We start from the raw sequence: 57671 nt of genomic DNA on the forward strand, positions 1-57671 counted from the left end.
GCCCTTCCCGTCCCACCTGGAAGTCAAGCCCCACGACCTGAAGAACGCTTTCTGAGCGCGCCCGGCCGGCCCGGCCGATGGATCCCGGGGCGCTCCCGCGCCCGGCGGCGCCGGGAGGGGGGGCCTGCGGGCGCCGCCGGGCCGTCACCGGCGGGCGAGAAGGGGGGCCTGAGGGGCGCGCCGGGCGCGCTCCGGGGGGCCGGCGCCCGGCGGGAGGGGGCACCCCCCCGGCCGGGCGGCCAGGAACAACATTGTTCGCTCCACGGTGGGGGGGTCAGGAGAGCGCCTCGACCTCGTCGGCCACCGCTTCCCAGGCCAGCGGATCGGAAGACAGCAGCGTGCGCAGGTAGAGATCCACGTCGGCCCCGGGAAACTCTTTCCTGAGCGCCGCGACGGCCTGTTTGACCTTCTCTCGCGATGGAGGTTCCACCTCGTCGGCATCGCTGATCACGCCCTGGTCGTGGGCAATGCCCAGCAAATCGAGAAAGCGCCCGAGCATGTCACGCCGATGGGTCAGGTGAAAGGACATCAGGATCTGCGAGGCGGTCTCCTCGGGTAATCCTCCCTCCGCCAGCAAAGCCGCCCGGCGCTGACGGGGCAACTTGGCCAGGTAGCTGGCCCGCAGCCCGCGGGCCGTCAGCCAGGGTGCCAACGCCGCGCTGCGCTCGAGGCGGTCGAGCCGCGGATCTTCCCACAGGGCCAGGGCCAGTTCCTCCCGGCGCCCCCGGTCGAGGCTCTTCCAGATCTGTCGTGCCGTCACCACCGTGGTCATCCTCCGCTCACAGGGAAGGTGCAGGCTAGGCCCACCGGGGCCAGGGGTCAAGTCCGCAGCAACGCCCGCCGAAGGTGCTACCCTCTGTCCTGGCCGCGCCGGCACAGCGCGGAAGATTACGGAGGAGGAGGAACGAATGAGACGACGCTACGCCCGTCTGCTGACCGTGGTCCTGACCCTGACCCCCATGGTCCTGTCGCCGGCCATGGTACCGACCGTCCAGGCCGCGGAAGGGATGAGGGAATCTTCCACCGGGCTCGAATTCAGCCTCACCCGCCGCCTGCCGGGGCAGGACACGGACCTGCTCCTCACCGGCGTGGGGGTGCGCAAGAAGCTGATCTTCAAGGTCTATGGCTTCGGTTTCTACGTCGACGCTGCGGTGGCTCCCGGGCACCTCGCCGCGTTTCGCGGCCAGAGTGCCGCTCGTCTGGCCGGCAACGAGGATGTCTACGAGGCCCTGATGACCCTGCCCGGCACGCGCCTGGCCGTGATGAAGTTCGTGCGCGCGGTCAGCGGCTCCAAGATGAAGGGCGCGCTGGGCGACGCCCTGCAGGAGGTCAGTGCCTCCGACCCCGCCCGCAACGCCTTCCTTCGCCTGTGGGACGAGGAAATCGAAAACGGTGAGGAGGTCCTGATCGCCTTCTTTCCCGGCGGCAGGGTGGTCGTCTACCGCCACGGTCAAGAAAAAGGCTCGGTGACCTCGCCGGCCATCGCCCGGGGACTGCTCGAGTCGTGGCTCGGCGTATCCCCGGTCTCTTCCTCGATCAAGACGGGAGTGGTGGCCAGGCTCCCGGAGATTCTCTGAGTGGAGCCCGGGTTTCCATTCCACTTCGTCCTGCACGACCACCAACCTTACGGGAACTTCCCCGAGGTCTTCGAAGCCGCGTGGGAGCGGGCCTACGGCCCTACCCTGGCCATCCTCGACCGCCATCCCGATTTCCGTTTCGGGCTGCACATCACCGGCGCGCTCTGGGAGTGGATCGAACGCCATCGTCCCCAAGCCATGGAAACCATCGCGGGCATGGTCACACGAAACCAGGTCGAACTGATCGGTGGCCCGTTCTACGAGCCCGTGCTGGCGCTGGTCACTCCCCGGGACGCCGCGGGACAAATCGGCCTGATGCGGCGCTTTCTCGAGCGCCACTTCGGCGTGGCCAGCCGCGGAGCCTGGCTGGCGGAAAGGGTCTGGCAGCCGGATCTTCCCGAGCTCCTCGAGGACGCGGGGGTGACGTTCACCTTCGTCGACGACACTCATCTCTTCACCGCTGGACCCGACGGGAAGCGGATCGGCAATCACGTGTTGGCCGAATCGCGGGGCAAGCGCGTCGCCCTGTTTCCCATCGATTTCAAGCTGAGATATGCCATACCGTTCCAGCCCGCCGCCCAAACGGTGCAACGCCTGCTCGAACTCCAGGCGGCCGGGTGTTCGTCGGCCACCTACGCCGACGACGGCGAGAAGCTGGGCCTGTGGCCGGGAACCCATGACTGGGTCTGGAAGGAGAAGTGGTTCGAGAACTTCGTGCGGACCGTGCTGGAGACGCCGGAGATCCACACGGCCCTACCCTCCGAGACCCTCGATCACCTGCCCGCCGAGGACCTGGTCTATCCCCCCACCACCTCCTACGACGAGTTGGGCGAGTGGGCCTTGCCCCCCGGCAGGCAGGCCCAACGCAAGGCTCTGGTCGAGTGCCTCGAACGCTCCGGCGTCCTGGAGAACTGTCGACCGTTGATCCGCGGCGGCCATTTCCCCGTCTTTCTCGCACGCTATCCCGAAGCCAACCTGATGCACAAGTGGATGCTCGAGGTCAGCCGACGGCTGGAACGAACTGAAACCGAGACCGGCCGGACTCTCGACGCCGCCCGCCGCGCCCTCTACCAGGCGCAGGTCAACTGCCCGTACTGGCACGGTCTGTTCGGCGGGCTCTACATGCCGGTTCTGCGCCACGTCGTCTATGCCCGGCTGCTGACCGCGGAGCGTGAAATGGCGCGGGCCCAGGCCCCACCCCCCTCCGCCCTCTGCCGGGGAGACCTGGACTGCGACGGCCGGGAGGAGATCTGGGGCGGCGGCGGCCCGGGACGTTTTCTCTTCTCGAGCCGCTGGTCCGGAGGCCTGCGCATCTGGGGCCGCTGGGACGCGGAGCAGGCCGTGACGGATGTGATGGCCCGCCGCCGGGAGGCCTACCATCTCGAAGCCCCCGAAACGCCCCAGGCCGGGGAGGGGCCCGCTGAAGACGGTTCGCCTCGGTCGATCCATGACATGCAGGCCGTGATGCCCCGGGTCTTCGCCGAACGCTGCGGCTGGGACCACGCGCCCCGGGTCTCCGGGGTCGAGGTCACCTTGCCGACCGGCTTCTCCGCCCGGCAGCTGCTGCGAGCCGGCTCCTGGCGCGACGCCCACTTCGCACCCGCTCGCGCCGTGGAAGTCGCGGACACTTCGATCACCTGGGAGATCGACAGCCCGGCCGGCTTCCGGGCCCACCGGCGGATCAGCGCCTCGGCGGACGGCTGCGAACTGCAATTCGACCATGCACTGGAAGGCGGCGGCGAAGAGGACCGCTGGGGCGTGGAGTGGAACCTGGCCCTTCCCGGCCGGGGCCTGGTCGCCGCGCCCGGCCGACCGGCGGTGACGCTGGATGGAGCCTGGCACGAGCCCTTCGAAATCGAAGCCACCCGGCGGTTGACCGTGCGCTCCGAGGCGCCGGCGGCGGAGGTGCACTTCGCATTCGATGTTCCCTGTCACGTGATGGCACACCTGGTCGAAACCCTGGTCCGCTCGGAAAGCGGCTTCGAGGGGGTGATCCAGGGCCTTTGCCTGGTGTTCAGCCCCCCCCGCGGTCGACGCAAGCTCAAGGTCGCCGTATCTCTCGCACCACCGCGGAGTTGAATCCGATTCCGTCCGGCCCCTATATTCGACGACGGCGGGATTGCGGAGGATGAAGTTGAGGGCAGAGACCACCACCCGGCGACGAAAACTCACCCGGGGACCCCACGATGGCCCGTAGGTCGCGTCGCCGCCGACAGTCGGGAAAAGACCGCCATGCCCAAGGTGCAGGGGCGCAGGCGGGCACCACGGCGGTCGCCGCCCGCCCCGGGACCGCCGATGACGAAAATCGTTCCCCCGACGGTTTGACACCCGCCACCGCTGCCGCCTATGATCCGCCCGCCGTCTCGCAACCCACCGGAGACGAACCCACGATGCCTTCATTCGGGGAGACGCTGCGGCGGCAACGGGAGTTGCGACAGATCTCGCTCCGGGAAGTCTCCGAAGCGACCAAGATCAACATTCGCTATCTCGAGGCCCTCGAGCGTAACGACTTTACCCACCTCCCGGGTGGGGCTTTCACCCGTGGATACATCCGTTCCTTCGCCCGCGTGATCGGCGTCGACGAAAGCGAGATGGTCGACGCCTATCTCTACGAACTCTCCCAGCAAAACCATAGCGAGGGCCCCACCGGCGAAAGAGGGGTCCAGGCCGAGACCCTGGCCCAACATTTTTCCCTGCCCCGCGGCAACGAGGAAGAGCGTCGGCGACGCGCCCGCATCCTGGCCGTGATCGCCATTGTCCTGCTGACCCTGGCCATCGTCGGTGGCGGCGGCTGGGCACTCTACACCTGGCTCGGCACATCCCCGGCGCAGACGCAGAACCAGGAAGCCCTCGCCCCGTGACGACGACCACCCCCAGCCTGGCGACCAAGCTCCTGGAAGCCATCCGTGGCGGCCAGGCTCCCGGGCGGGCACGACTGGCCGCCGCCCGCGGCGCGTTGCCGCTGGCTCCCGCCGAACTGGCAGTTCTCCAGGTCCTGCTTCTCTCCGATCCCGATGACGCAATTCGCAACAGCGCCCGGCAGAGCCTCGACGAGATCGATCCCGCCGTGGTCGCCGAACTGGCCACGGAGGCCGACACCCCTCCGGCCGTCCTCGAGTGGATTGTCGGCCAGTTGCCGCGCTGGCCCGAAAGCGGGGCGCTGCTGGCCCGTCGCGCCGACCTGTCGAGTGATCTCGGGCGCACGCTCGCCGCCTGCGACGAGGCGGCGACCCTCGAGGCTTTGGCAGGGAATTTCGTCGCCCTCAGCCACGATCCGGAAATCGGCCGCCTGCTGCGTAGCAACCCGAGCCTGCCCCGGGCCGCCCTGCACCGACTTCTCGACCACCTCGAAGAGATCGCCAAGGAAGAAGCCCGCCACGCCGAGCCGACAGAAGAAGACGATCCCGGTTCCGGAACCGACGCTGATCCGCCCCAGCTGCAGCCCGCCACCGACCCCTTCCTCGCCGCCCTTGGCGTCGACGCCGAGGTGGAAGCCCTGCTCCCATCACTGGGCCTCGACCTCGGCCGCCTCGCCGAGCGCAGCGAACTGCTCTGCGATACGGAGGAACTGGACGACGAAGGCCTGATCAAGCGCCTGTCCCGCATGAATGTCGGACAGAAGCTGCGCCTGGCCCTCTTCGGCGGCAAGGAGGAGCGGACGATACTCGTGCGGGACAGCAACCGGATCGTCGCCGCCGCCGTGATCAAGAACCCGAAGTTCACCGAGCAAGAGGCCGACGCGGTGGCCAAATCACGCAACGTGAGCGACGAGGTGCTCCGACTGATCGGCCGCAACAAGGAGTTCGCGCGCAACCCGAAGATCCAGCTCAGTTTGATCCACAATCCCCGGACCCCGGTGGAGTTGGCCATGCACTTCCTCCCGCAACGCAACGACCGGGAGTTGAAGATGCTGTTCAAGAACAGGAACGTTGCCGACGTCGTCCGTCGCCAGGCGAAGAAGATTTTCGATGCGCGCGAGGCACGGCGACGCGTACGGTTGCGCCCCAAGACGCACTGAAACCAGGAGGCGGCGGAGCCAGTGACCCGTGACAGGAAGAAGTGCGATGGTGTAGATTCCCGGGGCAGATCCGCGTCTCTCTTCGACAGCTCTCCGAGAATAGCCATGCGAGCCCTGAAGGCGGTTCGACAGCACCTGAAAAGCTACCACCTCAAATCCGGGGTGTTCCACTTCTATCGTGGCGAGCACGGCCCCGCAGCGGATTTCCTGACCCGCGCCCTGAACGAAGACGGCGATCGGCTCAGCGCCGCCGACCGTCGCGCGGCGCTGTACTACCTGGTGCAGACGCGTATCGGTGCCGCGTTCCACCACGAAACCCGGGGCGATATGGATCGCGCGATCGCCGAGTACCGCAGCGCCCTCGAGGTGATGCCCAGGTACCCGGACGTCCACCTGCGGCTGGGAGACGCCCTGGCCCGTACCGGTCGCCACGACGAGGCCATCGAACACTACGAGCAGGCCATCGAGGTCAATCCTCTCTACGTGCATGCCAGAGTGCGCCTAGGTTTCGCCCACCTCGAAAAAGGTGATTTCGAAGCGGCGCGGCAAGCCTTTCGGGAGGCCGACCAGGCCCGTCGAGCGCGGGCCGAGCAGAGCCTCAAAAGCGCCGAAGAGGCCCTGGGTCGAGGCCAGCCCGAGGAGGCGGCCGCGATCTACAACGATGTCTTTCAAGAGAATCTGGCGCGCTTCAAGCAGGAACTGGAGGAGGGCCTGAACCATCTGCGGATGGAGCGATGGGAAGACGCCGTCACGCATCTCGAGACCGCCGCCGAGCTCTGCCCGCGATATGCCGATGTCCACAATTACCTCGGTGTCGCCCTGGCCGAACAGGGACGGCACAAGCCGGCGGTCCAGGCTTTCCTGGCCTCGGTGAAGATCAATCCCGAATACCTGGTGGCCTGGCTCAACCTGGCTTTCGTGGCCTTCGAACTGGGCGACGAAAAGCTCGCCAGACAAGCGCTGGGGGAGGTCCTCGATCGTGAGGCGGACAACGCCCCCGCCCAGTACCTGCTGGCCCAACTCGGCGGCACCGAGGGCCAGTCGGCGGCGTTGCGGCCATCGAAGCCAGCCGCGCAGGGTCGGTCATGACCATCAGCGCCTGCGGCCAGACCGACCGGGGCCTGCTGCGGCCTCACAACGAAGATGCCCTGCTGATCTCGCTCGACCATGGAGTCTTCGCCGTCGCGGACGGGATGGGAGGCCACGCGGCCGGCGAAGTCGCTTCGGGGATCGCCATCGAAGCGGTGCGCGAGGTGCTCGATCGTCCGAGAGCGGCCGACGACGACATGCCGGGATTGATCCGGCGTGCCATCGACGAGGCCAATCGTCGCATCGCAGACAGGATCCAGCTCAAGCCGGAATACCGCGGCATGGGTACGACCCTGGTGCTGGCGGTGGTGGAAGGCGACCGCTACTGGATCGCCCACGTGGGGGATTCCCGGGCCTACCGCATCCGCGGCTCGGAGATCCGCCAGCTGACATCCGACCACTCCTTCGTCAACGAACTGGTGCGACTGGGCATGCTTTCCCGGGAGCAGGCCGCCCGGGACCCGCGCCGCAACGTGGTGACCCGGGCCCTGGGCAGCGGGCCCTCCGTGGTCGCTGACGTGGTGGAGGAGGTCGCCCAACCGGGTGACCTGCTCCTGCTCTGTTCCGATGGCCTCAACAGCATGCTCGATGACGAGACGATTCTCGCCACGGCCATGGCGGCACGGCAGGACCTGGATGATGGCTGCCGCCGGCTCGTGGCGGCCGCCAACGCCGCCGGAGGCGAAGACAACATCACGGTGATCCTCGTCCAACCCGTCGGCTCTCCGGTCGACTCGGTGACGCCGACCCAGCCGGTGGCGGCTCCGCCCTCGGACTCCGGCGAACAGCAGGACTGACGGCCGGCCCCTCTCGAGCGGGAAACCGCTTTCGAAGCCTTTCTTGACCCGGCTTGCACCGCCTTTTATATTCGTCGCATCAAGAGGTTATCTTGCCGTTGTCGTTCGATCGCCTGCGTTCCCTGCCCACCCGGCTTTGGCTGGTGGCAGCAGCCGCCGCCCTGGCGGTTCCCGCGGTATCGGCGATCGACCCGGCCTACCTGGCGGCTCTCGAATCCCTGGCCGGGTCCAGCGGCTTGATTGGAGACGACCTTTCCCCGGCCCTGACCCTGGACGCCACGAGCCCCGCGGCGCGGCTGCTGCGTTCACGTCCCCGCATCGAACATGCCATAGAGCTCACCGTGGCCGCCCCGCCCCTGCGTGTTCACCTCCCACCCGAACTGGCCGCCCGGCTGCCCGACGTGGATCGCGACGGCAGGGCCGACCGTGCGGCTCTGGCGGCCCGCATCGCCCAGCGCACGCTGGCCATCTGTCGTCGCTCGGGACTTGGCGCCCCCCTCGATGACGGCGACGGAGAAATCGACATCTACCTGCTCGATCTGGGCCGCCAGGCGCGGGGATTCGCCGCCCTCGAACAGGCAGTCGGTCCGGGCCCCGGCGCCTTCGGCTTTGCCGTGGTCAATGCTTCCGCCAGGGAAACCGACCAGGACTTCGCCGCCATGGTCGCCAGGCTGGTCGCCAGGCTGGCCTTCGCCGCCGTCGATGCACAAGCTCCTTCCTGGTGGATCGAACCCAGCGCCCTGTGGATCCAAACCCGGGTCAGCGGACCATCCCTCGAAAGTGAGCGGGCCCTCACGGCCCGCTGGAATCACCCGGAAGTCGGACTCACCACATCCGACCCTCTTCTCGCCCGGGGCAATATCGGCCTGCTCTGGTCGACGGACTCGACATCCTCGGCTTCACGGGCCCTGGGTGCCGGTTGGAAAGCTCTTGCGCAACGGGTGGCCGATACCAGCGCCTTCGAGGCCATCGATCAGGCTCTTGTCGATGCCCTGGGCCTCGGCCTGCTCGACCTCCAGGAGCGGGCGGCCGCCATGCAACTGGCCACCGGCTTCGTTCCCGCGCGCATGGCCGGCAGCGTGGCCACCCTGCCGGTCATGGGAGAGTCCAGTTCGCTGCCTCTGGGCCCCGGTTCTCTGGGGATCTTCCGCATCGCTCCCGATCCGCACCAGGAAGGCGGAACCCTGTTGTGGGTCTACCCCGGAGAGGGCGACTGGCGCGCCACGCTGCTCTGCAAGCGCCGGATCGAGGGCTGGGAACTCGCTCCGGTGGAAGCCGGCGGGGACGGAAACTTCCAGGTGTCGATCCCCTGGCAGGACTACCAGCGGGCCTTTCTCCTGCTCACCCGCCTCGATCGCTCCTCTCCCCCCGTGCGCCCCGCCATCGCCGCCCGGGCGGCGAGTTCCGAAGGTCCCTATGCCCTGTCGTCCCTGGCCGCCACCCGTCGATGGGAACGAACCGTCGAGATCCGCTGGAGCAGCGCCTGGGAGGACGGTCTTTTCGGCTGGATCGTCGAGCGCGCCCCGGCACCGGAAGGCCCCTGGTCGGTGGTCGGCTCGGTTCCCCTTCCGGCCCTGGGCGCCCGCGGCGAGGGCGGTGCCTACTCGTTGATCGATCGCTCCCCGGGGGCCGGCTCCTACTACAGGGTCGTCGGTCTGACCACCCTCGGACTCCGCGTGACAGGGCCGTCCATCGCCGTCGCCGGCGGTGAGTAGTCGCGCGGTGCGTGACGGCGCGAGGGGAACCGTCCCGTGAAGATCGTGGCCCTGGATCCGCCGGCCGGTCGCCTCGACGAGGTCTTCCATGTTCTTCGACAGCGCGGCCACGAAGCCGAGGCCCATCCCGCGTCCATTCTTCCATCGATGGCCGACCTGGCCTCCCGGTGTGACGTGCTGATCCTCTTCGAACGGGAGCGAGTGGCGGACCTGCTCGCCCAGCTCCGGGACGACCCCCAGGCCGGCTCGCTGCCGGTCGCGTTCGTGGGCGACGAGAAGGCTGGACTGCAGGCCCTGGAGGCGGGGGCCGACATCTGGATCTCCGCCAACGAGGCCCCCGGCGTGATGGCGCTCCGCCTCGACGCGCTGGCCCGCCGCTCCCGCCTGGGGGGCGCACCCCGCCTCGATTCCCTGACGGGACTGATCGGTCGCCGCCGGCTGCTCGAGCGGCTCAGGCACGAATTCGACCGCTGCGCCCGCTACCGTCGAAGCCTGGGCCTGCTGGTGGTGGAGCCCGATCCCATCGAGGCGATCAACCGTGACTTCGGCATGGAGGTCGGCGACCAGGCGCTGCGGGGGCTGGCGGATCTCCTGCGCGGCCTGGTGCGCGACGTGGACATCCTGGGCCGACTGTCCGGCAAGCGCTTTGCGATGATCCTTCCCGAAACCGATGCCGGTGGAGCCCTGACGGCCGCCTCGCGACTGCGGGACGCGGCGGAGGGCTATCTCTTCCCGGCTCTGCGCGGAGGCACGCCGCTGCGCCTGCCGGTCTGCGTGGGTGTCGCGGCCTTTCCCTCGCGCAGCGTGGACACCGCCGACGATCTCCTGGGCCGAGCCCTCGAAGCGCTGGGCCAGGCCCGTCGCCGGGGAGGCAACACCGTGGTGGCCTTCGGTGCCGGCGATGTGATCTGGTCCCGACGAGCCCCGAGTCCCGCCGAGTTCGAGTAACGCGTGGGCCTGGTTGGTAGCCCTCCAGCAGGCGCGGTAGACTCCATGGTGGGAGAGTCCGGCATGTCCGCTTTCTGCAAACTGTTGATCGTGATCCTCATGGCCCCCCTGGCCGCCACCGCCTGGGGGCAAGGCACCCCTGTGGCGCCGAGCACCATCGACGAGGAAATCAGCCTGGAACTCGAGGATGGACTGATCACCCACGGTCTGCTCGTCCTCCCCGAGCATGCCTCCCGGCCCCTTCCCCTGGTACTCCTGCTTCACGCTTTCGGCAAGGACCGCGACGGCATGCTGGACCTGGCCGACGCTCTCGCGAGCAGGGGCATGGCGGCCCTGGCCATCGACATTCGTGGGCACGGGGCGTCGAGCGGCACGACGGGCCGCGAACTCTTTTCCTACGCCGTGATCCCCCAGAAGAAGCTCCGGCAGGCGGTGGACGATCAACGGCAGGTGATCAACCACCTTCGCGGGCACCCGCGCCTGGATCTTCAGCGGCTTGGCGTGGTCGGTATCGCGGAAGGCGGGCAGATCGCCGCCGCGCTGGGAGGGAGACTGCCCGAAGTCCGCGGCCTGGTCATCGTCGACGCGGTGGCCCCGGCTCCCGGCTTCCACCCTGACACGGACCTGGGATACTACGGCGAGCGGCCGGCCCTCTTCATCTGCTCCGCGGTGCCTCGCTCGAAGATTCAGGCCGAGGTTCTCGCGAACTATGGAACGGGCGAGCGCAAGATTTTCTGCACCGATACCTACGAGAGCGGAGATGACCTGGTGATGCCGCCCTCTCCAGCCGTCGAGGAGGTCGTCCATTGGCTCGAGGACAAGCTGGCCGCCGTGCACCCCTGATCGCGCTCGCGTCGTGCTGCCTGCTGATGCTGGCCCTCGCCGGCTGCCGGGCGGCACAGCCTTCGACCGGGGTGCGGGACGGCGTCGTCCGTCTCCCCATACCGGCCGATCCCGCCACACTCTCCTTTTCCCGTGCCCACGACAAGTGGTCGCTGGTCTTGACGGAACTGATCGGCGATTCGCTGATCGGTCTCGACGCGTCCCTCCGGCCCGTGCCGCGCATCGCCCGGAAGTGGCAGTGGAGCGACGATCATCGACGGCTGACCTTCGAACTGAGAAAGGATGTACTCTGGCACGACGGTCGCCGGGTCACCTCCGCCGACGTGGTGCATACATGGAAGCTCCTCTCCGGCCCCGAGAGCAGCAGCTCGGCCTGGACCCCCGGCATGGCGGCGGCTTCCCGGGTCGACGCTCCGGATCCATGGACCGTCACCGTGGACTACGACGAACCCTATGCCCCGGCCCTCGGATCCTGGGGGGTCCCCCTGATCCCCGCCCATCGGCCCCAGGACGACCCCCAACTGGTGGGCTGCGGCCCCTGGCGTTTCGTGAGTTGGGACCGGGGAGCGCGCATCGTGCTCGAAGCCAACCCCGGGCACTATGCGGCGCCACGGCTCCGTCGCCTGGTCTTCGAAATCATCCCGGATCGAACCACCCAGTTCCAGGCACTGAAAACCGGAGAGCTGGACATGGCGGGCCTGACGCCATCCCAGGTCCGTGCCTTCCGCCAGGACGCGGGCCTGAACGAGCGCCTGGCGATGATCGAATACAGGATCCTCTACTACTTCTTCATCGCCTGGCGGGACGACGGCGAAGGCGGACTCTTCCATGACCCGCGCACGCGGCAGGCCATGACGATGGCGATCGACCGGGACGGGCTGACGGCCATCTTCGACGAACTCTGCCAGACCGGCGCCACGGCCTTTCATCCCGACAGTTGGGCTTTCGATCCCGCCGTCGAGCCCTGGCCTTTCGACCCCCAGGCCGCCGGGAGCCTGCTGGCGGAGATGGGCTGGAAGGATATCGACGGAGACGGCATCCTCGAACGCGACGGCAAGGACTTCCGCTTCAAGCTGGCCTATTCCCTGGGCTCTGCGGAGATCGAGCGCATCGCCACCTACGTCCAGCAACAACTGGAGGCCATCGGCGTGCAGGCGGTTCTCGACCCCTCCGAATGGGCGCTGTTTCTCGAGCGCGCCCGCAAGACGCGGGACTACGACGCGTTGATGATGGGCTGGAGCCTGGACGTGGATCCGGACGCCTACGACCTGTTCCACTCGTCCCAGCGAGCGGTCGGAGGCGCCAACTACACCCAACTCGCCGACCCCCTCGTCGACTCGCTGATCGAAGAGGGACGCCGCAGCCTCGACAGGCAGGCCCGGCGCGAGATCTACTCCCGCCTGCAGCGGCGCCTGCACCAGCTCGAACCCCAGACCGTGCTCTTCTACCCCATGTCCCCCCTGGCCTACGACCGGCGACTCGAAAACCTGGAGACCAGCCCGCTGGGTCCCCTGCGCTTCATCCCCGGAGCCTCGAACTGGCGCTGGAGCGCCGCGGGAGAGTGACCCTGAACACGCTTCCCCACTCGCCCGGACTGCTGGCCTACGCCTTCGGGCGCTGCCTGGGAGCGGTGCTGACGGTGGTGGCCCTCTCGTTCGTCACTTTCGCGGTGATGACCTGGCTTCCCGGGGACCCCCTGGCGGTCTTCGAGAGCCAGGAGCGGGGCCGGGCCCTGAACGAGGCCCGACGGGCCGCCCTCGCCTCGGAATGGAACCTCGCCGCGCCGCTCCATGTTCGCTACGGCCACTGGCTGACCGGGGCTCTGCGCGGCGACCTCGGCCGATCGCTGAGGACACGACGCCCCGTCATCGACGAACTGACCCATCGCCTCGGTCCGACCCTCGAGCTTTCCCTGGGCGCCACGCTGCTGGCCCTGGTCACGTCCCTTCCGCTCGGTTGGTGGCTGGCCCGACGCCGCCGCAGCCTGGTGGACCGCTCGGCCCTGGTGGGACTCGTCGCTCTTTACGCCTTGCCCGTCTTTTGGCTCGCCATGCTCCTGCAAGCCCTGCTGGCCGTGCGCTGGGGCCTGGTTCCTCTCTACGGCCGCCTTCCCGCGGGTGGCGCCGCCGACCTGGGCACACGACTGCACCACCTGGCCCTGCCGGCCACCTGCCTGGCCCTGCATCAGCTCGCCTTCTACGCCCGATTTGCACGGAACACCGCCGCGGAGGGCCTCGACTCGATCCAGACGCTCTTCGCCCGCGCCTGTGGACTGGGCGAAACCCGCATCGTCTGGCGGCATGGCATCCTGCCCTCGCTGGTCGCCCTGGTCACCCTCGCCGGCCTGGTCCTCCCGTCCCTGGTCACCGGCGCGGTGCTGATCGAAACGCTCTTCGCCTGGCCCGGCATGGGACGCCTCTTCGTCGTCGCGATCCAGGCCCGGGATTTTCCCGTCGTACTGGCCATGACGGTGATGATCGGCAGTCTGACCGTCGCCGGGAGCCTGCTCGCCGACCTGGGGGGACGGCTGGCCGACCCGCGCCTGCGAGTGGGAGGATCCCAACCGTGAGCGCCGAACGTCGCCGCGGAGCCGCGCTGGCGCTCGGCCTGTCGCTGCTGGCTCTGCTCGGCACCGTCAGCCTGGGGTCGGTGCTGCTTTCCATCGACCCCCTGACAATCCGCACAGACCGGATTCTTTCCCCGCCTTCCCTCGATCACCCCCTGGGTACCGACCAACTGGGGCGGGATCTTCTGTCCCGGTTGCTGGCCGGCGGACGACCGAGTTTCCTCGCCGGCCTGGTCGCCACCGCCATGGCCCTGACCCTGGGGGTGGGGCTGGGCACCCTGGCCTCGCGCGCCCCGATCTGGCTCGACACTCTGCTGAGCCGGGGAACCGATCTGGTCTACGCCTTCCCCGCCCTGATCGGAGCCATGGTGCTCATCGGCCTGCCGGAAAGTCACCCCTTCATGGCGTTGCCCCAGGGCATGCGGGTCGGTCTGGTGGTCGGCCTCTTCTCGTGGCCCATGATCTACCGTTTCGTGCGCCTGGAAGTACGGCGGCAACTGGGCTCGGACCGGCACGTGGCCGCCCTGGCCGCGGGGGCAGGCCCCCTGCGGGCTCTCGGACTTCACCTGCTGCCCCAGGCCCTGGCCCCGGCCCTGGTCCCCGCGAGTTTCATCGCAGGGAGCACGATTCTCGTCGAGGCCGCCCTGGGCTTCCTCGGCCTGGGCGTCCGCCCTCCCGAACCTTCCTGGGGCAATCTCTTGCGGGACGGCATGGCCCATGTGGACAGCGCCTGGTGGATGGTCCTCTTCCCCGGCCTGGCCGTCTTCCTGGCCGTCCTCGCCTTCCAGTTGATCGGCGAAGGACTCGCTCGCCCCCGGGCGGAGGGGATCCGCTGATGGCGGCCGTCCCGGACCCCGCGAAAGTCGCCCGCCAAGTGATCCTGGCCCTGGCGCTGGCCGCCGCCGGAGCGGGCGGGCTGAGCGCCGCTTTCGCCCCCCGGATGGTCACGATCCAGGGGCGCAGCATGCTGCCCACCCTCCACCCCGGGGACCGGGCGCTGGCCCTGGGGCCCCCGGGCATCACACGGTTCATCTCGGCGGGCGACCTGGTGCTGGCGGAGGTGCCCGGGCGACGGCCGGGCCATCGCGACCTAGTCATCAAGCGGGTGGAGCGGGTCCTGTCCACGCCTCAAGGCCGCTTCTTCCGCCTGGCCGGCGACAATCGCGCCCGGAGCCGGGATTCGCGGCGCTTCGGAGCGCTGCCGGCAGCAGCCCTGCGGGGCCTGGTGATCTGGCGTTGGGCTCACTCCCCGAGGGCGGGCAGTCGCCCGGCGGAACCGGCGGGGCGGTAGCCTTCCAGGTCCACGGCCACCTTCTCGAAGCCGGCCTGGCGCACCAGGGCCGCCACCCGCTGACGTGTCTCGGGGGCGAGCAGTCGTTCGAGTTCGTCCCGCCCCACCTCGATACGGGCCAGGGTGCCGTGATCCCGCACGCGCACCTGCCGGAACCCCATGGCCAGCAACCCGTCCTCGGCCGCCTCGATGCGGGCCAGACGACCGGGAGTGACCCGCTCACCCACCTCGACCCGGGACGAAAGGCAGGCGGAGGCGGGCTTGTCCCAGACCTCCAACTGGTAGCGCCGCGCCAGCTCTCTCACCTCTTTTTTGGTCAGGCCGACCTCGATCAGCGGGGCGCTCACCCCTCCCTCCTCCGCCGCCCGCATGCCCGGGCGGTCGTCCCCCAGGTCCTCGGGCACGGCACCGTAGGCCAGATGCGCGCCCCGCCGGCTGGCGTAGGGCCGCAAGGCCTCGACCAGGGCGCTGCGACACCAGTAACAGCGATCACCGGCATTCGAAAGATAACGTTCATCTTCGAACTCCCGGGTCTCGAGGATCTCCAGGCGTACGCCCATCGCCCGAGCCATCCGTTCGGCGATGACCCGCTCCCGCCGCGGGAGAGAAGGCCCGACGGCCAGGGCTGCCACCACGTCGTCACCCACCTCGTCCACGGCGACACGGGTCAAAAGGGCGCTGTCCACCCCCCCCGAGTAGGCCACCACGAGGGGACGGTGATCTCGGATCCAGGCCCGCAGCAACTCCAGTTTCGCGTCGATTCCCCGCCGATCCGGCTCGGGCTTGTTCATTTCAGTCCTCTCTCGTGCGCCATCGCCCTCTTCGGGCTTCCCGGGGCCCCGCAGGCGGAACCGATGACGCTCCGGCGCAGACGCCGGAGCCGCCGCAGGTACCATAACCCGCTCCCTCGCCACGGGCAGCCCGCACGCCCGGCGCGGGCCTTGCCGGGACGGCCCCTGCGGTACCCCCGTCACGGCCCTTTGCGGGGCCGGATCCGCAAGAACGGCTAAAGTGGCGCCCATCCAACAGTTCGCTCCCCGCCCCCCCGAAAATCGCCTGAAACCAAAGGGTTTTCAACCTCGACAACGCCGTCAATCTCCCTTGACGCGGACTGGCCATCATCGTAGCTTCTCGGCGCCTTGACGTCTGTCCGGGCGCGAGCGCCACGGGTCCCGCGTGGCCGCCGCTCCCAAGACAGGTGGTCCGTGTCCCACCGGGCTCCTACCGGGTCCGGTGCCGTTGTTGCCCGCCCCGGAGGGGGGTGGGAGTTCACAATCCGCTGTTCTCCTGGAGGAGGAGGTCATGCACGAACGGTCGGCAGCCCTGAAATGGATGATGATCATCCTGTGTATCGGGGCGCTGTCTCTGTCCAGCGTGGTGGCGACATCCACCACCCCCAGTCCTTCGCCGAAGCAGGTGACGGCTCGCGAAGAGGGTCCGAATCAGCCGACCCTTTTCCCGCGCACCGTCGCCTGGTGGCCCTATACCAGCGGCCCCCACTACGGCGACCTGCCCCTGGCTTCGATGCGCGACAACAATGTCCTGCGCACCGCGGTGGGCAGCTTCCGCATCGGCGAGGACCTTGCGCTTCCCGCTGATCTCACCGGTAACCTCAGTGGCCTGGCGACTGGCGCCAAGCAGTACTTCCTGGCCCAACTCCGGCCCTCGGCCCTGGCTCAACCTTTCGCCGAGACCCTGGCATCCCAGGGAGCGGAAATCGTTGGACAGGTTCCGGTCAACGGTCTGATCCTGCGTATGGACCAGGCGGCCTACGGCCTGGTTTCCTCGTCACCGCTGCTGCAGTTCCTCGAGCCCTACCACCCGGCCTACCGCATCGCTCCGACCGTGGGCACGGCCTGGGCAACGACGCCGGAGAAGGCGGCTTCGCCGATCTTCGACCTGCAGATCAACCTCTTCCCCGGCGAGGCCCTGCAGCCCGTCGTCCAGCGCCTGACCCAGTTGGGCGCCACCGTCACCAGTGCGACGATGGGCTCCCGCGGCGTCGTCAAGGTGCAGGCCAACGCCTCCCTGATTCCGCAGATCGCGCGGATCGAGGCCATCAGCTCCATCGCCGACGACGCGCCGGTGTTCCTGCACTCCGACAGCGCTCTCAACCATCAGAGCCGCACCGCCGATCTGGGTGACTTCACCTACTGGATCGTCGGTCTCGATGGTGACGGCCAGCGCATTCACGTCACCGACTCCGGCCTCTCCGTCGATGCCGCCGATTTCGCCGACACGAGCGCGGATTCCGGCTGGACCGGCGGCACCGGTTGCCACGTGCTTGCCGATCACCGCAAGGTGATCTGCTACCGCACGGCCGCCGACTTCGGTGGCGGCGGCGACCTCTCGTCCTGCGACACCTCGGCCGACAACGGCGGACAGGGTACCCACGGGCAGGTTTCCAGCGGCGTCGCCACTGGTAACGCCACCCGCGGCGCCGTCCCCACCTCCGCGGCCCCGAGCCCGACGGACGACCCGAACGATCCCAACAAGACCTGGGTTCGTGATTTCGGCGCGGGCTTCTATACCGACGCCGACAACAATGGCCAGTTCTCCGAGTTGCGGGACACGGCCTTCGACGGCGTGGCCAAGGGTGCCCGGGTGGTTTTCTACGACGCCACCAGCGGCTGCCCCGAGTCGGGCGGTATTTCCGCCGGTAACGCGTTCCAGAACGTGGTGACCCCCTGGAACGACTACGATGCCAACATCCACAACTTCTCGTTCGGGTCGACTCCGGCGCCCAACACCGATCCGCTCTACACCACCGGCGCCTCCGACTACGACGACGCGATCTTCCAGAATCCGATCAATTTCGTCACCGTCAGCGCCGGTAACGAGGGCGCCAAGGAAACTTCAGGCACTTCCGCCAGCCCGGGTAACATCAGCAACGAAGCCTCGTGCAAGAACTGCGTGCCCGTCGGCGCCTCAGCGGGTCCGGCCTCCTTCGTCTGGAGCTTCAGCTCGGAAGGTCCCTCTGCCGGCTCCCGTCTGCGCGTCGCTCCCCTGCTGATGGCCGAAGGCTCCGATTACGCCTGCTTCGGTCCTGAAGAGGGCCCCGGAGTGCCCGAGAACCAGACCGGCGCCGCCGGCTGCACCCAGCAGTCCAGCTCCGGTACGTCGTTCTCCGCCCCCTCCCTGGCAGGAACCGCCGCCATCGTCGGCGAGTACCTGGCCGAGGGCTTCTACCCTGATGGTACCGACCAGAACGCCAGCAACTCGGCCGACAAGGTCGCCGCTGTCAGCTCCGCCCTGACCAAGGCCATCCTCATCGCCGGCGCCCAGCCTCTGCCTGCGGGCTCCCGCGGTATCGCCGATGGCCGTTTCAACAACGTCTGGGGCTACGGCATGGTGCAGCTGCAAAACTCCCTGCCCCTGGCCGACGACCCCGACACCCCGGCCGGCATGATCCTCCACGACCTGCCGGGCGACATCGACAAGAACCCCGGTGACGACGGCGTGAGCCACCTGTCGCTGCCCGCCACCATCGGTACCACCCCCGGCGGCACCGGCGCGGCCGAGTTCGAGGTCCTGGCGACCGACGAAGACCTGGCCGTCGTTCTCGTCTGGCACGATCCGCCCACGGCGGACGGCACCGTCGACAACAACCTCGACCTCGAAGTTCGCTACTGCGGCGCCGACGGCACCTGCGGCAACGCCGACGACACGGTCTACACGGGCAACGCCTTCTCGGAGTTCCCGGACCGCGATCCCTCGACTTTCAACGACCTCGACAGTGACGGCAGCGCGGATGGCTACAACTACTCCATCCCCGAGCACATGGTCACTGATGCCGGCTTCTCCTACGCCGACTGGAAGGATCCCGAGAACAACACCGAGGCGGTTTATGTGCCCGGTGAGTTCAGCGATTACCCGAAGACCCCCGGCGGCAATCCTTACCTGCCCCTGCTGCAGGCCGGGACCTGGTCCGTCGAGGTCATCCGCGTCGACGGCACCACCAACAACCTGCCCTTCAGCATCGCCATCGTCGGCCCCGTGGCCGCCGGCTCCTCGGTGCGCTTCGACACCAACCCGGTGTCCTGCAACGCCGACGAGAACGTGATCGTCACGGAAGTCGACGACGCCGCCGATCCGTCCTGCCCCGACAGCGCCACCTGTACTCCGAGCGTCGTCAGCAGCCGGACCACGGTTCGCGTCTACGACGAGACCGACACCCTGGTGGATACCGAGACCAACCTCACCTTCGAGCAGCCCGACGCCAACGTCTTCAAGTACCAGACGGCGAGCCCGCTGCCCCTGTCGATCCACGGCACGGCCACGGACAACGACGGCATTCTCACCGTCAATCACGACTACCGTCTCGAAGTCACCTACAACGACGATTCCGGCGGCCTGACCGAGCGCGTCTCCAATGCCCGGGTCGACTGCCAGCCGGACATGGACGTCAGCCTCGTCCGCCAGATTGGACCGGACTATCCGTTCCTGCTCATCGGCGGTTGCGACGACGACAACTACCTCGACCAGAACGAGTCCTTCTCGCTCTCGGTCAGCTTCTTCAACCTGGATCTGGTCGACCTGATCGACGCCACCGTCAGCCTGGACGTCTGTCAGCACCGGGCCAACCCGACTCCTGACAACTGCGTGCCGGTGACCTACGTCACGGTTTACGACACCCAGCAGAAGCTCGGCCTGCTGCCGGCTCAAACCCAGCAGCTCTCGCGTTTCAACTTCGCGGTGACCGGAACGCCTCCCGGGCGTGACATGGTCGACCTCGATGTCTGCCTGGCAGGCGAAAAGACCGGCCAGCAGGTCGCGGACTGCACCACCTTCACCGTCCTGGCCCAGGCCGACGACGATGAGCACTTCTACATCACCGACTGTCCGACGGGCTGCGCCAACGTCCGTTACGACCTCAACAACGACGAGAAGTGGGAATCTTCGATCGCCCGCAACCCCTTCGACCCCCTCGACTTCATTCGCCGGGGCCGGAGCGAGATCGTCGACTTCGAGAACATGGTTGCCGCCGGCGACGAAGACAACAACGGAACGCCGGACTGCGAGGAGAACGGTAACTCCTACACTTGCGGCAACCCCGGCTTCTCGGGCCCCTGGACCTTCGACGTGGACGACGAAGGTTTCCGTACCGGCGTCAACTCCCAGTCCAAGGCGACCGGCGGCCTGCTGATCTCCAACTGGGGTGAGGACGAGAACTTCGACGGTGTCTTCGACGCTGCCGAGGACAAGAACGGCAACTTCGTTCTCGACCAGAACTGGAGCACCACCGGCGGTTGCGGCTGGATGGCCAACGACGACGGCGGCAGCGGCCCCGGTGGCATCTGGCATACCGGTCACATCGGAAGCTGGAATTCTTCCCACGACACCGGAACCGCCTGCCGCGGCCAGACCGAGGAAAACGCTACCAACTGCGAAGAGTACGACGCCCAAGCGGGCACCGAGGGGAACGAACTCTGGTTCGAACTCCTTCGGACGCCCGAAATCCACCCTGTGCATTTCGGCTCCCACCCCGATGGCTTCGACTGGCGCACCCAGATCACGGACTGGTCCTGGGTCGCTCAGTGGGACCAGGCGGACGACACGCTCTGGACCTGGGAGTTCGATCTCGACGTCGCCGGTAACGAAGTCCTCCTCGGTGACACCCAGATCCACGGAGGCATCTTCGGCAACGCCACCGGCGCCATCAACGGCGGCCAGCTCAACATCTTCGATGGAGCCCACCTCTTCGGTCCCACCGACGACGATCCGGCCTCCAGCAACTACGGTAACCAGGCCTTCACCTCCAAGGGTGGAAACCGCGACGGTCGCCGTGGCTGCTACTTCAACGACCTCGACACGATCATCGTCGACGACAACGGCACGGCCGATCCCGCCGACGACTTCACCGCGGCGGAATACGACGAGGCCCTGCCCCGTCCCACCGACGACGACTGCGACAACGACTTCGACCTCGGCCCGGACGGCTGTCCCGGCGAGTGCGGTGTCGACGACGACGGCAACGGCCTGATCGACGATCTGGGCGACAGCTGTCCCTGCACCACCTGTGACGGAGGCCCGCGTGCCGGCGCTTCCTGCTTCTCCCACTCCGCCTGCAACCCCTCCGGCGGACTGGTCTACCGCTGCACCCCCCACACCGACGCCAACGGCGTCCCGCTCAAGCCGATCAACGCCGGCGCGGGATGGGACGACACCTGCGGTGACGGCCAGACGGACGAGGGCGTGTTTGCAGCCTTCTCCACCGACGCCGCCAGCGACGGCACCTTCAAGTACCACAGTGAACGCCCGATGGGACCCGAACTGGTCAACGGCATCGCCCGCGGTGGACGCGGCGCCGGCAAGTTCGAGTTCAACACCCTCGAGGACTTCTACTTCCCTGTCGGCGACACCTGGCAGGCCGAAGTCGGTTTCGCAGTCTTCGAGGCCAGCGGTGATCCGGCCGTCGCCTCTTACGGACTGGGCATCGACAACATGGTCGTCGAGTGGAAGGAAGTCCACCCCATCGACCAGGCCCAGGACAACTGCTCCACCGCTTCTCCGTACAACTTCGAAGGCCGCTGCGCTGTCGTCGCCCTGGGCGAGACGGCCAACACCTTCGACGGTGACGGCGAAGTCTCTGTCAGCGTCACCGATCCGGTGCCGGACGGCAACCTGATCGATTGTGACGGCGACGGCGAGCTCGAGGTCGAGATCAACGTCTTCTCCGAGGCCGAGCGCACCGGAGAGACCCTCTGTCTCGATCGTCTCGAGCCGGGTGCGGACCACTTCGTCGGTACCATCAAGACCACCACGGCCACCGCCAACGCCGGTGATGGCCTGCTCTATCTCGCCTTCAACGGCCTCGACACCCCGTCGATCACCGCTCGTTACGTCGATCAGAACGACGGCGTCCACGACGCCAACGGCGCCAACCGCTACGGCCCTGACGGCCAGCCCGGAATCGCCGGTTTCGACGACGACGGCGACGGCATCGTCGACAACGCCTCGGAGCACTGTCCGACCACTTCGTCCCTCGCTCCGGGCCGTACTCCCCACGAGTCGGGCCAGCCGCCTCGCTTCTCCGATGACGACTGCGGTTGCCTCGACAATCCGATCACCGACAGCACCTTCGCCAGCTTCGATATCGCCGACGTGATCATCGGCCAGATCGAAGTGACCGACGATGGTGACGGTGACGGCTTCGCCGATCCCGGCGAGATCGTCACGATCAACGTCCAGGTTCGTAACCTCGCCGACTTCGCGCTCGAGGACGTCAAGCTGCGCCTCGGTACGGAGAGCGACAAGGTCGAGTGCCTGACCGACGACCTGATCGAAATCGATCGCCTCGAAGCCCGCGGCACCACCGGTTCCGACGTCTTCAGCGGGGATATCGGCGACGCCTTCACCTTCAAGGCTGCCGCCGTCACCCGGCCTGCGGGCGACACCGGCACCGATTTCGCCTCTACCTTCACCGTCACGCTGCAGGCCCTCGGACGGGCCACCCCCGGTTCCAACGGTTCCGGCAGCCGCCGCTTCCCCGGAGATACCGACAAGTTCGACATTCCGGTCTTCGGTACCGCGGTGGTGCAGCAGTTCAAGGTCGTCCACAACCTCGACGTCACCGAGGGTGGCGCCCCCAGCACTTTCACGGACGACTTCGAAAGCTACGCCAACGACACGGCGCTGTTCGCCAACTGGACGACTCACAACACCGGTGACGATCCCGCCGAACTCGACGGTACCCGCTGCCAGTACAACGATCCGGCCAATCCGTTCGGTAACAACACCGACCCGGCCGACTTCTGCGAACTGGGTGAGGGTTACTCCAACTCGGCCAACGAATGGCACCTGGAGTCCATCACCGGCTGCACCAGCCAGGGTGTCGCCGGTTGCCCCGCCACCGACGACGTCTTCCTCGGCGGCGCCAAGTCGATCAACCCCGGTGCACCCAGCAACGGCACCAACTCCCTGGCTCTGTCGTTCGTGAACTACTCGCCGGAGCCTTTCGACGATAACCACTCGACTTACATGAACCGCATGCGGTGGATCGAGACCGCCAACAGCATCCAGCTCGGACTCGGCAACCCCGAACTCTCCTACTGGACGCAGATGTCGATTCTCGACGGCCGCCTCTTCGTCGGCCTCGATCACCCCGACGCCTTCGACGCAGGTCTGACCTACATCTGCGTCGACGACAACGGGAACAACGAGTGCGACACGCTCGAAACCGGCGATCTCAGCGGTTCCGAGCGCTGGGAGCCCCTGCGCGCTTACCTCAACACCGAGCAGAGCTGGCGCTTCCCCAACTTCATCAACTGCATGTATGAGCCTTCCGATGACGGCAGCAACGAGGACGACTTCTTCAACAACTCGGTCGACCTCGGCCCGTCGAGCACCTGCTTCCCGAACCTCAGCGACACCTGCGTGGGCCGTACCCGCAAGGATAGCGACTTCTCCGCCATCCTCGGATCGACCCTCGTCTTCCTTTCGGACAACTGCTTCCCGGAGACCGGTGAAATCGACTCCGAAGTTGCCGGAATCTACGAGGTCGGTGCAGGACCCGGTATCTGGGCTCACAAGAAGTACGACCTCACTCCGTGGCAGGGACGCCAGGTGCTGATTCGTTTCCACGCCTCTCCGGGTGGACTGCCTGGCTTCGACTTCTGTGCTGACACCTTTGTTTGTGGAAACCGCGACGATGGCTGGTACATCGACATGTTCGAGATCACCGGCACCCGTAGCGCTCCTTCCACGGTGTCCGTCGACAACGCCACCCACGGGACCGGTGCGACCTGCCCGACCAACAACTGCACCACCGCAACGGCTCGCGCCGCCGTCCTGCCCTACCCCCGGAACGACAAGAACAGCCAGCCCAAGCCGGCTCTGGCCTGTACCGATACCGCCGCCCAGTACTGTGACTTCGATCGCGACGGCGTGTCGGATGCATCCAGCAGCACGGCCCTCTCGGGTGCCGGTGGCCACGCGGTCTTCCTCGACGCCAGCAAGTCCGCCACCGACACCTGCTTCGGGGGTGCCATCGAGTACCGCTTCGAGACCGGCGGCACGGTCGTTCGCGACTGGCTGACCGATCCCACGGTCCTCGTCAACCCGGTCTACACCACGACCTATGACGTCCTCGTCCGCTGCAGTTCGACCCCGAGCTGTCAGGACAGCGTCCAGGTCACGGTGGACACCGGAAACACGCAGGTCACCGACTGCTACGCTACGGGCCTGGTCTTCAGCGCCAACAAGACCGACTTCAGCTGGACGGCCGACGCCAACGCAGGCTGTGACGGCACGGGCTACGACACCTCGAAGGGTGACGTCGCCTCCCTGCCCGGCAGCTTCAGCGGTAGCTGCTTCCACGGCAACCTCGCCACCACCAGCGATTCCGACCCGGCCAATCCGGCCGCGGGTTCGGCTACCTGGTATCTCGCCAGGCACGATCAATACTCCTGGAACAACCAGGCTGATCCCTCTCAGCAGGGCGATCGTGACCCGAGCATCGGCGACTGCCAGTAGGCGGGTACAGCTAGTTCGCTAGCTCGCGGGGCCGGCTTCACGCCGGCCCCGCTTTTTTCGTCCCCCCGCACCGCTCTCGCCCGACCGCCCCGGTCGCGTGCCAAGGGCCCGCGGGTCCCGGGAGCGCCTGTTTGCCGGTCCGGGCGAGGCCGCCGGCAGCGGTTCGCGCCCACGGGGCGAACGTCGCGGGACACGCCGGAGCGGCCGGCCTGTCGAATGCCTGTTTCGGGACCGACGTGATCGATGGGAGAAGGACGATCGGGCGGCAGGGGTACGGATGAAGGTCTGCGGCCACTGCGTTGCTGGATCCTCATCGGCCCCAACGGAGACAGGGCGCGGGTCGAAGGCCTGACGAGGCTCTCCCCGAAGCCCCCTCCCGCGTCACCCCGGCCCCGGATCCGGGAAAGGATCGGCGCAAGCGGCACGCCGGGAAACGCCTCAAAAAGGGCCCGAGCGCGACGAACCCCGCCCGGCCCACACGGCAATCGACAACAGACCCACCGGAACGCAGGAAAGGCGGTGCACCCCGAGTTCCTTCCAAAATGGCCTGGCCTCCGCCAGGCATAGGCGGGCCGCAGGTGGGTGGGATCGAGACGAGCCAAATCCTGGAGTGCAGGCCGTTGTACGCCGAAGGCGTATCGAAGCGGGAGATTTCCCGGCGGTTCGGGCTCTCTCGAAGCACCCCGCGCCGGCATCCAAGAGATTCTGTTCCAGGGGCTTGCGACCTGGCGCAACCCCGGCCGGCGAGAAGAGCAGCGGAAGAAGCCGGTGGCCGAGATCGCCTGGCCGGGCCCGGAGGGCCCTTAAGGTCCTGCGAGTGCCTCTATGGCAGTGCGCCAGGGCTGGACGGTGCGCTGGAAGCGCGTGTCGAGCGGCAACCCGGGGTGTTGCGTTTGCCCTCGAGGCCACGCTGTTACCAGAAAACCAGCCCGCCAAGTTATCGAAACCGGAGGCACCCACCTGACCTCCCTGCAGGTGCTGCTCGACGAAGAGGTCCGCGAAAGGCGCAACCGCCGGGCGCAACGGCGTTGGAAGGAGGCCGGCCTCCCGGAGATCCAACGGGTTCCCGGCCTGGACGGCAAGGTCATCCCGCAAGGAGTCGCCTGGTCCCGGATTCGGAAGCCGGCGCTGGAAGCGCGAACGGCTCGCCGCCGCCATGCTCGATCGCCTGACCCACCACGCTCACATCCTGGAAATGAACGGCGAGAGTGACCGGCTGAAAGACGCCCGCCAAAGCAGGAAGCCCGCCGAGCAGCGCTGACCATGCTTGCGGTCCCCGCCGCTCCCTTCCCCGGTCGGCCGAGACCCTGGCCCAAAGGCGGGCCGACCTCACTCCGGGCGAAGCCACTGCCGTCCCGGTGGATCCGTTTTCGATTGCCGGGTGGCTCAGATCCCGTTTGCCGTACTCAAGACCGGCGAGAAAAGAGCGGATGCCGGGTGACACCGCCGGTCGGCCGCACTCGAACGGCGAGCGCGCCCTCCCCGCGAAGGGCCCGCGCATCCATCACTTGGCAGCATCCGCCCCCGGTCGGGACGCTTCAGGCCTCGCCGGCTTCCTCTCCCAGGTGACGGATGGACTCGGCTCCACCACGCCGATCCGCCAGGCGGGAGGTCTTGCTCTTGCGCAGCTGCCGCGCGAGCACATCGACCGCCTCGTTGATGGCGGCGAACAGGTCGTCGTCCGTCACCTCGCCCGTATAGGTGCCGCCTCGCCCGCGAGCCACGATCGTACAGCTCTGCCGGTGATTGACCACGTCCAGCGTGACCTGCAGGTCCAGGTCCTCCACGAGCCGCCCCAGCTTGGCGATCTTCTTTTCGGCATGGTTGCGGATAGCGGGGGTCAAATCCAGGTGACGACCGGTGATGTTGATGGTCATCCTCATCCTCCTCGGGACAGTTGAGTCAGGCGATGGCCGAGACGGTCACAGCTGCCGATAGCGCGATCGGTCATCGGCCGCTGCGTCTCTGGGTGGAAGATGGAATCCTCAGTTCTTCGCGATACTTGGCAACGGTACGACGCGCAATTTTCAGCCCCTCGGTCCGGAGGGCCTCGGCGATCGCCTGATCGCTGAGCGGGCGCTTGGGATCTTCACCGGCGACCAGGCGCTTGATCTTCTCCTTGACGGTCAGTGAAGAGATCGCGTCACCGCCATGGGAAGCCAGCCCGCTGTGGAAGAAAAAGCGCATCTCGAACAACCCGCGCGGGGTGTGCATGTATTTGTGGTTCACCACCCGGCTGACGGTGGATTCGTGCATGCCGATATCCTCGGCCACATCCCTGAGCACCAGTGGCCGAATATGATCGAGCCCCTTGTCGAGGAATCCTCGCTGGAACTTGACGATGCTCTCCGCCACCTTGTAGATCGTACGCTGACGTTCCTCGAGAGAGCGGATCAGGCGAAACGCCGCCTTGACCTTTTCCCGCACGAAGGAGTTGGTCGTGGCGTCCGAGGTTTCGCTCTTGGCCTGGCTGAGCAGCTTGCGATAGGCGGGAGAAATGCGCAGGCGCGGCAGGCCGTCTTCGTTGAGCAGCACGCGATAGTCGTCGCCATCCTTGATCACGTACACATCGGGCGTGATATAGGTCGTGGCCTGGGGGTTGTACTTCTCACCGGGCCGGGGATCCAACTGCCGGATCACCTCGACGATGGCGTCGAGTTCTTCAGGATCGACCTCGAGTACCTTCTCGAGCTCGCTCAGCCGCTTGCGCTCGAGCAGGTCCATGTGGTCCCGCACGATCCGCGCCGCCAGGGTGTCGGCGAGCCCGGTCACCTCGAGCTGCACCATCAGGCACTCTCGCAGGTCGTAGCTGGCCACACCGACGGGGTCGAAAGCCTGGACCCGCCGGCGCACTTCCTCGACGACCTCCGGCTCCCAGGTCTGCCCTTCCGGGGCCATGCCGGCGAGTTCCTCGATGCTCGCTTCGAGATAGCCCTTCTCGTCCAGGTTGCCGATGATCGCTTCGCCGATCATCCGTTCGCGACGGCCGCTGAAGTTCATCTCCAACTGCCACAGGAGATGGTCCGAGAGCTGGCCCTGGCTGGAGAGCACCTTCTCCATGGTGGGCAATTCGTCGGCGCTGCGGTGTTCCCAGGTGCCACTCGTCGGCCGGTAGCTGTCTTCCAGGTCGCGGAAGTAGGAGGCGTAGTCGAAGTCGTCGTCCTTGCGGTCACCCTCGGTCCCCGTGGTCACCTCGCGGGTGTCGGAGGACTCCTGCGCCGGCGCCTCGCTGGGAGTTCCAGGCATCTCGGTGGTCGTGCCGGCCTCTTCGAGAGCCGGGTTCTCGACCAGTTCCTGGCTGATTTCCTCCTGGAGGTCGAGCTTGGAAAGCTGCAGCAGACGGATCGCCTGCTGCAATTGGGGAGTGATGATGAGTTTTTGTACCAGCCTGGCTTGGAGTTTTTGCTCGAGTTGAGGCATGGCGCTCCAGTCGGTCCGAACGGTTCGCTTTCAGCCCGCCTCGTCCGGCTGTGTGGATTCGGCCGAGGAGTCGGCCCGGAAGCCGGCAGCCTCCCCGACAACAGATCCCAGGATGCCCGGAAACCTACTCCAGCCGAAAGTCCTGGCCGAGGTAGACCGCCCGGACTTCAGGGTCTTCGGCCAGTTCCGCCGGCGACCCACTCCTGAAGATCTTCCCGCGGTTGATGATATAGGCGCGGTCCGTAATTTGCAATGTCTCCCGGACGTTGTGGTCCGTGATCAGGACACCGATCCCCTCCCCCGCCAGACGCCGGACGATGCGCTGGATTTCCGCTACCGCGATGGGGTCGATACCCGCAAAGGGTTCGTCCAGCAACAGGTGGCGCGGACGGAGGGCCATCGCCCGGGCAATTTCGCAACGGCGCCGCTCTCCTCCCGAGAGCAGGTAGCCCGGTCGATCCGCCACGTTCTCGAGGCCGAAGGCCTCGAGCAGGCGGCGGGTCTCGTCCTGGATCTGATCTTCGTCACAGGCCAGCGCTTCGAGAACGAGCTGGAGATTCCCGCTGACGGTGAGCCGTCGAAAGATACTGGCTTCCTGGGGCAGATAGGCGATCCCCTCCAGAGCCCGACGGTGGAGCGGCAGCCCGATCAGCGACTTCTCGCCCAGGCGAATATCCCCGTGGTCCGGATCCGTCAGACCCACGATCATGGAAAAGGTCGTGGTCTTCCCCGCCCCGTTGGGCCCGAGGAGTCCAACGATGCTTCCCGGCTCCACCTCGAGGCTGACGCCCTCGACGATGCGATGTTTGCGAATCACCCGGAGCAGATCTTCGGCGACCAGGCTGACCGGCGGCGCCTGTCCATCCCGCGACCCCAGGCAATCCGCCCGGCCTTCGGCCGAGGCCCTCATGGCTCGTCCCCTTTCTTCTCGTTCCCCTCGGCGCCCTGGAAAACAGCCCGTCCCGCAGTGGACACCTCCCCGGTGCCCAGATCGTAGCGTATCTCCTCGGCCTCGATCATCTTTCCCGGCGGGAGGGCCAGGCGGGCGAGGGCCTCGATGCCCCGGAGGATCACCACACCCTGCGCTCCACCTTCCCACAGCAGCAGGTCCCCGCCACCGTGAGCCTTGGGAGCCACCAGGCGCACCCGCCCTCGCGCTTCCATGCGCTCGACCCCACCCGGCCGGCCGCGCAAAATCGTGATGCGCTCGGCCCGCACGATCTGGCCGCCCGGCTCCTCGTAGCTCGCGTGACCTTCGATGACCGCCTCGCGGGAACCGGCGGCGTAGCTCAGGGCATCGCCCTGGACGCGAATAGTCTTGGTCTCCTCGCCGCCTCCCGGACTCTTCCGCCGGCTCTCCAGGCGCAGGTGCGTGCCACCGGTGGCGCGAAGCTTGCGGCCCGGCTGGTCGATCACCAGGCGCCGGGCACGCAGTGAGGCAGCCGCCTGCCAGGCCTGTACGGAACCCTCGAAGACGATCAGTCCCGCCTCTTTTCGGGGCATCTCCACCCGGTTGCACCGCACGCGAACCGGCTCGTCACCCTCGAAGAGCGAACCGTCATCCTCGTGCATCGAGGCGATCTCGGTCAACGCACCGCCTTCGCCGATCAGCACCTCCCGTTGTCTTTCGAACACCAGTCGCGGCGCTTCGATCAGATTCCCCGCCCGCCAGGCCCTGGCCGGTTCGCCGTGCAGCACGACCCGCCCCGGCTGCTGCCGTTCCCAGCGCAACTCGTGGCCCTCCGCCGCCGCCCCTTCCGGTTCCTCGATGTGGATCTCCTTCCAGGCCCGGAGCGCCACGGGGGCGCCCTCCCCGTCCTCGAGAACCTCGAGCCACTGACCGGAGACCCGGTACTCGTCGACTCCGCCCGGCCGACCTGACTCAAGATCAAACCCAGGACCCGCCCGAAGTCGGTGACGGCCCTCCGCCCGTTCTCCCGTCGGCTCCCAGAGAAGCCGCGAGGCCTGGAGGCGGCTCCGCCGGTTGCGCCCGGCGAGGGCCTGGGAGTAGACCAGCGACACGGGCCCCCGGGCGACGAACGAACGGGGTTCCGGCGGCTCACCGGCAAAGGTCGCGTCGACTCCCGCCGCCGCGAGCTGCCAGCGCCGGCCGGGTCCGCCGCTCCATGCCAGGACGGGACCATCGCCCCGAAAGGTCGACTCCGACGTCCCCTCCCCGAACGCAAGGGTCGCGCGAGCCGCGATCAAAGTGCGCCGGCTTCCATTCAGCCGCAGGGGAGAGGTGAAGACCATCTCACCGGTCGCCAGGCGGTAGCTGGCTCGGGAGGCATCCACCACCCATCCACCACCATCGATCGGCCCGAGCCGGAAGCGCCCCCGAATCTCGAGAACCCGACCGTCGGGCCGGTAGATGAAGGAGCCCAGTTCGGCCCGGAGCTTTCCCGGCCGGGTCATGACGGCCGGCCCCGGAGAGAAGAGTTCCCGGGTCTGGGCATCGTAGACCAGCTCGTCGGTGCGCAGGCGCGCGCCGTCGGGATCCACCACCTCCACCTGGTCGAGCAGGGAGATCCGTACGCCGGCCCCCTCGCTCAGGGCCAAGTTGAGGCGACCACGCTGGGCCGAGAGGAGAACGACCCGACCGTCGTCCAGGTAGAGGCGCAGGGCCTGCACGTCATCGAGCAGATGGACGCCCCCCTCCAAACCCAGCAGCCGACCGGCCGCCAGGTCGAAAAGGGCGCGGCCGGCCCGGGTCGTGCTCCAGCGGAAGCCGCCTTCCAGGCGAGCGGTCTCGTTGGCATGGGATGGCGGCGGTGAGCCCACCGGCTCCACCGGCTCGGGACGGCGGCGGGTCGTCTCGAAGACCACCGCCGCGACCGCGAGCACGATGAAAGCGACGAGAAGAAAGCGCCGCCTGGGATATGGCATCGCCGGTCCGCCGCCCTGCTCTCAGCGACCCTGGAAGTTGGGCCTGCGCTTGTCGAGGAAGGCCGCCGTACCCTCTCTCATGTCCTCGGTGGCGAAGATGCCGCCGAAGAGTGCGGCCTCGTACTCGAGAGCCTGCTCGAGGGGCATCTGCAGCCCGGAGCGCACCGCCCTCAGGCACGCCGCCAGCGCCACGGGACCCTGGCGGGCCAGACGCCGGGCCAGGGCCTCGGCGGCCTCGAGGGCGGTTCCTTCTTCCGCGACGACATTCACCAGGCCCCACCGGTGGGCGGTGGCCGCATCGATCATCTGCCCACCGAGGATCATCTCCAGTGCCCGCCCTTCGCCGACCAGGCGAGCCAGCCGCTGGGTACCGCCGAAGCCGGGGATCAGGCCGAGCCCGACCTCCGGCTGGCTGAACTTGGCCCCCGGCGCCGCCACGCGCAGGTGACACATCATGGCCAGTTCGCACCCCCCCCCCAGGGCAAAGCCCCCGACGGCCGCGATGACGGGCTTGCCGAGGCCGTCGAGGATCGCCCCGATCCGTTGGCCCTGCCTGGCGAACTCCCGGGCCTGTTCGGGCGTCATGGCAGCCATCTCGGCGATGTCGGCTCCCGCCACGAAAGCCTTGTCGCCGGCCCCGGTGAGAATGATGACCTTGACCTCTTCCTCCCGCCCCAGGGCCGAGAAGGCGTCGCCGAGTCGGCGGATCACCTCGGCGTTGAGGGCGTTGAGCTTGTCTGGACGATTGATGATCACGCGGGCCAGGGGGGCATCGGTTTCCCTGAGCACGAGGGGCTGTTCGGACATCGGACCTTTCCTCCGGTTGACGCCGGCGAGTGGGTGCCGGCCGGCGCCAGTTTAGCCCGGAAGCGGGGGAAGAGGCCCCCCGCGGGCGCCCAACGGGCACCACGACCGGCGAAAACGGCCGGAAGGTGGGCCCCATGCCGCCAGGGGTGACTCAGCGATCGCTGCGGAAGACGCGTCCAGCCCGACTGACGTGCCGCCTGTAGTCCTTGCCCTCGAGCCGCACGGTCCAGCACATCTCCGCCAGGCGCGAGGCGAGCCGTTCACCGATGCGGTCGGACAGCGACTCCTGCCCCGGGGGAGGATCCTCGTCCTGATTGGTGGTGGCCAGAATCAGCCGGCGCTGGTTGTAGCGCTCGTTGATGATCAGGGCGAGAGTATCGCGCATCCAGGGCGTCATGCGCGTCGCGCCCAGGTCGTCGAGCAGCAACACATCGGCCTCGAGCGCGGGGCGCAGGACATCCCAACTCGGGGTCTGGGAACGGCGGTCGAAAGTTTCCTGGATCCGCCGGAGCAGGTCGTTGAACTCGGCGAAGAGTCCCACCGCCCCCCGCTGCTCTACCAGTTCCCGCAGCACCGCCACCGCCAGATGGGTCTTGCCGACTCCGGAAGGCCCGATCAGCAGCAATCCGAAAGACTCGCCGGAAGGGAACTCGTCGACGATTCGCCGGCACCAGCTCACGGCCCGCCCGAGGGAGTCGTTGAGCAGGTCGAAGTGCTCGAGGGAGCAGTGGCGATAGCGTTCGGGAATCCGCGCCGAGCGCCGCCGCAGGGCCAGGCGCTGGCGGGTCGCGCAGGCACAGGGGCGCGCGTAGCTGCCATGGTCACTGCTGTGGATCTCGAAACCGGTACCTCGACAAAGAGGGCAACTCTCCCCCCCCGGGGGAGTCGCGGAAAGCTCCTTGCCATGCCGGCCCGGCTCCATCAGTTGAGGTAGCTCCTGAGCTGCTGGGTTCTCGAGGACTTGTTCAGCTTGCGCAGGGCCTGAGCCTCGATCTGTCGAATCCGCTCCCGGGAGAGGTTCATCATCTCGCCGATCTCCTTCAGGGTACGCGGCTCCTCACCGGTCAAGCCGAAGCGCAGCAGTATCACCTTGCGTTCTTTTTCGTCGAGTTCGTGGAGCGCCTGGCGCACCTGGGTTCGCAGGGCGCCACGCACCATGATCGCATCGGCGGAGGGAATCGTGTCCTGTTCGAGCTTGTCGGAGAGATGAAACTCGTGTTCCTCGTCGATCACCGCCGACAGGGAAATGTTTTCATCGGAAACCTGGAGCAGCGTGGTGACGTCCGCCGGATCGACCTCCATCGCCTCGGCGATCTCCTCGACCGAAGGCCGCCGTTCGAGCTGGGACATCAACGCCGCCTGGGTCTTGCCGATGCGATAGAGCAGGTTCGCCTGCTTCTGGGGCAGCCGGAAAGGTCCGCTCTGGTCGGACAGGGCATGGATGATGGACTGCCGGATCCACCACACGGCATAGGTGATGAACTTGACGTTTTTGCCCGGATCGTAGCGTTTGGCCGCCTCGATCAGGCCCACGTTGCCCTCGTTGATCAGATCGAGAAAGGACAGGCCGCAGCCGCGGTAGCGCTTGGCGAAGGAAACGACGAAGCGCAGGTTCGCCTCGACCAGTTTCTGCAGCGCCTGCTTGTCACCCTTCTGGATCCGCTTGCCCAGCGCCCGCTCCTCCTCCACGGTGATGCGGGGCAGCTTGGCGATTTCCTTGAGGTACTTCTTGAGAGACTCGGGGGAACTCTGCTCTTTCGACCGGCCCTCGAGCTTCTCGCCCTGGTAGTCCTCCGACATTGGCCCTCCCGCCTGATCGGCTGCCTGGAGATCGTCCGGACCCGCGCCGGCTCACCTCCCGGGTCTCTTATCGGCAGGCAACGGGCTGATTATAATAGCCGGCCGACAAAGTGCCGGACCCCAGCGGGACTTTTCGGCCCTCTCCGGAAGGGGCGGGAGCGCCGGAAACCGTGCCGGACAACGAGTTTGGGCCGCAAGCGGAACGCCCGCCGGGCAGGGCGACGCCCCCCCGGCGCAAGGATCAGTTCAGTTCGATTTCCCGCGAGCGGGCGTCCGGCCGCTTGGGCAGGGTCACCCGCAGCACCCCCTCCTCGAGAGCCGCCTGGACCTGGTCGAGATCGAGCCCCTCCGGGAGCTCGAACTTGCGCACGAAGCGGCCGAAGGGGCGCTCGAGCTGGTGGAAAGTCCATTCGCCCTCGGCCTCCCGGCGAGGCCTTTCTCCTTCCACGATCAGCATTTGCGCCTCCACCCGAAGCTGGATGTCGCTGCGGTCGAGGCCGGCCAGTTCGCATTCGATCTCGAGGCTGTCGGCGGTCTCGACCACCTCGGCCACGGGCCGCCAGTAACTCACCCCCTCGCCCTCCGAGTCCAGCGGGACGGGACCGGTGAGTACCGTCTCGAAGAGCTTGTTCATCCGATCCTGAATCGTCAGCAGGTCGCGGAAAGGATCCCAGCTTTTCATCGCTCCTCCGGGCGGGTCCCGCGGCGCCGGGCCCACGACGAGGCGGGGCGCCCGGAGGGCGCCCCCACCACGGAACAGATTATTGGGCCCTTCGGCCTACTCGTCCACGACCTCGGCGTCGACCACGGCGTCGTCTTGACCGCCTTTCGAAGCGGTCTGCCCGGTCGCGCCTCCGCCCTGCGGCTCGCCGCCCGAAGCGGCTGCCGACTGGTAGAGTTGCTCGGCCACCGCGTGGGCGGCGCGGGTGAGGCGCTCGTTGGCGGCCCGGATCGCGCCCGGATCCTCACCTTCGAGAGCCTTCTTGGCCTCCGCAAGCGCCTCCTCGAGCTCTTTCTTCTTGTCCCCGGGGAGCTTGTCGCCCGTTTCCTTGAGCGACTTTTCCATCTGCCAGACCAGGCTATCGAGCTGGTTGCGAACCTCGATCACTTCCTTGCGTTTGCGGTCCTCTTCCTCATGGGCCTTGGCCTCGTCGACCATCTTCCGAATTTCGTCTTCGCTGAGCCCGGAAGAGGCCTGAATCGTGATCTTCTGCTCGCGACCGGTGGCCTTGTCCTTGGCGCTGACGTGGAGAATGCCGTTGGCGTCGATATCGAAGGTCACCTCGATCTGGGGTACGCCGCGGGGCGCGGGCGGGATGCTGTCGAGAATGAAACGCCCGATGGTCTTGTTGTCCCGGGCCAGGGGCCGCTCGCCCTGCAGAACGTGGATCTCCACCTGGGTCTGGTTGTCGCTGGCCGTGGAGAAGACCTCCGACTTCCGCGCGGGAATCGTCGTATTCCTCGGAATCAGGGGGGTCATCACGTTGCCCAGGGTCTCGATGCCGAGACTCAAGGGGGTCACATCCAGCAACAGCACGTCCTTGACATCGCCCGAGAGCACGCCGGCCTGAACGGCGGCGCCAATGGCCACCACTTCATCGGGATTGACCCCCTTGTGGGGCTCCTTGCCGAAGAATTCCGCGACCAGCTTCTGCACCAGCGGGATGCGGGTGGAACCGCCCACCAGGACGACCTCGTCGATCTGGTCGCGGGACAGTCCGGCATCCTTGAGGGCCCTCTCGCAGGGTTCGAGGGTACGGCGTACCAGTGCGTCGATCAGCTGCTCGAAACGGGAGCGGGTGATCTTGCGGGTCAGATGTACCGGCCCCGACGGACCCGCGGTGATGTAGGGCAGGTTGATCTCCGTCTCCTGGGCCGTCGACAGCTCGCACTTGGCCTTTTCCGCGGCCTCCTTCAACCGCTGCATGGCCATCTTGTCCTGGCTCAGGTCGATCCCCTGGTCACGCAGGAAGTCCGCCACCAGGTCGTCGATCAGCACCTTGTCGATGTCGTCTCCACCCAGGTGCGTGTCGCCGTTGGTGGACTTGACCTCCACCACACCCTCACCCACCTCGAGGATCGAGATGTCGAAGGTGCCGCCACCAAAATCGAAGACGGCGATCTTCTCGTCGCTCTTCTTGTCCAGGCCGTAGGCCAGGGCCGCCGCTGTCGGTTCGTTGACCAGGCGCTCGACCTTCAGACCCGCCACCTGGCCGGCGTCCTTCGTCGCCTGCCGCTGGGCGTCGTTGAAGTAGGCGGGCACGGTGATCACCGCACGGTCGACGCTCTCGCCCAGGTAGGCCTCGGCATCCTGCTTGAGTTTCTGCAGGATCATCGCCGAGATCTCCGGCGGCGAGAGCACCTTGCCGTCGATCTTGACCCGGGCGTCGCCGTTCTCCGCGGCGACCACCTCGTAACTCACCTCGGAGCACTCGCCGGCCACCTCGCTGAATTTCCGTCCCATGAAGCGCTTGACCGAGGACACGGTCCGGGTGGGGTTGGTCACCGCCTGGCGCAGGGCCACCTGGCCGACCAGGCGCTCTCCCTTGTCGGTCATGGCCACCACCGAAGGAGTCGTCCGGCCGCCCTCGGAATTCGGAATCACGACGGGCTTGTCGCCCTCCATAACGGCGACGACGGAGTTCGTCGTCCCCAAGTCAATACCTATAATCTTTGCCATCAGCTATTTACCTCCGGCGGCGCCGAGCCGCTGGCGGGTCTTTAAGACTCCCCTTCCCGGGCGTCAAGCAACAGCGCCCGAGCGAAGCGGAAAAGATGGGACGAGTGGCGCGGAGGATCAGGAATCGGAGCCCGTGAAGCTGCGCTCGAGAGGCGCGAAGCGGTGCTCCCGAAGCAGCGACGCATCGCCCTCGCCGATACTCAGCCGGTAGCCCCAGCCTTCGAGCTCGTAGCGGATGGGCCGGCCCCAGGGATCGAAAAGGACCGGCTCCGAGAGCAGACCGAGGGCCTCCACGGAAGCCAGGTCCCTCGGCCAGGCCCCCTCGGCGAGGTAGTAGGCGCGTATGGCCTGCTCGATGCGGGCCAGCCGCGCCGCCGCAACGGCCCGGCGCAGGTGCTCGAGGCCGGTACTCTCGGAGAGCCATGCCGCCGAGGCCAGCGGCGCGGGGAGCCAGCGACCGACGGCTCCCGGCGCCAGGGCGCGCATCGTCTCCTGCACCGCCATCGCTCCCCCCAGCACGACCAGCAGGCTCAGCAAGCCGACCATCAGACGCGCCGGTCCCGCCGAGCGGAAGAGGCGCCCGCTGGGAGTCTTGCGCTCTTCGGTATCCTGGTCCGCAATCTCGACCAGCCGCCCTTCCACCAGCCGCGCCAGCGTCTTGAACGCCTCGAAGGTCCCCACTTCGCTGAGTTCGGCGATTTCCGTGGCGCTGCGGCGACCATCGACCCAACGCAGGATCTTCACCTCGCTGCGGGTCAGCTGCGGAGCCCCGGTGCGGGCTTCTTCCTCGAGAGGATCGGCAGGAATGAAGCCGAAGTCGATGTCATCCTCGTAGACCGAACCCCGAACCTCGGACGATTCGCTGCCCACCGTGGCCAGCACCTCCTGGGCCGCTCGGGTCGGTCGCAATACGGCCAGGCGCGAAGGGATCGTCCGCTCGATCAACGGCCATTCGTCGACCATCTGCGCTCCCTCCATCAGGAGGGTCTCGCAGGCAATCGGCGTGATGAACTCCCGGTCCCATTCCACCCGGCGGTTGGGCTGGAAGTCGTACTCGCCGTCCTGCCAGCGGAAGAGGTCGTAGATCGTCTCCGTGATTTGCAGCGAGAGCTGATGCCGCAGAGAGTCCTTGTCGACCCATCCCTGGCTGGCGAGGACATGACCGAGGCGCTGCAGGGTCTCGCGCTGAATCGCCAAGGCCTCGTCGAGCCGGGCTTCGGTGAGTTTCCCCGTACGTACCAGGAGCTGCCCGACACGGTGCTCGAGGGGCCGCAGGCTGGAATCTGCCGCGACGACCCGACCGTTGTCGAAGGCGATGGAAATCTCGTCGCCGCCCCGCCGCAAGACCAGGACGCCGGTCTTCCGCTGCAGCCCGATGAGCTGCAGGATGTCGGTCAGGGAGAAATCTCCCAGTGTTCCCTTCAGCGCCATCGCCTAGCGCCCTCCCCGCCCGGCCGGTGGACGCGGCCGCGCCCCCGGCAGTTGACAGACGATCCACAGCCCCAGCGCCGCCACCAGGTAGAGCCCTCCGGGGCGCCAGAGTACGCTTTCCGGCTGCAGGGGAAGCAACAGGCCCGGGCGAAGCCCGGCGATCAGCAGGAAACACCAGGCGCTGAACATGGCCCAGCCGATCCAGACCCGGCCTTCATGCACCAGGGCCAGGCCGGGCGCGAAAAGGTGCAGCGCATGGCGCCCACGACGCACCCGCACCAGGTAGCGGTCGATGCGCCGCGTCTGTTCTTCCCGGGCGCTGGGCGCCAGCCCTTCGCGACGGGAAAGAAGCTGGGAGCATGCCAGGCACAGGCCGTTGGCCGTCATCTCACCACTGCGCAGGGACGCCGCCTTGCCGCAGGTCTCGCAGCGCCGAATCTCCAGGCGACCACTGCGGAAACGCAGAACGAAGGCTCCCAGCAGGGCGGCCAGCGCCGCCAGGGTCATGGGACTGCCGGGCCGCATCGCCTTGCGCAATCCCGGCCGCAACTCATCGGCCAGCACCTGCCGGGCGACTTCGGTGACGGTGAAGGTGGGGTCCGCCACGTCGTCCTCCCGGGTGCGGGCCTCGAGACGAGCGACTTCTTTGCGGTCCAAGCGGTTGGCCTCGAGCAAGCACTCGTTGGCCTTGTCGAAGTCGAAAGTGGCCAGCCGGGCCTTCCACTGGTTGAACAGGGCCAGCACGCTCTCGCGATCGATCTCCCGGGCCTGCCGGTAGTGCACCCCCGCCGCCTCGTACTTGCCGACCCGGTAGAGCACGTTTCCCAGGGCGATGCGGATCCGGGCGTCGTCGGGATCGAGTTTCGCAGCCTGGCGCAGGAGGGGTACGGCGCGGTTCGGATAGCGCGGCGCCAGCAAGCGGGCGAGCAACAGCTTCCAGGTCGCTTCCCGGGGATCTTCCTCGGCCAGCCTGGCCAGGCGAATCAGCAGGTCGGGCCGCAGGGAGCTCTCCACCGACGCCACCGCCACCTGGGCCGTCGGCGAGGCGGCCACCCCCGTCAACAGCCACAACCCACCCACCACGGGTGGTGTCAGAGCCAGCAGCAGCAGAAAGGCGTAGATCCAGCGCCGCTCGGCGGGTCGACAGGCCGGCACCAGGGCGACAGCCCAGAAGAACAGGCTCCAGATACCGATCACCAACATCGCCAGCGGCGAGAGCAGCAGGGTCCAGCCCACCGTCGACCGCCAGCGGGGATGCCAGTGGGGCGGGAGGTGAGAGTCCACCTCACGAACCAGCTCGGGCCCATGGCGCAAGAGCAGAACGATCAAGCTCAGCACTCCGGAAAGCAGCAGGGCGGCCCACAGGGCGCCGGTGAGATTGACCGCATCCCCGAAAAGCGTCCAGAACGAGTGCCAGCGTGTCGTCAGCGCCCGCCAGCCCAGGCTCAAGGCCCGGCTCCACTGCCCTTTCTCGCGGTTCGCCAGAGCCTCGGCCCACCACGCCCCGGCCTGCCGGGGATCGAGACGGCGGGCGAAGCGAAAATGCTGCACCGCCATGGCCAACTCGCCCCGCTCGAGGTGGCGGTAGCCCTCGGCGAGAACAGCCGCGGCCATCGGTTCGAGGCGCTCGACGCCCTCGTCCCGCAGAAAGCTCAGCAGTTCCTCGCCGGCCTCCGCGGCACCCTGGAGGTCGCGGGCGTCTTCCAACGCCTTCAGACGCCACCAGCGGGCCTCGATCCGGCTGAGCAGAGAGGCGGCCACTTCCACATCGCCACCGATCAGGCCGCCCTCGACGCCGTCTCCGGCGGCCCCCTCCGCCAGCGTCCGCCCCCCGGCTCCCCCCAGCAGGGCCAGGAGCGCGACCAGGAGGGAAAGCAGCCGGCGTGGAAGAAGGGGCACGGAGATCATTCTCCCTGCTGCTGTCGCCGTCGCACTTCGACGAACTGCATCTTCAACTCGACCAGGGCCTGCTCGAGCATCTGACTCTCGGAGGAGTCGAGCCGACCCTCCGTCTTTCGTCGCAGCAGTTCGAGGACCTCGATGGCATGGCGCGCCGCCGACACATCGACCCGCGGCTGGTTGGTGTCCGGATGAGGGATGACCCCCAGACCCGCCAGGCCCATCACCAGGAAAGGCCGCACCAGGTCGTCGAAGACGATCTCGTAGGCCGGCGGCGCCTCGGCGGCACCCCGCTCGAGGACGCCCCCTCCCGGCAGCGGCACTTCCTCGACCTGGCGCCTCTCACCCGTCTCCGGATCGATGCGCCGCCGATCATGGACCTGCGGCTGCTGGTCGCCGGTGTCTTCGGCTGCGTTGCAGTGGTCGGAATCCTTCTCGATCATGACGCAGACTCTCCCCGAGGATCTCCGAATGACAATCTAGGGTCTCGGGGAGAATAGCATCCACCCGCAGCGTTTGCGGCACACAGGATCGACCCGTTTCGAAAAACGGCGGAGCCCGGCGGCGCCGCCCTCGCCGGAGAAAGCACCATGAGCAAAGGAACCATCGGCACCCTGCTCGACATCATGGCGCGCCTGCGCAGCCCGGGAGGCTGCCCTTGGGATCGCGAGCAGACCCCCGCTTCACTGCGGACCTACCTGCTCGAAGAGGCGTTCGAGACGGCCGAAGCCATCGATTCCGGCGACTGGGAGCACCTGCGCGAGGAGTTGGGCGACCTGCTGCTCCAGGTGGTTTTCCTGGCCCGTATCGCCGAGGAGGAGGGACATTTCGCCTTTCCCGACGTGGTGCGGACCATCGCCGACAAGCTGCTGCGGCGCCATCCCCACGTCTTCGGTGACGAACGGGCCGCCGAAGATCCCGCCGAGGCCTGGGCGCGCTGGGAGGCCATCAAGCAGGAAGAGCGCCGCACCCAGGACGGGACACCGGCCGCGGCATCCAGGATCCCCCGCGTGCCGGCCCACCTGCCCGCCCTGGTCGCCGCCCATCGCCTGGCGGACAAGGCGGCCCGGGCCGGCTTCGCCTGGCCTTCAGCCGGGGCCGCCCTGGAGAAGGTGCGCGAAGAAGTCGAGGAAGCGGACCAGGCCCTGGCCGACGGCGACCCCGGAAAACTCGCCGAAGAGATCGGCGACCTGCTCTTCGCCACCGCCGGTTTCGCGCGCCAGGCGGGCGTCGACCCGGAGGCCGCGCTGGCTTCCGCCAATCGCAAGTTCGTCTCCCGTTTCCAGGCGGTCGAGGCGCTGGCCGGCGCCCGGGGAGAGGAACTCGAAGAGTTGGATGCCCGGCGGCTCGACGCACTGTGGCGGCAGGCCGCCGGGAAGGACGGCCAGCCGGAGCCGTGAACACCGAGACGTCGGGGAGTCGGACGGGTCAGAGCACCTCGCTGAACCTTCCCATGCGACGGAAGCGATCGTAGCGCTGGTCTACCAGTTCATCGGGGCCCAGGGCGGCCAGGTCGGCCAACTGGCGCTCGAGGGTCTCGCCGACCCGGGCGATGGCTCCCTGAACGTCCGAATGGGCGCCGCCCGGAGGCTCCTCGATCACCTCGTCGATCACGTCGAGTTCCTTCAGATCCCGGGCCGTCAGTTTCAGCGCTCCCGCCATCTCCTCGGCCTTTCCGGCATCCCTCCAGAGGATCGATGCGCAGCCCTCGGGGCTGATCACCGAGTAGATCGCGAACTCGAGCATGTTGATGCGATTGCCCACCGCGATGGCCAGCGCCCCCCCCGATCCTCCTTCCCCGGTCACCGTCACCACCACGGGCACCCGCAACCGGGCCATCTCCCGCAGATTGGTGGCGATGGCCTCGGCCTGGCCCCGCTCTTCGGCATCCAGACCCGGATAGGCCCCGGGGGTATCGACGAAGGCGATCACCGGACGGCCGAACTTCTCGGCCAACTGCATCACCCGCAGGGCCTTGCGGTAACCCTCCGGGCGGGGCATGCCGAAATTGCGCTCGATTTTCTGCCGGGTCTGCCGGCCTTTCTGGTGCCCCACCACGGCCACCGGGCGGCCCTTGAAGAAGGCGAACCCGGCCAGGAGCGAGCGGTCGTCGGCAAAACGGCGATCACCGTGCAGTTCCTGCCAGCCCTCCATCAGGCCCTGGATGTAGTCCAGGGTGTAGGGGCGCCGGGGATGGCGGGCCACCTGGGTGATCTGCCAGGGATCGAGCCGGGAGTAGATCTTCCGCCGCAGGTCGAGAAGTTGCTCCCGCAGGCGCGCGATCTCCTCCGCCAGGGCGGGATCGGCCAGCCCGGCCAGTTCCTCGATCTTCTGCTCGAGTTCGACGATCGGTTTTTCGAAGGGGACGGCAGCGCTCATGGGTTCCTCGGGAAAGCCCCGCATTCTACCCTACCGGGCCCGTTCAGGCGCGGGGGTGATGGGCGTCGTAGAGCCGGCGCAGGCGTTCGCGGGCCACGTGGGTGTAGATCTCGGTAGTGGAGATGTCCCGGTGGCCGAGCAGGCTCTGCACCGTGCGCAAATCGGCGCCGTGCTCCACCAGGTGCGTGGCAAACGAATGCCGCACCACGTGGGGCGAGATGCGCTCCGGAGCGATGCCGACCCGGGGGGCGAGTCGCCGGAGAATCAGCCAGAAGCCCTGGCGGGTCAGGGGCCGACCGCCCCGCCCCGGGAAAAGCACGTCGGAGCCCCGTGCCAGGCGGGGATGCCCATCCGCGAGATAGGCGTCCAACGCTTCGAGAGCCGCACGGCCCAGGGGGACGATCCGCTCCCGCGATCCCTTGCCCACCACACGGGCCAGTCCGCGGCGGAGATCCAGGTCTCCCACCCTCATGGCTACCAGTTCGGAGACCCTCACCCCCGTCGCGTAGAGGACCTCGATCATCGCCCGGTCCCGCTGCCCCCGGGGCGTAGCGGTATCCGGCGCGGCGATCAGGCGTTCGACCTCCTCTCCGGTGAGTACCCGAGGCAGCGTTCGGTGCCGCCGGGGAGCTTCCAGCCGCCGGGCCGGATCGTCCTCCCGACGGCCTTCCTCTCGCAAGTGCCGGGCCAGAGCCCGGGCCGCCGAGAGCCGGCGCGCCCGGGTCGAGGGGGCGAGTCCGGCCAGGGCCGCAGCCCTCAACCAGCCCTCCAGATCCTCCTCGGTGGCCTCTTCGAGGCTTCCGCGGCCTCGAAGGTCCATCCACCGGCGCAGATCCTCGAGGTCCGAGAGATAGGCCTCCACGGTACGCGGGGACAGGCCGCGGACGGCCACGAGGTCCGCGGCCAACTCCGCGAGAACGCCCTTCGGCCTCGATCGGCTCACGAGGGTCCCTCGAGCAGGAAGGTCACCGGCCCGTCGTTGACCAGCTCGACCTCCATCCTCGCGCCGAAGACGCCCGTCTCGACCGGCAACCCCTCGGCCGTCAAAGCCGCCGCGAAACACTCGTACAGCCGACGGCCTTCCTCCGGCGGCGCGGCCGGATCGAAGGAGGGGCGCCTTCCCTTGCGGGTGCGGGCCGGGAGGGTGAACTGGGAGACCAGCAGCACGGCCCCGCTCACCTCCCCCAGACTACACCGCCAGAGTTCACCTTCCGGAGAAGGGAAGAACTTCAGCGCCGCGACCCGCCGCGCATACCAGCGGGCATGCTCCTCGGTATCCGCGCGCTCGACGCCCAGCAGGACCAGCACGCCCCGCCCGATGCGGGCTTGCGTCTCTCCATCGACCCGGACCTCGGCCCGGGCGACCCGCTGCACGAGCACCTTCATCACGACTCCCGGCCGGAGGGTGCGCCCGGCGGCATCATCCGGCGTGAACATGGTAGCGCGTCCCGTGCGGCGGGGACCGGGTTGCGTGACCGGGAGCCCGGAAGCCCGCGGCGGCTTGACCGCCGGAGACGGCTGTGCGAGCCTGCCCGGAGCAACAACGGACGAAGTTCTGGACAGTCGAAAAGGAGCGTCGACATGGCATCGATGGCAAAGATCACCATCATCGGCAACCTCGGTCGGGACGCCGAGTTGAAGTACCTGGGCAGCGGAACTCCCGTGGCCGAGTTCTCCGTGGCGACCAACGAGCAGTGGAAGGATCGCAACGGCAACCCCCAGGAGCACACCCAGTGGTTCCGCATCAGCTTGTGGGGCAAACAGGCCGAAACCCTCAAGCCGTACCTGCTCAAGGGCAAGCAGATCTACGTCGATGGCCGTCTGCGGGTGCGGGAGTACAACGACCGGGACGGCAACAAGCGCTTCAGCTGTGACGTGCGGGCGGACACGATCCAGCTGCTCGGCGGCCGCGGCCAGGAGTCCGGAGGCGGACACTCCGGAGAACTCCAGAGCGACGACAGCAGCTACAGCGACGAAGAGATCCCGTTCTGATCGGCACGCGGGCTAACGGCCCATCTCTTCCTGGTAGAGCCGCCGGAGGTAGGTCGGATCCGCCAACTGGTCCAGATTGGGAGGATTGAGCTGGGCGTCGAGCGAACCGATCACCGCCGGCCGCCGTCGCCCCTCTTCGTTGCCCACTCTGTCCACGGCCCGGACCCGGTAGAAGACGATGCGTCGAGTGTCTTCCCGGATGTCGGGAACCGTCAGCTCCGTGTACTCCGTCTCCCCGATCAGGTAGCGGGTCATCACCGGGTAGCGCTTGAGCTTGCGCGTGTACTGGTAGACACGGTAGCCGGCGACGTCGTCGTACCTCTCCTCCACGTCCAGGTCCACCGCATCCCATCTTAGCTCCAGCTCTCCCCTCTCGTTGATGGCGAGCACCAGCGTATCCACCGGGGCTGGAGGCAGGGTATCGACGATGAAGTAACCGGAGCCATCGAGCGGCTCCCACGGACCCCCTCCGACAGCCTTGCTCGCCCGCCAGTAGTACTCCCCGTCGCGCAACCTCCCGCGCGAACGAAAGTGGATGCCTTCGTAATTCACGGGGGTGTATTTCTCCGGTACGTCCTCGACGCCCATCAGATCGCCGAAGATCCAGCCGGCTTTCGACTTTCGCGAGTCGAAACTGGCGACGATCTCCTCGAAGTCGCTGTCCACCGCCACCTCGATCCGGTAGTACTCCTCTTTCTCGGGCCCACCGTCGGCAGCGATATAGAACTCGATTTTCTGGGAGACCCGGTCGCCATCCACGGGGGAACCCACGGATTCATCGCTGTAGGCCTTCGCCGAGGCGATGGTCAGGCTCGCGGCGACGAGCACAGGCAGAATCCGCAGGATTCGAGGCATGGGCGACCTTCCCAAGGGGGGTTCGATGCCTCGACTTATACTGTCCTGCCGGGCGAACGGCAAATCAGCAGGCGACTAGACGCTTGCTCCGAAGTTTGCGTAGCGCGGTCGTTCAGAGCGTCGCGAGCCACTGCCGGGCCCGCTCGAGAACGGGTGATTCCGGATAGAGTTCACCGACCTCTTCGAGGGTCTCGCGCGCCTCGTCCGACTGCCCGGCCTTGCTCTGGCAGCGGCCAAGCGCGAAAAGAGCCAGGTCGCGGGGGTAGCCCGAGCCCTCGTCCGCCAGTTCGGCCCACGACTCGATGGCCTTTTCGTACTGTCCGGCCCGCTCGAGCGCGGCGGCCAGCAGGGCCCGAGACGCGGGGCCCAAGGTAGGGTCACCGCTGAGGGCCGAGACGGCCGCTTCGAGCTTGGCGATCGCCTCGTCGGTCCGACCGGCCTCGAGCAGGGCCTTGCCCTGGAGGTAGAGCGCCACATGGGACCCGGCGCCCATTCCCGAGGCGGCTTCCCCGAGACGTTCGACGGCCGCCTGCAGACGCGCCTCGTCGGACTCGAAGGAAGGCTGGTAGGGATCGCCGGGACGAGCCTCACCCTCATCGGCCACGGTGGCGAAAAGGGCCGCCTCACCCCGGGACAACCGGTCGGCCACCTTGTCCGCCTGGACCCGGCTGAAGGTCCAGAAGCCCGAGACCACGACCACCAGGCCCAGAATGGCGGCAGCGCCGTAGAGGAAGGGCCTGGGATTCTCTTCGAGCACCCGCAGGGCACGCACCGTGCCGTCGACGAATTCGTCGTGCTTGATCTCTTTTCTCGTCAGCCGATCCACCATCTGCCACCTCCGCAGGGCCCTGCCGAAACATATGGTAGGCCCGGCAGGACTTGAACCTGCGACCCTCGGATTAGGAATCCGATGCTCTATCCACTGAGCTACGAGCCCACCTCAGCAGCGGCTGATACTACGGTGAGGCGTTGGACGGCACAAGCCGGAGCCCCGCCGGCGGGCGGGCCTCCGGCTCAGTCGTAGCGCAACAGGGCATGCACCGCCTCGCCCTCCAGGCGACGGCGCCCCTTGAGGGCCGCCAGTTCGATCACGAAGAGCAGCCCCTGGACCTGCCCCCCCACCCGGCGCACCAGCCGTGCGGTGGCCGCGGCCGTGCCTCCGGTGGCCAGCAGGTCGTCGACGATCAGCACCCGCCGGCCGGGAGCCAGGGCGTCGGCGTGGATCTCCAGGCTGTCGGTGCCGTACTCGAGCTGATAGGTTTCGCGCACCGTCTCGGCGGGCAACTTGCCGGGCTTGCGAACCGGTACGAACCCCACGCCCAGGCGCAACGCCAGGGGCACGCCGAAGATGAAACCCCGAGACTCGATGCCCACGATCACATCCGGGGCCCGGCTCCGGGCCCACTGCTCGAGCTGGTCGACAACGGCCGCCAGACCCTCGGCATCGGCGAGCAGGGGCGTAATATCACGGAAGAGAATGCCCGGCTTCGGGAAATCGGGAATATCCCGAATCAGCGCACCGATCTCCATACCCGATCTCCCTCAGCGCCGAATCTTGAAGTCCGGGTGATCTCCGAACTCGGCCTCTTCGCTCTCGACCCGGCTGACGCGGGCGTATCGCGCTCCCCGAGAGAGGTCGAACTCGAATTCCTTGAGCTGTTCCTCGTCGCCCTCGGCATGGACCGCCACCGTCCCGTCGGGAAGATTCTTCACCCAACCGCACACCCCCAGGGCATCCGCGCAGGTGCAAGTGAAAAAACGGTAGCCCACGCCCTGGACCGTACCGTGAACGACGTACCGGCGAGCGAGCTTCATGGCCAGAACTCCCCTCGGGCGGCTGGTGACGCCCCCCGGAAGGCGAGAGTATACCGAAGCCCGGTCCCGCGGGGGGAGGCCGCGGCATCTTCACCGCACGAAGCGCCGCCCGGACCTACACCGGGGGCTCCAAACGGCCCACACTCTCGTCACAAGGTTCGGATGCCACGAAACACGACCTGACGGTCACCCCGGGGAGGGCGGCCTCAAGGAGCAACCAAGACCCCGAGGCCTTACTGCCAGCACCCGAGTCCGAACACTCCTCCCAGACGCTTCGGCTCCTGTTTCCGTCGCCCTCCCCCCCCTCCTCCCGGGGGGGCTGCTCTTTCTTTCGTTCCCCCGGTCCGGCAGGCAGGTCTGATGAAAGATCCAGTCGAAGCTCTCCTCCGCCAGCACCATGATTCGGATCCTTCACGCCGCCTCCCGACCTGGGAGCCGGAGCCGGCGGCCATGGCAAACGCGCTGGGCCCGCGCGGGAGCCGACCCTGCAGGTTTCTCGACGAACAGAGCCGGAAGAGGACGCTCCTCCTCGTCCACGTCGTCCGCGGGGATCCGCCCGATCGCAGCCTGCGCTCCGCCCTCCCGGCCCCCATCCGGCGCGGCACTCTGACGGTCGGCGCGACTGGAGATCTCCTACTCCTCCGAGCGAGGCGGCCCGGTGACGCAGAAGTGAAAGGGCGCCAGAAAGGCCTCCACCGCCGCCACATCCGCGGACGTGCCGAGCACGTTCAACGATTCCAGCGGTGCATCGGGATCGGGGTCCCTGTTCAGCCATACCGCGAAGCGCACCCGCTCATCGGCCGAACACTCGATCATCTCCAGCCCCAGCAGCCCATCGATGCTTTCGGCGCCAAAGCGGATCTTGCCCCTCTGACCGGCGTGGAAGATCTCCCCGCCCGGAATCCGGAAGTGACCGTGGCCGATCGTCTCCCTGACGCGGACCTTTATGCCGGCCTGGCGCAGCGCCCGGGGATCGTCGCTGCGCCCCTCGAAAAAATCCCTCAGTTGCCGGAGGTCTTCGTTGTCGCGCCCGGCCCGAACGAACTCGATGTAGACCAGCCCCTGGTGGTCGAATCCCTCGCACTGCCCGTCGGGCCCCGGGGCCTGGTCGCTGAGCACGACGACTTCGAACAAGCCCAGCGGGGCGGAGAAAGCCGCCGCCGGGTTCAACCCCTCCGGCAGCGCTTCGGCACCGAGGATCTCGAGGGCCTTGGCCGCACGCACATCGGGGTCGTTCATCTCCCGGGACATCCGGCGCACGCCGCGGTAGACCCAGACCCCTCCCGCCACCGCAACCACCACCGCGAGGACAACCAGCGCCAGGCAGCCCCCACCCAGCCACTTCCAGGCACGATTCTTCGACCGGTTCACGGCGACTCCTTCCTCGGAACGCCAGTCTACGAGACAACGGGCGACCGCTTGCAGGGCCGGAGACGACCGTCCGGGCTGAAACCGGTGTCTGCCCCCCTCCCGACGAAACCGGGAAAAAGTCATGACGTCCCCGGAAAAAAGCTGTATCATCAGCGGCTGCCAAGGACTTAACAAGAAAGTAAACGCCGATAGGCGCCACCGCGACGCGCCCGCGATCGGCTCCAGCAACTCCCCCGGAGGCACCATGTCCAGACGTTGCCGCCTGACCGGCAAGGCTCCGCTGACAGGAAACAACGTTTCCCACGCTCACAACAAGACCCGTCGGCGCCAGCTCCCCAACCTGCAGACCAAGCGGATCTACGTCCCCGAACTCGGTCGCTGGGTCAAGGTCAAGCTCTCCGCCCGCGCCCTGCGTACGGTGACCCGCAAGGGGCTGATGTCCTTTCTCGCCGACCAGGGCCTGAAACTCAAGGACGTGACCTGCTGACAGGCCTGCCGGATCACAGCAGCCTGACCTCCCCCGCCTCCCCGGCGACGCAGCGGCCGACCACCCGGGCGGGCGTCAGGGCGCTGCAAAGTCGTCGTGCCCGGTCTTCGCTGCAGGCGACCAGGAGCCCGCCGGAGGTCTGGGGATCGAGGGCCAGATCCACCCGCAGGGGGTCGGCCCCCTCGGCGATCACCAGGCTTTCGCCCAGGCTCTTCCGGTTTTTGCCGGCCCCTGCGGGCACGAAGCCCTGGGCGGCGGCTTCGAGAGCTCCATCGAGCAGGGGCAGATCCTTGAGATGCACTTCGATGGCCAGCGACGAGGCCAGGGCCAATTCGGCCCCATGGCCGGCCAGGCCGAATCCGGTGACATCGGTGACGGCAGTGGGCTCGGCCTGCCGGGCGGCCTCGGCGGCCCGCCGGTTGAGCGTGGCCATCGAGCGCACGGCCCGGGAGAGGTGACCCGGTTCCACCACCCCGCCCTTGGCGGCGGTGGTGATCACTCCCGTTCCCAAAGCCTTGGTCAGCACCAGCCAGTCGCCGGGCCGGGCCCCGCCATTGCGCCAGATCCGCCGTGGATCCACCTTGCCGGTCACCGCCAGGCCATAGAGCAGCTCGGCCCCCTCGACCGTATGGCCGCCGGCGAGCACCGCCCCCGCCTCGGCGAGAGCGTCGAGTCCTCCCCGGAGGATCTCCTTGAGCACCTGTCGCCCGGTGGTGGCCAGGGGAAAGGAAACCAGGTTCATCCCCGCCAGGGGTGTGCCCCCCATGGCGTAGACGTCCGACAGGGCATTGGCCGCGGCGATACGTCCGAAGGTGAAGGGGTCGTCCACCATCGGCGGAAAGAAATCCACCGTGTGGATCAGACCGAGATCGTCATCGATCCGTACCACTCCCGCATCGTCGGCGGTTTCGATGCCCACCAGCAGGTCTTCCGACTGCACCCTCGGCAGTCCGCAGAGAATGGTGTCGAGCACTCCCTTGGCCAGTTTCGCGCCACAGCCCCCGTAGGCGCTGGCCCGGGTCAGACCGGCCTCGACCGGCGGCTCCGCGGCGGCGAGGCGGGTCGGCAGCCAGGCGCCGGCGGCGGCCCTGAACACCGCCTCGGGAGCCAGCCCCTCCTCGGCGAGCAGGGATTCGAGACGCAGAGCGTCACGGCGACCGATCTCCAGCACCACGCCGCACTCGGAGCTGACGGCCCGGGGTGCGGGCAGCACATCCACGTCGAGCCCGGCCTGCCGGGCCAGGCGCTCGGCCTGCAGAACCTTCTGAACCGTGCCGAAGACCACCAGGAGTTCCCTCATCGACCCTTCTCCCGCGTCCGGATCTCGAGAGCCTCGACCAGGCGCTCACAGTCGGCGGAGGTCGCCAGCGGACCCGGGGAGGCCCGCAGGGTGCCGGCCGGGAAGGTGCCCAGGCACCGATGAGCGGCCGGAGCGCAATGCAATCCCGCCCGCAACGCCAGCCCCTGTTCCCGATCGAGCCAGGCCGCCAACTCGCCGTTGTCCTCGCCATCGACGGTGAACGAGACGATTGCCACCGCGTCGTCTCCGGGCCGAAGACCGTGGAGCCGCACACCTGGAATCCGGGCCAGCCGGGTTCGCATGTCAGCGGCCAACTCGCGGGTGCGCCGACCGGGCTCGTCGCCCCCCTGCTCTTCGAACCAGTCCAGGGCGGCCCCCAGCCCCGCAATGCCTGCCGTGTTGGGAGTTCCCGGCTCGAGGGCGTCGGGCCACAGATCAGGCATGTCTTCACTCTCCGAACGGGAACCCGTCCCGCCACGCAGGAAGGGGCCGAGGGCGCGATCTTCGCCGAGCAGAAGCAGCCCCAGCCCCGGGGGACCGAGCAGCCCCTTGTGGGCCGAGGCCACGAACGCCGCGACCCCCGAGTCATCGAAGGTGAAAGGTCGGCTGCCGGCGGTCTGGGCCCCGTCCACCACCAGTGGCACGGGGGCGATGCGTCGCGCGATCTCCTCGACCGGCTGCACCAGGCCCGAAACGTTGGAGGCGTGGGCGATGACCACCAGGTCGGTGGGTCGGGCCCGGCAACCCTGCTGCACCGTCTCCGGGTCCAGGGCGCCGCCCTCTCCACCGGCCAGAACCTCGACATCGAGCGCCCGCCGACGTTCCAGGTGGCGCAGAGGACGCATGACCGCGTTGTGTTCCAGGGCGGAGACCAGCACGCGGCCGCCCCGGGGAAGCCAGGCGGTCAGCAACGCGTTGAGCCAGTAGGTCGCGCCCGGACCGAAGAAGAGTCGTTCGGTGGCGCAGCCGAAGAATCGGGCAGCGGCCGCGCGCACGGATTCGATCCGGCGCGCCGCGGCCAGGCTCAACCGGTGACCACCCCGCCCAGGGTTTCCCGCTTCCTGCTCGAGGAAACGGGCCATGGCCGCAGCGACCCCCGGGGCCTTGGGGAAAGCCGTGGCGGCGTGATCGAGGTAGGTCGGCCCGCTCATGGGCGCACCGTGGCTCCTGCTCCGGCCAGCACGGTGGCGATTTCCAGCATGTCGGTGACACGTCCCACCCGCAGTTTCTCGGCCAGGGAGTAAAAGTTGAGGCAGGTGCCGCAGGCGATCACCTCGGTTCCCGCGCGCTCGAGAGCGAGGATGTCCTCGAGCAGGGGTGAGCCCTCGCAGCAGAGCTTGACCCCCGCGTTGTAGAAGAGCGCGGTTTCGGGAGGCCGTTCGAGCTGAAGCTGGGTCTTGATCAACGACCGCAAGAGCAACGCCCCCAGCTCGGGATCGCCCTGACCCATGCGATCGGAACCCACCTGCAGCACCAGGGGGCCGCCGGGGACGCAGGAAATCTCGGCCTCGGGCTCCGGTTCGGGCCGGGCGTCGTCGGCGACGCGGATCTCGAGCAGGAAGCCCCCTTCTTCCAGCGGCCGTTCCTCCACCTCGGCACCCCGGGAGGCGGCAAAGCGGGTGATGTTGGAGCGGGCCAGCTCGTCGGCGACTTTCAGCCGCAGCCGGCGCTCACCTTCATCGAGCCAGCGCCGGAGTTCCAACACGGGCCCCGGGCAGGCCAGTCCCCTCAGGTCCAGGTCCTTCATGATTGGCTCCACTTCGTGGAAAGAGGCACACCGGGCGGTGCCGCTGGAGCGCGCCGGGGCTCAGCGCCGCCGGGCGGCCCGGGCGACGAGGTGCGGCAGAACCGGGGTCCAGGGCCAGCGCAGCGGCCCCCGACGCGCCACGAGGCGTGTTCCCAGCCAGACGCTGAATTCACCGGGCGCACCTTGAACCACCTCCACCTCGACACCGAGCTTTTCGCGCAGCAGTGCCGCCACACGGGCGGCGCGGGGCCGAAAGCCTCACTGCTCGCAGTAGCGAATCGTCACCGGTTGCATCGCTTCACGCTTTCTCGCTCACCCAGGGGGGAGACGCCCCCCGAGGACATTCAGCCGCCCCCGATTATGCCCCAGCCCCGGGCACCAGGCTCCTGGGAACCGCAAGCGGCCTCGGGCATAATGCGCCCGGCCCAGGCGGCGACCGTACGCCCCCCGGAGAACCGGGACGACCGCCGCCCACGAAGGGCCGGCCAAGGAGGCAACCGGGGCATGATGACCTTTGTCGACGGCGTGCTGATTGGCATCGCCAACATCATTCCCGGGGTTTCCGGCGGCACCTTCGCGCTGATTCTCGGGATTTTCGACCGCCTGGTGGGGGCGATCAACAACCTCTCGCCCCGCACGTTCCAGGTCGCCCTGGACGCGCTCAGAAGACGCTTCGACAGCGCCTCACGCCAGGCACTGGCCGCCGAGTGGCGGCGCCTCGACGCGGGTTTTCTCGTTCTGCTGGGACTGGGCGCGGTGGTGGCGATTCTTTCCTGTTCGTTCCTGATCGACTACCTGCTCAAGGTCCACTACTCCCCTACCCTGGCCTTCTTCATCGGCCTGATTCTGCCCTCGGTGTGGATCCCCTGGTCGATGATGGAGCCGCGCGGAATGCGGCTGGGCTGGGCCCTGCCGGGGGTGGCCCTGACCCTGGGGATCTCCCTGGTTGCACCGGGAGCCGGTGGTGGCACGGACAACCTGCTCGTCGCTTTTCTCGCCGGAGCGATCGCCATCAGCGCGATGATCCTGCCCGGTATCAGCGGCTCCTACGTGCTGCTGGTCATGGGCCAGTACCAGGTAATGCTGAACAAGCTCACCGGTTTTCAGCGAGGCCTGGCCGATGGCCGGATCGACCTGGGAGCGCTGGCCTGGCTGCTGAGCCTCGTGACCGGCCTGGCGGTGGGTATCGTGCTCTTCGCCCGTCTGCTCAACTACCTGCTCGACCACCGCCGCAGCGCCACGATGGCCTTCCTGATCGGACTGCTGATCGGCAGCCTGTGGGTCTTGTGGCCGTTCAAGGAAATCGCGGCCGGTGCCGCGGTGACCGGCCGCGACGGGGAGGTCAAGCAGGAGATCCGCATCGCCACCGCCCCCAACCGGCTGCCCGAGACGGGAGCCGAGTTGGCCCTGGCCACGGCCGCCCTGGCGGCGGGGCTGGTCGGCTCGGGCGGGCTGATCGCCCTGGGCCGGCGGCGCCGCGAGGGCCGCCGGGAGGAGGGGGCATGACCGGCGCCCGGCGCATCACCTTCGTGCTTTCCGTGATCGTCGCCTGTGTGACGATCGACCAGTTGACCAAGGTCGCGGCCAAGGCGGGCCTGGCGGGCCGCGCGCCGATCACTTTTCTCGGTGACTTCTTCCGACTGCACTACGCCGAGAACCCCGGAGCGATCCTCAGCCTGGGAGCTTTTCTCCCCCAGCAGGCCCGGTTCTGGGTCTTCGTGGTCTTCGTCGGGGCCGTGCTGGCGGTGATGCTGGTGCTCTGCCTGGGCCGCTGGCCCCTGTCGACCCAGGAAGTGCTGGGTTTCTCGCTGATCATTGGCGGCGGCTCGAGCAATCTCGCCGACCGCATCCGTCATGACGGCCTGGTGACCGATTTCATGAACATCGGTGTCGGCGGCCTGCGGACGGGGATCTTCAACGTGGCCGACGTGGCCATCCTCGCCGGGGCCGGCCTGCTGATCTGGTGGGAGTTCGTGGTCAAGCCCCGCCGGAAGCGGGCGGAAAAGTAGGTGGGGCTGCTAGGCTCGCCTGCGGCGCCGGCGGAACGAGCCCAGGCGCCAGCTCCACAGCGCGATTCCGCTGAGGGAAGAAAGCAGCGCCAGGGCGCTGGCCGCGGTCAACAGCGGGTGATGGAAGTTCTCCCGCCGGCTGTAGTCCATGATGTGAAGCATCCAGAAAAAATCGAAGATCCGCCACAGCCGGTTGCGGCGAGCAACCACCTCGCCACTGACGGCGTCGATGTAGAGGTGGGGCCGGCGGGGATGATCCAGCGCCACCTTCCAGACGGGTAACGCGCGACCACGCACCTCGAGCGGCGGGTCGGTGGCGATCCACTCCACGGAGGTCACCGCCGCCGACGGCGAGAAATCCCGCTGCGCGATACGTGCCGCCTCACCGGCCGCCAGCGGCGGCCGCAGCCCGCCGCTGACGGCGTCGACCACTCCCAGTACCCGCTGATCGGCATCGAGCAGCCGGTACACCGTAGAACCGTCCCCGTCACCGTGTAGACAGAGGGCGGTCACGGGCGCCGAAGCCCTTGCCGCCCGGCCCAGGGCGTCCAGGGCTTGCCGAGGTGAGACGATGCCCTCTCGCAAATCGAGGGGAGCGGGCTGGTGCCGACTCGCATCGGCTGTCCCCCGGATCGTCTCGAGCGGGAACAGCGAGAAGAACAGCCCTCCCGCACTCCACGCGACGAGCTGCAAGCAAACCGCCAGCGAGACCCAGCGGTGAAAAACGTAAGCCGATTTCCGCAGTCCCACGGCGCGCCTCCGCAGCCCCTCTTCCGATCACCAGGCGGCGGGCATTCTACCGGATGCGACGAAGGGCGAACCGCCCGCGGCCCCCGCCCGCACCGGGTCCGCTGACTTTCCCGCGGCACCCGGCGCGGGATCGCCGACACCCTGGCGGGCCGGCGCCGTCAGCGATGGAGGCTCGATCCAGCGCTGAGCGCCTCGTCTCGAGGAGATCCGCGCACATCACGGACGGGCGCGAGACGGGACCGGCGGAAACGCGCCGGCGAACAGGCCCGCCCCCTCTCCTTTCAAACCAGGCTCGAGAGGATGGTACGCAGAAGACCGCTGGTGGGAGCGTCGACGAGGGGCATGCGCGGGTGGCGGAGGGGGTCGTGGCGGGCCGTGGCCAGGCCCGGCGTGGTGGTCAGGCCGATCTCGAATCCCGCAGCTCGCGCGGCCGCCACGGCGCGAGGCCCGACGGCGGCAGGCGTGCCGAGGGGGTAGGCGATCCAGGGTCGGCTGACGTGGGGAAGAGGTTCGAGCTGGCGGGCGAGTGCCTCGTCGCCAAGAGGTTCGAGCGGCAGGTGAGCGTGGGTGTGGTGGCCCAGCTCGAAGCAGGGGTGACCGGCGAGGAGCGCGGGATCCACCCGCAGGCCGCCGGCGCGCTGAAGGTCCCAGTAGAAGTGCCCGCAGCAGGCGGCGAAGGGGCCGGTGACGAAGAGAGCCGCACGCAGACCCGCTCTCTCGAGCCAGGGGGCGAGGATGTCGAGCATGTCAGCGGTGCCGTCATCGAAAGTCAGGGTGAAGCTGAGACCGGGGGGAAGATTCCCGTTTTTCAGCCTGTCGAAAGCGTCGACGGGGTCGAGGAAATCACCGATCCGGCCCAGGGTCTCCACGTGGCGCTGGAGGGTGGCCAGGGGCAGGCGAAGGTCGAGGGGATCGGGGCCACGGCGCCGGGTGACCTGGTGGCCCATGAGGATCCCCAGGCGCCCTTCGGGCGCTGCGGCGGCCCGGGCGCGGAGTCGGGCCACCAGGCTCGGGGTCCGCAGGCGGCTGCGAGCTTCGCGCAGCGCGCGCAGGGGGCCGCCGCGGCGGGGACGCGGGTCGGCCGGTGGCGGCCAGCCGGGGCCCACCACGGCCGGCTCATCGCCGCCGAGGCCCGGGGGCAGGGGCAGCACCACCCGTGCGGCGACGAGAGCTGGCGGAACGGCGGCGGGCAGTTCCACCGCGGGCAGGGCGGCCAGGGCCGCCGCCGGGATCGCCACCTCCCGGGGCAGGAAGCCTTCCACCCCACCGGCCTCCTCTTTCTCGGAGATGTAGCGCTGGGGGCCGCGGAACAGAAGCGCATCGCCGGCGGCGCCCTCCCCGTCCTTCACGCGATACGCCGGGTTGAGCCGCCACGCCCCCACCTTCGCGGGCCGCGGGGGCGCGGACGCCGCGATCCGCTCCACCCCCGCCACCGCCACCAGGTCGGCGGCCGGCTCGAGCGCTTCCACATCCCGGCTCGGATCCAGTCGCCACGCCCCTTCCCCCAGCAGCGAGCCCAGCACCACCCGCTCGTCGAGCAGGGCCACGGGCTCCAGAGGCTCCAGCAACTCCAGCCACTCCCCCGGGCTCAGGGGCGTCCGCCCCTCGTAGAGATGTCCTCGCAGCCGGTTGTGCAGGTGCGCGAGCAGCACCGGAGCGCCGGAAGCCCGCACCCGCTCCATCTCCGCCACCGCCGAGGCCATTCTGGGGAAGTCGAATACGGCATCCACCGAGGCCAGCCCCCCGAAGGCATCCGAGGCCAGGGGCAGGCATCCCGCCTCGCCCCACACCAACAGGCCCCGGGGCCCCAGCAGCTCCCGGGCCGCCAGCAACGCGGGAAACAACTCGTCCAACCCCACCAGCAGGCACCGGCCCCGGGGATCCCACCCGGCCAGGGAGCACAGCAGGTGCCCCGCCCCGCAACCCACATCCAGCACCGGGGTCGAGTCCGCCAGCATGGCGCCCGCCAGCGCTTCCGCCGCCGCGAAAGACGGATCCGCCCGCCGCCGCAGGAAGTACTCCGCCGTCGCCGGCACCGGCCACGGCGGCCGACCGAACAACTGTTTCACCACACCGGCAAAGCCCCCCTCGCGTCCCGCCGCCAGCCGCCGCCGGCTGCGTTCCACCGCCGGGGAATGTCCCGGCGGCCGTCGCAGCAGCCAGCGTCCGAGCCTCTCCCGCACCCGGTCCACCCGGCTCCCCAGCGCCTCCGCCGCCAGCACAGCCGCCGCCAGCCCTTCGTCACCGGCCTCGAGCGCGGCGAGGACCCGCTCGCCCCCCGGCGTCTCCCGCAGGCAGGCGATGCCCGCCACCACGGGCCAGCGTCGGCCGGGCTCGACCAGCACGCCCCCGGCCGCCAGGGGCCGCAGTTCGAGGGGCCGGCCGCTGACCGGCGAGCGGAGCAGGCGGCTGCCCGCGGCGAGGTCCGTGTAAATCTCCATCCCGGCCAAGGTAGCCTCCCCGAGCCCATTGTCCACGACTTCCGGCACCCGGGGCTGTTCACCCGCAGTTGCCTTTTCCCGTGGCGGACCAGAATATCTCGCCAGAGTCTTCTTGTTCTCGCTGTGCCTGGCCTTTCCAGGCCGGGAGAGGAGTGTGGCATGTCGCTGAACGGCAAGACGGTCCTCATCACGGGCGGCACCGGTTCCTTCGGACGGCGCTGCTCGCGGACCCTGCTCGAAGAGCACGACCCGGCCAAGGTGATCATCTTCAGCCGGGACGAACTCAAGCAGTACGAGATGCAGCAGGAGTTGAGCGACCCGCGCCTGCGCTTCTTCCTCGGCGACGTGCGGGATCCGGGCCGCCTGCGCCGGGCCTTGAAGGGGGTCGACGTGGTGATCCACGCCGCCGCCCTCAAGCAGGTGCCCGCCGCCGAATACAACCCCTTCGAGGTGATCAAGACCAACGTGCTGGGAGCCGCCAACGTGGTCGACGCGGCCCTCGACTGCGGTGTCGAGCGGGTCATCGCCCTGTCCACCGACAAGGCCGCCAACCCGATCAACCTCTACGGGGCGAGCAAGCTCTGCCAGGACAAGCTGATCATCGCCGCCAATTCCTACGCCGGCGGCGGCGCCCCGCGTTTTTCCGTGGTGCGCTACGGTAACGTGGTGGGCTCCCGGGGCTCGGTGATCCCCTTCTTCCTCGCCCGCAAGAAAACCGGCGTGCTGCCCATCACCGACGAGCGCATGACGCGCTTCTGGATCACCCTTTCCGAAGGCGTCGCCTTCGTGCTGAACTGCCTGGAGACCATGCGGGGCGGCGAGCTGTTCGTGCCCAAGCTGCCGTCGATGCGGATCACCGACCTGGCCCGGGCCCTGGCCCCGGAATGCCGCTGGGAGATCACCGGCATCCGCCCCGGGGAGAAGCTCCACGAGACCATGGTGCCCGTCGATGACGCCCGCGCGACCCTCGAATTCGACGACCACTTCGTCATTCAGCCCCTCTTCCCCTGGTGGCAGGCCGAGAAGGACCTGCTCGGCCGGGGCGGTAAGCCCTGCCCGGAGGGCTTTTCCTACTCCTCCGACACCAACGACCGCTGGCTGAGCGAGGAGGAACTGCGGGAGATCGCCGATGGCCTCGAGTGAGTTCGTGAAACATGCGCGATGAAATCGAGTTCCTGCCCTACGGCCGGCAGAGTCTGGGCGAGGAGGAAATCCGGGCGGTCACACGGGTCCTGCGGAGCGACTGGCTGACCCAGGGACCCGAGATCGAGGCCTTCGAAAAGG

49 protein-coding genes, 1 tRNA gene and 1 pseudogene (1 of these 51 running past the window's edge) are annotated in these 57671 nt (G+C 68.1%); 22 read left to right on the forward strand and 29 right to left on the reverse strand.

The features are described from left to right. Positions 1-274 precede the first annotated feature (274 nt). Positions 275-760, reverse strand: a complete 486-nt coding sequence (locus tag Q9Q40_10725; GenBank protein ID MDQ7007698.1) for a hypothetical protein — start codon at positions 758-760, stop codon at positions 275-277. 148 nt (positions 761-908) lie between these two features. Between Q9Q40_10725 and Q9Q40_10730 the strand changes: the two genes are divergently transcribed. The 13 genes from Q9Q40_10730 to Q9Q40_10790 all read left to right on the forward strand — a co-directional run bounded on the left by Q9Q40_10730 (position 909) and on the right by Q9Q40_10790 (position 14844). After that, on the forward strand, positions 909-1577 hold the full coding sequence (locus tag Q9Q40_10730) for a chalcone isomerase family protein (protein ID MDQ7007699.1): 669 nt from the start codon (positions 909-911) through the stop codon (positions 1575-1577). Next, positions 1578-3656, forward strand: a complete 2079-nt coding sequence (locus tag Q9Q40_10735; GenBank protein MDQ7007700.1) for a DUF1925 domain-containing protein — start codon at positions 1578-1580, stop codon at positions 3654-3656. It begins immediately after the preceding gene. Positions 3657-3967: 311 nt separating this feature from the next. After that, on the forward strand, positions 3968-4438 hold the full coding sequence (locus tag Q9Q40_10740) for a helix-turn-helix domain-containing protein (protein ID MDQ7007701.1): 471 nt from the start codon (positions 3968-3970) through the stop codon (positions 4436-4438). Beyond that, positions 4435-5595 (forward strand): hypothetical protein, encoded by a 1161-nt coding sequence (locus Q9Q40_10745; GenBank protein ID MDQ7007702.1) that lies wholly within the window; start codon positions 4435-4437, stop codon positions 5593-5595. Before Q9Q40_10740 ends, Q9Q40_10745 begins: the two co-directional genes overlap by 4 nt. Before the next feature lie 105 nt (positions 5596-5700). After that, positions 5701-6684 carry a tetratricopeptide repeat protein gene (locus tag Q9Q40_10750; protein ID MDQ7007703.1) on the forward strand — a complete coding sequence of 328 codons (984 nt, stop codon included), beginning with the start codon at positions 5701-5703 and terminating at the stop codon, positions 6682-6684. Continuing rightward, positions 6681-7481, forward strand: coding sequence for a Stp1/IreP family PP2C-type Ser/Thr phosphatase (locus Q9Q40_10755; GenBank protein ID MDQ7007704.1), 801 nt, complete (start codon positions 6681-6683; stop codon positions 7479-7481). Before Q9Q40_10750 ends, Q9Q40_10755 begins: the two co-directional genes overlap by 4 nt. A gap of 98 nt (positions 7482-7579) precedes the next feature. Then, positions 7580-9196 carry a hypothetical protein gene (locus tag Q9Q40_10760; protein MDQ7007705.1) on the forward strand — a complete coding sequence of 539 codons (1617 nt, stop codon included), beginning with the start codon at positions 7580-7582 and terminating at the stop codon, positions 9194-9196. A gap of 36 nt (positions 9197-9232) precedes the next feature. Next, the gene (locus Q9Q40_10765) at positions 9233-10144 is read left to right on the forward strand and encodes a GGDEF domain-containing protein (GenBank protein ID MDQ7007706.1); all 912 of its coding nucleotides are present in this window, start codon (positions 9233-9235) and stop codon (positions 10142-10144) included. Positions 10145-10207: 63 nt separating this feature from the next. Then, positions 10208-10987, forward strand: coding sequence for an alpha/beta fold hydrolase (locus Q9Q40_10770; GenBank protein MDQ7007707.1), 780 nt, complete (start codon positions 10208-10210; stop codon positions 10985-10987). Next, a complete protein-coding gene (locus tag Q9Q40_10775; GenBank protein ID MDQ7007708.1) occupies positions 10951-12552 on the forward strand; it encodes an ABC transporter substrate-binding protein in 1602 nt (533 codons plus the stop codon). Before Q9Q40_10770 ends, Q9Q40_10775 begins: the two co-directional genes overlap by 37 nt. Further along, positions 12549-13556: an ABC transporter permease gene (locus tag Q9Q40_10780; GenBank protein MDQ7007709.1), complete on the forward strand. Its 1008-nt coding sequence runs from the start codon at positions 12549-12551 to the stop codon at positions 13554-13556. The genes Q9Q40_10775 and Q9Q40_10780 overlap by 4 nt, the downstream gene beginning before the upstream one ends. Beyond that, entirely contained in the window at positions 13553-14389 is an 837-nt protein-coding gene (locus Q9Q40_10785; protein MDQ7007710.1) for an ABC transporter permease, read from the forward strand. The genes Q9Q40_10780 and Q9Q40_10785 overlap by 4 nt, the downstream gene beginning before the upstream one ends. Beyond that, positions 14389-14844, forward strand: coding sequence for a S26 family signal peptidase (locus Q9Q40_10790; GenBank protein MDQ7007711.1), 456 nt, complete (start codon positions 14389-14391; stop codon positions 14842-14844). The genes Q9Q40_10785 and Q9Q40_10790 overlap by 1 nt, the downstream gene beginning before the upstream one ends. On the opposite strand, the gene larE is transcribed toward Q9Q40_10790, so the two are convergent. Next, positions 14796-15635 (reverse strand): ATP-dependent sacrificial sulfur transferase LarE, encoded by an 840-nt coding sequence (larE, locus tag Q9Q40_10795; GenBank protein MDQ7007712.1) that lies wholly within the window; start codon positions 15633-15635, stop codon positions 14796-14798. The two genes, Q9Q40_10790 and larE, sit on opposite strands and share 49 nt — an antisense overlap. A gap of 511 nt (positions 15636-16146) precedes the next feature. Between larE and Q9Q40_10800 the strand changes: the two genes are divergently transcribed. Next, positions 16147-24318, forward strand: coding sequence for a hypothetical protein (locus Q9Q40_10800; protein ID MDQ7007713.1), 8172 nt, complete (start codon positions 16147-16149; stop codon positions 24316-24318). 1138 nt (positions 24319-25456) lie between these two features. Continuing rightward, positions 25457-25579: pseudogene (locus Q9Q40_10805) on the forward strand (ATP-binding protein). A 277-nt stretch (positions 25580-25856) separates the two neighbouring features. On the opposite strand, the gene raiA reads toward Q9Q40_10805, so the two are convergent. The 12 genes from raiA to Q9Q40_10865 form a co-directional block, all read right to left on the reverse strand. After that, positions 25857-26195 (reverse strand): ribosome-associated translation inhibitor RaiA, encoded by a 339-nt coding sequence (gene raiA / locus Q9Q40_10810; protein MDQ7007714.1) that lies wholly within the window; start codon positions 26193-26195, stop codon positions 25857-25859. Positions 26196-26265: 70 nt separating this feature from the next. After that, on the reverse strand, positions 26266-27738 hold the full coding sequence (gene rpoN / locus Q9Q40_10815; protein ID MDQ7007715.1) for an RNA polymerase factor sigma-54: 1473 nt from the start codon (positions 27736-27738) through the stop codon (positions 26266-26268). 124 nt (positions 27739-27862) lie between these two features. Continuing rightward, positions 27863-28648: an LPS export ABC transporter ATP-binding protein gene (gene lptB / locus Q9Q40_10820; GenBank protein ID MDQ7007716.1), complete on the reverse strand. Its 786-nt coding sequence runs from the start codon at positions 28646-28648 to the stop codon at positions 27863-27865. Beyond that, the gene (locus Q9Q40_10825; protein ID MDQ7007717.1) at positions 28645-30624 is read right to left on the reverse strand and encodes an LptA/OstA family protein; all 1980 of its coding nucleotides are present in this window, start codon (positions 30622-30624) and stop codon (positions 28645-28647) included. Before Q9Q40_10825 ends, lptB begins: the two co-directional genes overlap by 4 nt. A 21-nt stretch (positions 30625-30645) precedes the next feature. Beyond that, positions 30646-31431, reverse strand: a complete 786-nt coding sequence (locus Q9Q40_10830) for an enoyl-CoA hydratase-related protein (protein MDQ7007718.1) — start codon at positions 31429-31431, stop codon at positions 30646-30648. Positions 31432-31582: 151 nt separating this feature from the next. Beyond that, positions 31583-32353: an ATP-binding protein gene (locus tag Q9Q40_10835; GenBank protein ID MDQ7007719.1), complete on the reverse strand. Its 771-nt coding sequence runs from the start codon at positions 32351-32353 to the stop codon at positions 31583-31585. Then, positions 32353-33231 (reverse strand): RNA polymerase sigma factor RpoD/SigA, encoded by an 879-nt coding sequence (locus tag Q9Q40_10840; protein MDQ7007720.1) that lies wholly within the window; start codon positions 33229-33231, stop codon positions 32353-32355. Before Q9Q40_10840 ends, Q9Q40_10835 begins: the two co-directional genes overlap by 1 nt. Before the next feature lie 241 nt (positions 33232-33472). Beyond that, positions 33473-33913, reverse strand: a complete 441-nt coding sequence (locus tag Q9Q40_10845; GenBank protein ID MDQ7007721.1) for an Hsp20/alpha crystallin family protein — start codon at positions 33911-33913, stop codon at positions 33473-33475. A gap of 96 nt (positions 33914-34009) precedes the next feature. Then, on the reverse strand, positions 34010-35911 hold the full coding sequence (gene dnaK, locus Q9Q40_10850) for a molecular chaperone DnaK (GenBank protein MDQ7007722.1): 1902 nt from the start codon (positions 35909-35911) through the stop codon (positions 34010-34012). A gap of 117 nt (positions 35912-36028) precedes the next feature. Then, on the reverse strand, positions 36029-37342 hold the full coding sequence (locus tag Q9Q40_10855) for a DUF4388 domain-containing protein (GenBank protein MDQ7007723.1): 1314 nt from the start codon (positions 37340-37342) through the stop codon (positions 36029-36031). A gap of 3 nt (positions 37343-37345) precedes the next feature. After that, entirely contained in the window at positions 37346-39241 is a 1896-nt protein-coding gene (locus Q9Q40_10860) for a hypothetical protein (protein ID MDQ7007724.1), read from the reverse strand. Between the two features lie 5 nt (positions 39242-39246). After that, complete coding sequence (locus Q9Q40_10865; GenBank protein MDQ7007725.1) at positions 39247-39684, reverse strand: DUF1844 domain-containing protein; 438 nt, start codon at positions 39682-39684, stop codon at positions 39247-39249. A gap of 147 nt (positions 39685-39831) precedes the next feature. Between Q9Q40_10865 and mazG the strand changes: the two genes are divergently transcribed. Then, on the forward strand, positions 39832-40641 hold the full coding sequence (gene mazG, locus Q9Q40_10870) for a nucleoside triphosphate pyrophosphohydrolase (GenBank protein ID MDQ7007726.1): 810 nt from the start codon (positions 39832-39834) through the stop codon (positions 40639-40641). A 28-nt stretch (positions 40642-40669) separates the two neighbouring features. On the opposite strand, the gene Q9Q40_10875 is transcribed toward mazG, so the two are convergent. The 3 genes from Q9Q40_10875 to dtd are packed head-to-tail and all read right to left on the reverse strand — an operon-like array spanning position 40670 to position 43006. After that, positions 40670-41620 carry an acetyl-CoA carboxylase carboxyltransferase subunit alpha gene (locus Q9Q40_10875; protein ID MDQ7007727.1) on the reverse strand — a complete coding sequence of 317 codons (951 nt, stop codon included), beginning with the start codon at positions 41618-41620 and terminating at the stop codon, positions 40670-40672. Between the two features lie 43 nt (positions 41621-41663). After that, positions 41664-42563 carry a site-specific tyrosine recombinase XerD gene (gene xerD / locus Q9Q40_10880; GenBank protein ID MDQ7007728.1) on the reverse strand — a complete coding sequence of 300 codons (900 nt, stop codon included), beginning with the start codon at positions 42561-42563 and terminating at the stop codon, positions 41664-41666. Continuing rightward, positions 42560-43006, reverse strand: coding sequence for a D-aminoacyl-tRNA deacylase (gene dtd / locus Q9Q40_10885; GenBank protein ID MDQ7007729.1), 447 nt, complete (start codon positions 43004-43006; stop codon positions 42560-42562). Before dtd ends, xerD begins: the two co-directional genes overlap by 4 nt. Before the next feature lie 195 nt (positions 43007-43201). Here dtd and ssb point away from each other — a divergent pair, with 195 nt between their 5' ends. Then, positions 43202-43612, forward strand: a complete 411-nt coding sequence (ssb, locus tag Q9Q40_10890) for a single-stranded DNA-binding protein (protein ID MDQ7007730.1) — start codon at positions 43202-43204, stop codon at positions 43610-43612. A gap of 12 nt (positions 43613-43624) precedes the next feature. On the opposite strand, the gene Q9Q40_10895 is transcribed toward ssb, so the two are convergent. The 6 genes from Q9Q40_10895 to Q9Q40_10920 all read right to left on the reverse strand — a co-directional run bounded on the left by Q9Q40_10895 (position 43625) and on the right by Q9Q40_10920 (position 47653). Further along, positions 43625-44467: a hypothetical protein gene (locus Q9Q40_10895; GenBank protein MDQ7007731.1), complete on the reverse strand. Its 843-nt coding sequence runs from the start codon at positions 44465-44467 to the stop codon at positions 43625-43627. A gap of 112 nt (positions 44468-44579) precedes the next feature. After that, positions 44580-45296, reverse strand: coding sequence for a tetratricopeptide repeat protein (locus Q9Q40_10900; protein MDQ7007732.1), 717 nt, complete (start codon positions 45294-45296; stop codon positions 44580-44582). 32 nt (positions 45297-45328) lie between these two features. Next, a tRNA-Arg gene (locus Q9Q40_10905) sits at positions 45329-45404 on the reverse strand. 77 nt (positions 45405-45481) lie between these two features. Beyond that, the gene (locus tag Q9Q40_10910; GenBank protein ID MDQ7007733.1) at positions 45482-45997 is read right to left on the reverse strand and encodes an adenine phosphoribosyltransferase; all 516 of its coding nucleotides are present in this window, start codon (positions 45995-45997) and stop codon (positions 45482-45484) included. Positions 45998-46009: 12 nt separating this feature from the next. Continuing rightward, a complete protein-coding gene (locus Q9Q40_10915; protein MDQ7007734.1) occupies positions 46010-46282 on the reverse strand; it encodes an acylphosphatase in 273 nt (90 codons plus the stop codon). 633 nt (positions 46283-46915) lie between these two features. Next, positions 46916-47653, reverse strand: a complete 738-nt coding sequence (locus tag Q9Q40_10920; protein MDQ7007735.1) for a hypothetical protein — start codon at positions 47651-47653, stop codon at positions 46916-46918. A 244-nt stretch (positions 47654-47897) separates the two neighbouring features. Here Q9Q40_10920 and rpmB point away from each other — a divergent pair, with 244 nt between their 5' ends. Continuing rightward, positions 47898-48140: a 50S ribosomal protein L28 gene (rpmB, locus tag Q9Q40_10925; protein MDQ7007736.1), complete on the forward strand. Its 243-nt coding sequence runs from the start codon at positions 47898-47900 to the stop codon at positions 48138-48140. A 13-nt stretch (positions 48141-48153) separates the two neighbouring features. On the opposite strand, the gene selD is transcribed toward rpmB, so the two are convergent. Genes selD through Q9Q40_10945 form a run of 4 tightly spaced genes read right to left on the reverse strand, consistent with a single transcriptional unit; the run spans position 48154 to position 51421 of the window. Beyond that, positions 48154-49440, reverse strand: coding sequence for a selenide, water dikinase SelD (gene selD / locus Q9Q40_10930; GenBank protein ID MDQ7007737.1), 1287 nt, complete (start codon positions 49438-49440; stop codon positions 48154-48156). Then, entirely contained in the window at positions 49437-50591 is a 1155-nt protein-coding gene (locus Q9Q40_10935; protein ID MDQ7007738.1) for an aminotransferase class V-fold PLP-dependent enzyme, read from the reverse strand. Before Q9Q40_10935 ends, selD begins: the two co-directional genes overlap by 4 nt. Further along, entirely contained in the window at positions 50588-51187 is a 600-nt protein-coding gene (yedF, locus tag Q9Q40_10940; protein ID MDQ7007739.1) for a sulfurtransferase-like selenium metabolism protein YedF, read from the reverse strand. Before yedF ends, Q9Q40_10935 begins: the two co-directional genes overlap by 4 nt. 60 nt (positions 51188-51247) lie before the next feature. Then, complete coding sequence (locus tag Q9Q40_10945) at positions 51248-51421, reverse strand: hypothetical protein (protein ID MDQ7007740.1); 174 nt, start codon at positions 51419-51421, stop codon at positions 51248-51250. Positions 51422-51691: 270 nt separating this feature from the next. Here Q9Q40_10945 and Q9Q40_10950 point away from each other — a divergent pair, with 270 nt between their 5' ends. Both Q9Q40_10950 and lspA read left to right on the forward strand, forming a co-directional pair. Further along, positions 51692-52693, forward strand: coding sequence for a DUF368 domain-containing protein (locus Q9Q40_10950; protein MDQ7007741.1), 1002 nt, complete (start codon positions 51692-51694; stop codon positions 52691-52693). Further along, positions 52690-53196, forward strand: a complete 507-nt coding sequence (gene lspA, locus Q9Q40_10955) for a signal peptidase II (GenBank protein ID MDQ7007742.1) — start codon at positions 52690-52692, stop codon at positions 53194-53196. The genes Q9Q40_10950 and lspA overlap by 4 nt, the downstream gene beginning before the upstream one ends. A gap of 9 nt (positions 53197-53205) precedes the next feature. Here lspA and Q9Q40_10960 read toward each other — a convergent pair whose 3' ends face one another. Continuing rightward, positions 53206-53946: a PepSY domain-containing protein gene (locus tag Q9Q40_10960; protein MDQ7007743.1), complete on the reverse strand. Its 741-nt coding sequence runs from the start codon at positions 53944-53946 to the stop codon at positions 53206-53208. Positions 53947-54227: 281 nt separating this feature from the next. After that, on the reverse strand, positions 54228-56387 hold the full coding sequence (locus Q9Q40_10965; protein ID MDQ7007744.1) for a methyltransferase domain-containing protein: 2160 nt from the start codon (positions 56385-56387) through the stop codon (positions 54228-54230). A 159-nt stretch (positions 56388-56546) separates the two neighbouring features. On the opposite strand from Q9Q40_10965, the gene pseB reads away from it, so the two are divergent. Both pseB and Q9Q40_10975 read left to right on the forward strand, forming a co-directional pair. Continuing rightward, positions 56547-57530 carry a UDP-N-acetylglucosamine 4,6-dehydratase (inverting) gene (gene pseB, locus Q9Q40_10970; protein ID MDQ7007745.1) on the forward strand — a complete coding sequence of 328 codons (984 nt, stop codon included), beginning with the start codon at positions 56547-56549 and terminating at the stop codon, positions 57528-57530. Between the two features lie 11 nt (positions 57531-57541). After that, positions 57542-57671: the start of an aminotransferase class I/II-fold pyridoxal phosphate-dependent enzyme gene (locus Q9Q40_10975; protein MDQ7007746.1), read on the forward strand. 1058 nt of this gene lie beyond the right edge of the window; the window shows 130 of its 1188 coding nt (coding positions 1-130); it begins with the start codon at positions 57542-57544; its stop codon lies beyond the right edge, outside the window.

This window comes from Acidobacteriota bacterium (genome assembly GCA_030949985.1).
GTDB lineage: Bacteria > Acidobacteriota > Polarisedimenticolia > J045 > J045 > JALTMS01.

Bases quoted from the DNA above. Each gene is read 5' to 3' on its own strand.
- dtd (MDQ7007729.1), bottom strand. From the start codon at position 43,006: ATGAAGGTGCTCGTGCAGCGGGTCGCCCGGGCCGAGGTCCGGGTCGAT.
- Q9Q40_10855 (MDQ7007723.1), bottom strand. From the start codon at position 37,342: ATGGCGCTGAAGGGAACACTGGGAGATTTCTCCCTGACCGACATCCTG.
- Q9Q40_10935 (MDQ7007738.1), bottom strand. From the start codon at position 50,591: ATGAGCGGGCCGACCTACCTCGATCACGCCGCCACGGCTTTCCCCAAG.
- lptB (MDQ7007716.1), bottom strand. From the start codon at position 28,648: ATGAGGGCCTCGGCCGAAGGCCGGGCGGATTGCCTGGGGTCGCGGGAT.
- Q9Q40_10900 (MDQ7007732.1), bottom strand. From the start codon at position 45,296: ATGGTGGATCGGCTGACGAGAAAAGAGATCAAGCACGACGAATTCGTC.
- Q9Q40_10770 (MDQ7007707.1), top strand. From the start codon at position 10,208: ATGTCCGCTTTCTGCAAACTGTTGATCGTGATCCTCATGGCCCCCCTG.
- Q9Q40_10790 (MDQ7007711.1), top strand. From the start codon at position 14,389: ATGGCGGCCGTCCCGGACCCCGCGAAAGTCGCCCGCCAAGTGATCCTG.
- Q9Q40_10965 (MDQ7007744.1), bottom strand. From the start codon at position 56,387: ATGGAGATTTACACGGACCTCGCCGCGGGCAGCCGCCTGCTCCGCTCG.
- pseB (MDQ7007745.1), top strand. From the start codon at position 56,547: ATGTCGCTGAACGGCAAGACGGTCCTCATCACGGGCGGCACCGGTTCC.
- lspA (MDQ7007742.1), top strand. From the start codon at position 52,690: ATGACCGGCGCCCGGCGCATCACCTTCGTGCTTTCCGTGATCGTCGCC.
- Q9Q40_10750 (MDQ7007703.1), top strand. From the start codon at position 5,701: ATGCGAGCCCTGAAGGCGGTTCGACAGCACCTGAAAAGCTACCACCTC.
- raiA (MDQ7007714.1), bottom strand. From the start codon at position 26,195: ATGACCATCAACATCACCGGTCGTCACCTGGATTTGACCCCCGCTATC.
- Q9Q40_10840 (MDQ7007720.1), bottom strand. From the start codon at position 33,231: ATGTCGGAGGACTACCAGGGCGAGAAGCTCGAGGGCCGGTCGAAAGAG.
- Q9Q40_10950 (MDQ7007741.1), top strand. From the start codon at position 51,692: ATGATGACCTTTGTCGACGGCGTGCTGATTGGCATCGCCAACATCATT.
- rpoN (MDQ7007715.1), bottom strand. From the start codon at position 27,738: ATGCCTCAACTCGAGCAAAAACTCCAAGCCAGGCTGGTACAAAAACTC.
- Q9Q40_10895 (MDQ7007731.1), bottom strand. From the start codon at position 44,467: ATGCCTCGAATCCTGCGGATTCTGCCTGTGCTCGTCGCCGCGAGCCTG.
- selD (MDQ7007737.1), bottom strand. From the start codon at position 49,440: ATGAGGGAACTCCTGGTGGTCTTCGGCACGGTTCAGAAGGTTCTGCAG.
- Q9Q40_10915 (MDQ7007734.1), bottom strand. From the start codon at position 46,282: ATGAAGCTCGCTCGCCGGTACGTCGTTCACGGTACGGTCCAGGGCGTG.
- Q9Q40_10835 (MDQ7007719.1), bottom strand. From the start codon at position 32,353: ATGGAGCCGGGCCGGCATGGCAAGGAGCTTTCCGCGACTCCCCCGGGG.
- Q9Q40_10825 (MDQ7007717.1), bottom strand. From the start codon at position 30,624: ATGCCATATCCCAGGCGGCGCTTTCTTCTCGTCGCTTTCATCGTGCTC.
- Q9Q40_10845 (MDQ7007721.1), bottom strand. From the start codon at position 33,913: ATGAAAAGCTGGGATCCTTTCCGCGACCTGCTGACGATTCAGGATCGG.
- Q9Q40_10910 (MDQ7007733.1), bottom strand. From the start codon at position 45,997: ATGGAGATCGGTGCGCTGATTCGGGATATTCCCGATTTCCCGAAGCCG.
- Q9Q40_10875 (MDQ7007727.1), bottom strand. From the start codon at position 41,620: ATGAGCGCTGCCGTCCCCTTCGAAAAACCGATCGTCGAACTCGAGCAG.
- Q9Q40_10800 (MDQ7007713.1), top strand. From the start codon at position 16,147: ATGCACGAACGGTCGGCAGCCCTGAAATGGATGATGATCATCCTGTGT.
- yedF (MDQ7007739.1), bottom strand. From the start codon at position 51,187: ATGAAGGACCTGGACCTGAGGGGACTGGCCTGCCCGGGGCCCGTGTTG.
- rpmB (MDQ7007736.1), top strand. From the start codon at position 47,898: ATGTCCAGACGTTGCCGCCTGACCGGCAAGGCTCCGCTGACAGGAAAC.
- larE (MDQ7007712.1), bottom strand. From the start codon at position 15,635: ATGAACAAGCCCGAGCCGGATCGGCGGGGAATCGACGCGAAACTGGAG.
- Q9Q40_10755 (MDQ7007704.1), top strand. From the start codon at position 6,681: ATGACCATCAGCGCCTGCGGCCAGACCGACCGGGGCCTGCTGCGGCCT.
- mazG (MDQ7007726.1), top strand. From the start codon at position 39,832: ATGAGCAAAGGAACCATCGGCACCCTGCTCGACATCATGGCGCGCCTG.
- Q9Q40_10740 (MDQ7007701.1), top strand. From the start codon at position 3,968: ATGCCTTCATTCGGGGAGACGCTGCGGCGGCAACGGGAGTTGCGACAG.
- dnaK (MDQ7007722.1), bottom strand. From the start codon at position 35,911: ATGGCAAAGATTATAGGTATTGACTTGGGGACGACGAACTCCGTCGTC.
- Q9Q40_10830 (MDQ7007718.1), bottom strand. From the start codon at position 31,431: ATGTCCGAACAGCCCCTCGTGCTCAGGGAAACCGATGCCCCCCTGGCC.
- Q9Q40_10865 (MDQ7007725.1), bottom strand. From the start codon at position 39,684: ATGATCGAGAAGGATTCCGACCACTGCAACGCAGCCGAAGACACCGGC.
- ssb (MDQ7007730.1), top strand. From the start codon at position 43,202: ATGGCATCGATGGCAAAGATCACCATCATCGGCAACCTCGGTCGGGAC.
- Q9Q40_10730 (MDQ7007699.1), top strand. From the start codon at position 909: ATGAGACGACGCTACGCCCGTCTGCTGACCGTGGTCCTGACCCTGACC.